The sequence below is a fragment of the Paenibacillus ferrarius genome (assembly GCF_002027705.1).
GTDB lineage: Bacteria > Bacillota > Bacilli > Paenibacillales > NBRC-103111 > Paenibacillus_E > Paenibacillus_E ferrarius.
Window position 1 is genome coordinate 1 of record NZ_MBTG01000005.1, and the last position, 57671, is coordinate 57671.

The window sequence follows — 57671 nt, forward strand, 5'->3', positions numbered from 1 at the left end:
CCATTTGGCTTCGTCCATGCTGGCATCCGATCCTTGAATAACCGAAGAGCCTTCCTGGGTATTATTTGCCCCTGACACACCTATGGCTAAGCCGCTATGTTTCGCAGTAATGGTGTAGATCTCCCCAGAGATAATGCCAGCCGTGGCTGCGCTCGCTTTTTCCGCCGTTTCGAATAATGGGAAAACCAACGCACACAACAAACTTGCTGCAAGACCGGCTTTAAACAGCCGATTTTTGCTTTTTCTGATTTCTTCCAAGAATAATTACCTCCTACGATAAAATAATGTTTTCTCCCGTTTCTGACTAACCTGATACATACAGATTAAGTTATTCATAATGTAAGCCCTTACACTCACCTCCTTGCCCCAACATATTCCATATGTTTTTTCAAGTACACATCAAAAAAGAGCGATTTCTATAAAACCAACAGCAAATTCTCCATATATAAGCAATTTCCCAAAATTTTGAACTGCCATTTTTAAATAACTTGCATGAAAAAACCGCCAATTCGCTATCATTGGCGGCCTTCTTCGATTTATGATCCATACCCGTTATCATAAACCTTGTTTTCACTTGTCGTATTCCGCAATTTGTACTCAGACGTCGTCACCCCATACTTCGTCTTAAACATTTTGTAGAAATAATTTTGATTCTCCCAACCGATTAAATCCAAAATCTCAGCCACGTTGGTATTTGGCTTTGTAATAAGTTCTGCTGCAATACTCAATCGATAATCCATCAACCACTCAGCAATGGCTTTTCCATGAACACTTCGAAATATTTTACCCAAGTGATATTTGGATAAGTTCAATAATAACGCAATACGATCCTGGCATAACGATTTGTCCATATAATTGGATTCAATAATCCCAATGACTTTACTAGCAATTTGCTGATTTCGGTTTACCTTGGAATCACCTATACTTTCGGCGATTTGACGAATAAGCGCATGGAATTCAGCATTAATTTCTCCAATGGTCTCCATCCTGCTAATCATACGAATAAACGTGCTATATTGCATATTAAAAGTGGTCTGCCCGTTCGCTTCAATTTCTTTGATCCGTTTATAAATATTAAATGCCAAATAATACAAGTAACTAATGACAATATCATAGGAATAATGACTTAAATAAGTGACGATCTCTTCATAAACTTGAATCGCTTCCTCATATTTCCCATAAACAAGAAGTTCGTCAAATATTTTTTCCAGTTGGAGCGGCGGCTGGAAGTCATCCGTTTTCATGTGCTTTAACTTATCCGTTGAGATGATCGATCCTTGTCCGAAAATAAACCGATACTTGGAAAACTGAACGGCTTCTTGATAAGAAATAGATATGTCCTGAAGTTGTTTAACCGAATACCCGATTACGCCTGTCATCGAAAGTTGTAGATTGCTTTGAGTCCAGTTTTGAAGCTCCGCAATGATAAGACTAACGTCACGAAGCTGTTTCTCATAGGTTTCGTCAGAAGCTTCCAGGATGAGTACAACTTCAACTCCCAAATCAACTGCACAATTATTCGTGAAACGCGATGCTATTTCTTCCGCTGCATTCCCGATCGCATAACGAAAGAGTTGTTGATCTGCGGCGCTGTAAGTTCTCATAAACTGCTCACAGCGGTCTATCATAAAAATAACAGCAAAATGACGCCTATCTGCCAGCAAACCTATGTTAAAATGATCGAGACTTGATTGTAGATCAGTAGGGCAATCATCCAAGGAATGACTGACTAGTCTTCGCATGAATTCTAATTTTCGAGAGAAAAAGGCTGTCTTTTTTTCACCAAGGAATAATTCGTTCTGCTGGATGGCCATTGAAATGACATCGTTTAAATAGCCAATATCATCCCTATCTTCGACCAAAGACGGAGAACGAGGCAGCTCAGAGACTTTACCCATCAAACCACGAATAGGTGAATACAATCTTTTAGATAAATAAAATACGATCAATATTCCCGGAATCAACACCCCTAGACAAAAAGCTAACGTAATCCAAGCAAGCCGCTCCATATCTTGAAAAATAATCGAATACGGAACGACATGAATGAATTTCCAGTGCAAAACATCGGATGTTACATAAGTAACCAGATGTTTGTTTCCATGAATCATGGCTGAAAAAAAGGCATTCTTGCCGCTTTCTTGTATAGGCTTAAAAACAGCTTCTTGTTCTGCCGCCGATAATTCCTTGATATTGCCAAGAATCAGTTGAGAATTCTCATCTAATATAAATGTGCTTCCTTTATTTTTTCCGCTGGAGGAAAGAGATTGAATTAAATCCTTTAAGTAATCAACTTTGACATTAACGATAATGGCGCCTTTTAGGCGATCTGCTGCATCCTCATATTCATAGAGATTATAAGTCAGAACGCTAATCTTCTGATTGCTGTCAATTTCTTTCCCATCGGCCGAAGTATAGACAGGGATTTTTCTTAATACAGGGTAAAACTTCCCTTTTGTTGCATACTTTTTCTGGTCAATATAAGCAACGATATCACGATCAAAAAAAGTATCTTTGCTGCCGGATTGAAGCCAAGTCGAATAAAAATGGTTGTTCGTCCCATTAAAAACATAGACGGAATGAACAAATTGATTGGCGTTTTTCAACTTTGATATGTCTTCCAAGGCTTCCTGGATATCCGAGTAATCATCGTTCGCGCCGTACATAATCGATTGTATGCGATTATTCGTTAACAAAGAAATAGCAAACGTTTTTGAAGCATCGTTCAAATACGTTGCACTGTAACTGATTTGCGATAGCGCATTCGAATTAGCGCCGGAAACGAAGTTTACGCCAATCTTTTGAAAATTAACGTATAAGACATAGGAAAGCGCAAATAAGATACAGATGATTACAAGCGTAAATGAAGCAAACATTCGAATGAACATAGATCGGGGCAGTTTTTTCTTAATCACCTTCACGGCCTCCCAGAAGTCACTATTGAAAAAAACCGCTTAGTGCCTTATATAAGCAATGAGCGGTTATCTAAAAAACTTATTTTTTGTTTGCCTTGCGCCATTCATCCAGTTGTTTTTGAGCTTCCGCAATGACTTTATCCAATCCAGCTTTCTTAAGTTTATCGTTGATTTCGGTCATGATTTTGTCTGGATCAGCAGATCCATGAGTCAGCAGCGAATTTTCTACACTGTTGTACTGCTTTGTAATGGCATCGATTTGGACCATTTCGGTTTTAATAGGATCACGATTTAAAACAAATCCTATTAATGGGGATGTAATCGCTTCTTTGTTCACTTTTAACGTTTGGTCCCATACATCTTTTGGTTGCCCCGGACGAAGGAACATATTAAACTGATTAGCGAACATCCAGTCCGTGCCCGGATTATATCCGCCATTTGGCAAGGATTCAATTGTGTCTGCATCCACTTTCTTATAGTGTTTGCCTTCAATACCTATACATAATAAGCGATATAATTCTTTATCGGCAAATAATTGATTTAGATACATCATAGCACGTTCAGGGTTTTTAGAGTTCTGGTTAATCGCGGCCATACCTGCAATTAGACTCGTATTTGAAATATACGAGGGACTTAGCTGAACGTCGGTTACATCGAATCCTGCCCACCCTTTTGTGTCGCCTTCATTGCCAGGCTTCACCGCACCGGCAGCGAACATCCCATATTTGCCTGTTTTTTGTTCCGCTTTATAATCTTTAATCGTAGATGCATCTTTGCGTATGTATCCTTTATTGTACCACTCGCGATTCATCTTAACTAGTTCCATCGTTTCCGGAAGTTCATACATGTTCTTAACCTTAAAATCATTATTTTTTACATTAACGACAAGCGGGTTAGATGCATCTCCCGTAACGGCGTCATAAGCGAGACCAGATCCCATAGTCGAAAGAGCATACACCTCAATCGGCGCGCCATCCATCGTAGGCACAATGCCAGGCTCATTTTGCTTCACCTTTTCTAGATATGGTTCCAAATCACGGAACGATTTAATCGCTGATTTATCCAGCTTATACTTATCAGCTAAATCTTTTTTAATCGAATATCCTTTCATTGTCGCCATAATCTGATAACTGGTAATCCCATATAACTTGCCATTCACACGCGCCCCGTCGAAAAACTTAGCAGGAATTGTTTCCTTTATTTGCGTACCGTATTTGTTTAGAAGATCGTCTAATGGAAGGTAGGCGCCCTTCGCCACATTGTTATGAAAATTATTTGTCCATGAAGCTGTATACGTTATATCCCAATCCTCACCTGCTGAAATAATCACCTTCATCTTGTCGTCGTAGTTACCCCAATCAATGGTGTTCAATGTGATTGTCGTATTGATTTTTTCTTTGGTAATCTTGTTCATGGCATCGACAACAGCTTTTTCATCCGGTTGCGGTGTGCCGACTCTGTAGATGGTTAGATTCACAGGAGCCAGCTTAGCAGAACTAGACGCCTCTGCCCCGCTTTTCGAACTCTCAGCTGGCGAAACCGCAGCGGTTGGCCCCTCCGTTTTTCCGTTGCTGCATCCGCTAATTAAGGATACTGCACATACGATTGAGAATACGCTCCCAAACGCTTTTTTCATGTTTTTCATTTGTTTATCCTCCCCTAACTAATAAAGTTCACTTTTATTTGAAACCTTACGGTGTCAAACCAATGTTAAGCATCTAGCCTTTAATGGATCCGACTGTAATTCCTTTGACAAAAAATCGTTGAAAAAAAGGAAAAATGAATAACATGGGACCTGCAGCAACGACCGCCAGCGCAAAACGAGCCGATTGACTTGGCAAAACAATATTTGAAGTATTCGCTACGGACAGCGCGCTATTTAAAAAATCAATGTTAGACATGATTCGATAAAGCAAAAGTTGCAAACTAACATACTTGCCTGTATCAATAAACAACAAGCTTAACCAATAATCATTCCAATAGATGAGCACTGAGAACAAGGCTATTGTTGCTAATCCGGATTTGCTAACTGGAATAATAATGGAGAAAAATACGCGATATTCGCTTGCGCCATCCATTTTCGCCGATTCAATTAATGCAAATGGGATCGTCGACATAAATCCTTTCATTAACAAGACTAGAAAAGGGGTTACGACATAGGGCAATATTAATGCGAACGGCGTATCCTTCAAATGCAAAATCCGTGATATGAGAATATACCATGGCACCAAACCGCCGCTGAACAAAAGCGTAAAAAAGATAAAAAATGAAATTTTATTCGCTAAAAAGAAATCCTTCCTGCAAATCACATAAGCAACCATCGCTGTGATCATGATGCTCAGCAAAGTACCCGTTACTGTTACAAAGATCGTAACAATATAGGAATTAATAATTTGTACAGGATTTTTAAAAACGAATCGATACGCTTCCAAAGTGATAGCGCTAGGAAATAAGGAATATCCTTTCGTGAGTATCGTATTTTCACTCGTCAATGACGCAGTGAGAACAAGTACAATTGGAATGATGCATGCAATCGACGTTAATAACAATACAATGTGGATCACGGAGAGACTAATGCGCGATTTGATTCTCATTGAAAATAACCTCCTTTAGAACAGGGCGTTTTCTTTACTAACCCTTCGAATGACGAAGTTTGTAAGCAAGATAATGATGAGACCAACAAAAGATTGGTAGAAACCTGCAGCCGATGCCATCCCAATATCTCCATTGATCCTCAAAGCTCTAAATACGAACGTATCAATGATATCTGTCGTTGGATAAAGCAGGGTAGAGTTCATCGTGACGTTATAAAACAGGTCGAAATTCCCAAAGAATATCCGGCTTACTTGGAGCAGCACGAGCAGAATCATTAAAGGTTTCAGCAGAGGGAGGGTAATTGACCATACTTGCTGCCAAATGTTTGCGCCATCTATTTCTGCCGCTTCAAAATATTCAGAATCGATGGATATAATGGCCGTGTAATAGATAATGGCGTAATAACCCGCATTTTTCCATAAATTAACCGACATTAAAATGTAAGGCCAATAGTGAGGCTCGTTATACCAAAGAACAGGCTCCTTACCGAACCAGGATAATATCGTGTTTAGATACCCATGATTCATATCCAAAAAAGCAAGACAAACATAGCTCACAATAACGAACGAGATAAAATAAGGGAAAAATAACGCCGTTTGATGGAACTTGATAAACTTTTTCGATACTTGATTCAAGAGCAGGGCAAGAGTAACGGAAACGATTAATGTTGAAAGAATAAAAGCCACGTTGTAGAGCAGCGTGTTTCGAGTCATTACCCAAGCATCGCTGGAAGTAAAGATGAATTTAAAATTTTCAAAACCATTCCATGGACTGTGAAGGATTCCGTCCCTGTAATTGTAATTTTTAAAGGCGACTATCAGTCCGTACAAGGGAATATAATTGAAAACAAATACAAAGATGCAAGCAGGCAAAGCTAAAACTAGCAACTGATGAGTCTGCCTGAGCTTCTTCCAAAAAGCAGAAATTTTATGCGCCGTAGGCCCTCCTCTGATCATTGAAGTTGCAGGTACTCTCTCCATGTAAAACACTCCTCGTTCCGTATTTACCCTACTAGGCCAGTTGCACTAGCAGGTTGTTTTTTGGCGTGACTTTATCATAGCTTCTGTACCCGTCATTCCTAAACATCAAGTATGTTGTTTTTCTATATTTCGGTGTGTAAAAACGAGCGATTTCTATATAATCGAGAGGATCGACAGTTTATGTAAGCCTTTTCTAATAATATTTAGGATTGAAGATTTTTCCAATGATCATTTTTGGGGTTCATAACAAAAAATACGGCGTTTACCCCCACATTTCAGAAGCAAACGCCATATTTTTTCGGTCATTATTTCAGCTTAATATAATCTGGCATAAGCTTATAACCGGTACTGATTAGATTTTTCCCAGCTACTGTGAATCTAAAAATCTTATTTCCTGCAGTAGCAAATGTTATCCGCCCCATGTCATACTCCTGATAACTTGGTACTAGATTGTATACGTCTACAGGCACGCCCAAATTTACTCCATCAATTGACAACTGGAAAGTACCACTCCCGCTGTCTCTCTTGACTCTTACCTTGACATTATATGTTCCAGGCTGGCTCGCATAAACAGCATAGGTGACAGAATTACCAACTGCCGTTGCATTCAGGTTATTACATTTTCCATTGCTGCAATTCACATCCGTAATATCCGATTCAGCAGCACCTGATGCTACTGTCACGAGATCTTCAGACTCATAGCCGAAATCCACTTTTTCAAATTTCACAGCATCGGCAACAACATATTGTCCATTTGCTTGATTAGTTAACTCAACATATCCTGTTTGCCCGGCTTCGAAATAATGAGTACCCAGCAAAACCCAGCTTCCGCCAGTAGGTCTCTGATCTATATAATAGGTCTGCAAGCCTCCGCTATAGGATACTTTAAATGGTGCATTAGTAGCCCGAAATTCATTTCCATTTGGCAACCAAATATACACCTTATAGTTTCCTGCCACACTCAGCTTAGGCTTCCATTTCATCTTATCTGCACCTGAACCGCCACTTGGTGAGGTTACATAATCTGCTCCATAAAAGCTAGGATAGTGGGTTGAACTCGCCCATGCGCCTGTAGCTTCGGCCTGGGTATTGTCAACAATGACCTCTTTAGGCTGCTCTGGCGAATAAACGACTCCAAAGTCGTCTATATAAGCATAACTACTGCCACTCGTCTTATATCCATATATCGTAGCCGTTGTACTTTGAGGACCTGTTGTAAATCTTACATCCACTCTCTTCCATGTAGAACCGGTAGATGAACTATACACGTCATTTCCGCCATAGTCCTTTACCCCTATTCTGACTTCTGAGGAATCAGTTACCTTCGCCCATCCGCTCAGGTCATAGGTTGTGTTTGGCGTTAACCCTTTAATGATCTGCTCTACTCCATCCTGTACGGTTCCAAGTTTTAATCCGTAGAACCCGGTCCTTGCATTGGCATTTGATATTTGATGCGAATATGAATATTCTGAAGCAGCAGTCTTTGCATATGTTTTTGTCCATGGGGTAAGATTAGTAACCTCAAAACCCGAATTATACGTACGATTTCTGTGCAAGGGGTAAGTCTTTGAAAATGTTGGGTTTGGAGGGTTTGTAAAATCATGACCGGCCTTCCAGATAGGGGCGCCATATTCAAAAGCTCCTATATCCGGCTTACTGCCAACATATCCATTTGTAATCCCATCAATAACTACGCCGGCATCAATATTCGTTGAATTCGCCGCAAGGTGAAAATCATTAGCTCCTACAAAGCCTGGGGTGCTCCCTGTATAATTGGTATGCGATGTCTCGGCGTACGACGACCTGGCATCTAAAATATTATTTACTGACCATGTACCGTACATGTCATTTACAAAGATAGTTGAAGAGCCCCCACCAATTTCGCTGCCTTTGGGGAATGTATTATTGTATAGAAGATTAAAATTGGTAGGACCATTGAGATTAGTCCCTATTCCCGTTGGACTATCGATTCCGTAGACTAAATTATGATGTACGATAAAATTGGAAGAACCGTTATCCAGATAAATGCCATTAGGCTTGGTATAAGAAGAGTTATCATGTAAAATATTGTATCGAATTTCGGTATTCTGACCATCTGTTGCTACCGCATAGATAATTCCAAGGTCTGTGGCTAGCAATCCGGCATTATATAGATGATTGTGCTCGATGATACTATTCGAAATCCCGTTCTTTAAAAGGATGATACCCCTTGAACTGTTATATGCTGTATTGTAGCTTACGAGATGGCTGTCGCCAAATACCCTGATTGGCGCAGTGTCATTGATCCCATAATTACAGTCACGAATAAGATTATTAACTAGCCTGTTATGGTTGCCAAACATCGTTACACCATTAGAGTGACTCCATGCAATGGTGCTATTCTTTATTTCATTGTAACTTCCGCCGAGGACAAAGCCAGAATCATCCCTATGTGAAGCCCAACCGTTTGTATTGGAATCATAATGATCTACATAGGTTGCATTTATACCGTCAAAAACATTACCGGTTCCGCCTTCTGTTGTCGCTGCTGTGCCGAAAAAATTCAAACCCTGTACCGTAATATATGATTTATTTGTTAAGTTAAAACCCCAAATACGTTGTTTAACGGATACGGTATTGCTTAAAGGATTCCCTCCAGGAAACCACATATAAAGTGTTGTCGTGCTGTTATCATAAAACCATTCATTTTGAGTATCCAGCAATTCCAGCTTATTCGTAAGATAATAAGGCTGGCCTTTCTTTGTATAACCGTAACTACTACTTGCATCAAGTTTCCCACCTGTATAGCTTGTAATAATCATAGAATTTGAAAGAAAATTATTAGAAGGCATATAAGTAATTGTTGCACCTGTATAATACCCATCAATCGGGATTAAATCCGCATCCTTTACATAAGTTGAACCTACTTCATCAATTGTAGCCCAAGTCGGGCTCCAAAGATCTGAACTTGTATTCGGCCACCTTGCATGCTGAGCCATATTTCCACCTATGAATACTTGGTTCCTGTCTCCTAAATTCATCGTAATCTGCTTCTTGTAAATGGAACCCGAATGTTGTATCCATGATGTCGAGTCAACCATATCAGTACCTGAAATAGTTACGCTTTCTCCTGGGTATGGCTTGAATGTTATCCTATTTTCCGACGTTCCTGAATTAACGGGAATGACTTCCTCCGGATAGGTGCCTCCCCGGATTATACAAGTATCACCCGGTTGCATCAGACTTGCTGCTTTTTGTATGGTTTTAAAAGGTCCTGTCGTACCCGATACGAAAGTGGGAGAAGTGCCATTCCAGCTATCATTTCCATTAGTAGCCACATAATAATTCGTACCTGCTGCCTTTGCTTCCGGATTGATAAAAACCCAGTTTGTAAGCGCAAACAAAATAATAAACACGAACAAGCTGCTTAATTTACATATTCCCTTGATATTACTCATTATTTCCCCTTCTTTCCGTGTTTTTTTGACTATAACGAGAAAGGTTACGGACTTACAAACTCGAACTTAACTGCGTCTGCATTGACGCTGTTATTATTAGCATTATTCGTCAACTCTACATAGCCATTCGTTCCCGAGGTGAATGTGAAATTCCCCAAGGAGACCCATCCTGGACTCGGTGCAACCTGTTCATTAACATAATAAATGTGATCACCTGTCGTATCGTGAACGTTGAACGGAGCATTAGTAGCCCGACTGATATTGCCATTCGGCAACTTGTAGTACACCTTATAAGTACCGGAATAGGGCAAGTTTGGCGTCCATTTTATTTTGCTGATTCCAGTTTTCGTTGATGCATACAAATAGTCAGACCCGTAATAATTCGATAGGGTCGTGGATGACGTCCATGAACCGGCCAGTTCGGCCGCTGTGTTATCTACAATGACTTCTGAGCTGTTCACGAAAACGATTCTCGCATCCGTGTCCACATTCAGCAACTGATTCTGATAACGCACGATCGGCTTCGTTCCGAAAGGAGAATCGATCTGTGCGGATACCAGTTGCCCGTTCGCCCATTCGATGCTCAGTTCATACCCGCCTCTTGCCTTGACGCCTACGATTTTACCGCTTGACCAGCCGGTCGGCAATGAGGGGAGCAGCTCAAATTCGCCTGCATGGCTCTGAAGGAACAACTCGGGAACATAAGCGCTAATCGTCTGATATTTATTTCTGTTAGGATCTATCTGAAATAACTTATGGGCTTGCAACGCTTTGTCGGGTTCGCCGAGACGAGCCCACATATACGATTTATCGATGAAAGCTCCAGACCCGCGCAATTCCATAGATTTCCTGGCTGCCTCAAAGAAATTTGGAGTTCCCCGTTTCGTAAGCACATCGCGCAAATTTAGGCCAACCAGGTGCGAAGCGTGACGATGTAAAGGATCCTTGCCAGGATAGTCATTATTCCATTCTTTCAACTCTCCCTGACTTCCAATGGCGAATGGAAGAAGACGAGGGGTTGCCGCAGTGATCCGATTGATTAAATCCAGGTCATCTGCGCTATTTGCTTGCAAGACGCTTGCCGCCTCAAGCACATCATGGAAGAGTTGGCGAATGAGCGCCATATCCATCGTGCTGCCTTGATTCACCGCAATTAGGGTGTTATCTGACAGCTTATATTTGTTCTCCGGCGAAGTCGACGGCGAAGTGACGAGATAACCGTCCTTATTGGTAACGAGCAAATCAAGCGCAAATTCCGCCGCTCCCTTCATCAGCGGATAAGCGGTGTTCTGAAGGAACGTTTTGTCTTTGGTAAAAAGATAATGCTCGTATACCGTATTCATCAACCATATGCCGCCCATAGGCCAAATCGCCCACTCGTTATTCGTATCAGCAAGCGGTGTCGCGGCCCATATGTCGGTGTAATGCGGCGCCATCCAGCCATCAAAGCCGAAATCCTGCTGCGCCGTTTGTGCGCCGCTGATCGCCAAATTTTTTATCCATTTCCATAGCGGGTCACCCATTTCAGTTAGGTTAGAGGTTTCAATATTGGCATAGTGCTTTTGCACATTTTCATTCAGAAAATGCGATGAGTCCGTTTCAGGAATCCATTCGTGATTCCACATACCTTGCTGATTACGGGGCCGGTCGGTCGTATTCTCGCGGGAAACTGAAATCATTTCATAGCGGGAGTATTGATAGGTTTTGATATAATCTAACGCGGTTCCTGTGTTTCCGTTTACTTCTACCCAAAGCCTCCGGAACAGTTTCTGATAGTCATTCAAATGGTTATTGTGAAGTTGGTCGTACGATTTAACGATAGCGTTATTCATGATTGCGGTAACAATCGGCGCAGGGTTATTCCCGCCTTGGCTCGGATTCGGGAGCGTGAATGGATCCTTGTAGCTGGTGGCATTGGCATAGGTCAGTATAATTTCACTTGCCCCGGAGATTGCCAAATTTCCGTTCGTCGGCGTGACGGTTCCGCCCGTCGTTTTCACTCGCAAACGGGAATCGAAGGTCATACCTCTGCCTGCAGCCCACAAGGAATTTGCTTTCCCCAAATTATAGTTCGCCGTTCCCGTCATGGTCATTTCATTGCCGGAAGACTGTACGGCAGCGTGGCCCGTCATTTCCGCCGGATTCGTAAACCTGGCCGTCATGCTCATCGGTTTGTTCTCGTTATTGGAAATCCGCATCACAATCACGTTGTCCGGATAACTCGCGAATACTTCCCGGGTATACGTCGTTGTGCCTACCCTATATTTCGTAGTGATCGTGGCCCGATCCAAATCGAGTTCGCGGGAATAATTCGTAAATCCCGTCGTACCCGGCACATCAAGCATCAGCTTGCCAATCGGCAGGTATCTGGACGCGTAACTTCCTCGTCCCCACATCCCCTTTGCCGTTTCTTCTGCCGCTTTCAGCTTGGTTTCCCTGTACGTGACGCTCGTCGCCGTATCCGCTTCCGCCAGCAGACGGCGTGTTTCCGCCAGCGCTGTAATACGGCTGGCATTATGAACGTCGCCAGGTTCGCCGGACCAGAAGGTTTTGTCGTTAAGCTGCAACGTATCCGTGGCGATACCGCCGGCGACTCTCGCTCCTATGCGGCCGTTGCCGATGACCGTACCGCTAAAATCATTTCCGTTTGCTTCTGTTGTCCATGAATACTTGAGCTGTTCCCAATTTCCGGATTTTTGTTTTGGAAGGGTTGTGGACCCGGAAATCGCATAAGCCCCCTGTTGCATAACACCGCTTGCAAGCAAGGATACACCCAATGCTGCGACCAGCAATATCTTTATTCTTTTGATCATATTTGATCCTCCTCGGAAATTTTCTCATCATTTCCCAGAACAATTAAAGCGCTTACACATCGTGGGTAAAACTATATCCCGGCTTTCTAATAATGACGAGAGCCGGGACAATGATGTACTGCAACCTATACTTGAATAATGCTGTTCAATATAACCTATTTAGAAGCAGTCTTGATCGCTTCGTCCGCCCGCTGTTTCATTACTTCAATCGTTTTATCCAATGCTTGCGCACCCAAGAAATATTTTTCGGCTTCTTCGAACAATGCTTTTCTGATTGCTGCCGAGCCTGCCGTAGTTGGGTTTACAGCGAGCGTATAGTTCGCTTTTATGACATTCAAGAACGATGCTTTATCGAAGTACTGAGCTTTATCGCCAATCAACAGCTCAGCGACCTTGTTGATATCCGTCTTCAGATTAGACGGGATACGTCCGCCAGCAACCATTTCCATGTTGCCTTCCGTCAAATACCAGGCAAGAAACTTCATAGCAGCTTCCTTGTTTGCGCTATGCGAATTGATCGAAAGCTTATCGCTGAGTCCGCCGCTGTTTACATTTTTGCCTTTCTCCATTTGCGGTACAGGTGCAAACGCGACCTGGAACTTGCGATTCGGGAACGCTTTCTCGTCCTTGATATAGCGGATCAGGTACGTACCTGCAAATGCCATAGCCACTTTTTCTTTGAGCAGCTCTTCTTCCGGCAAAATTTTATTCGCTACTCCCTCTGCATAAGGCCGTAATGCCTTGGCATCCAGCAGTTGCTTCTGGATTTCAAGTCCTTTCTTGAAGGCATTATCCTTGAAATTGGATGTGCCGTCCGCTGCATAATAGGCGTCGATCGGTTTGGCCGTCGTCAAAGTTTGAAACGCGAGTGGTTCCCAAGTCGGAGCAAGGAAAGCGCCGAATTGTCCCGGCTTCGTTAATTTTTTGGCTAAAGCGGCATAATCATCCCACGTCCAATCTACCGGAACGGGTTCGTTAATCGCATCCAGAGACGATTTATTGAACAACATGAGATTCAAAGATTTGGCGCCAGGCAAATAATATTGTTTACCTTTATTTTTCGCCAAGTTCCCGGAACCGATGACCCCGCCTACGTCAAATCCGACTTTCTTGATCAAGTCATCCAACGGCTCGACCATGCCGGCGTTAATTCTTCGATCCATGATAGCATCGTTATAGTTGATGAAGAGGTCAGGCGCGTCATTGCTTGACAGGAGCGCGGTATCCAGCTTTGTGTTGCCTGGATCGTCATTGACAAAACGTACATATTCCACTTGGATGTCTTTATTGGCTGCATTCCATTTGTCTACAACAGCTTTCGGACCACTTTCCTCAGGAGTGCCTCCCCACCATTTGAGCTTCACAGGTTGTCCTGCTTGCTGAGTGGCGGAAGGACTCTCAGAAGGCTTTGTTGTCTGACTGTTCGATGCGTTATCATTCTTTCCGCAAGCGCTTACCAGGATGGAAACGGAAAGCAAACAAGCCGCACTCAAAACTATAAATTTCTTCATTTTTATTGCCCCCTCGTAATCGTTTTGCTTACATAAACAATCATATCAGCAATACTTGGGCAACTTAATGATATTTTCTTTGATAGTTTAGTGTTTTTCTTAGTATTTTAAGGTTGATTTTCGAAATTCAAGCGGAAATACCCCTTCGATCTTCTTGAAATATTTGCTGAAATGAGTCGCATCGCTGTAGCCGATCATCTCGGAAATTTCGTAAATTTTATACGAAGGATTAAGCAGCAGCTCACGAGCTTTTTTCATCCTGACTTTCATCAAATAGTCGACGATTTTCTCTCCCGTTTCCTTTTTGAATAACACACTCAAGTACGTTTCGGCAAAGCCGACACGTCTGGCAATTTCGGAAACTTTTAAAGCGGTCGCATATTCCTGTTGAATAATATTCATAACTTCGATAATTTCCTGACGATACCGTGGCTTCAAGTCCAGTCGTATAAATTCGAGGGTTTGAATAGCCCACCCGCCAAACCATTCCGATATTTCTTGCAGCGTCTCCGCATTGCGAATGATATCATACGGATACCTTTCATTGTAGGAAGGTAAAACATAGAGATCCTTGCCTAGCTGCTCCAGCTTCTTTTCGAACAATAACAACAGATGCAGCCACTTTTCCCTTATGAGCGCAGGGGGGACTTGGAACTGTTTCTGTTTTTCGTACCATGAATGAATGGCTTCCGCCATCTGTTCGGGTTTTTGATCGATCAGCGTATTCCAATAATCTTCCTGCAGGCTCTCGATTTTTGCAGCTGCTTCTGAAACAGTCCAATCCGTATCATAAAAATAATGAGCATCCCGATGATAGAATCTGCTTTGAAGCGCATGTTCCGCTCGGATGAATGCCGTATGAAGCTCATTCAGGTTTACGGCATCTTTGACAATCCCAAAACTTAGCGAAACTTTGGCAAATGCCAATGCTGCGGAATGCATTTCGACTAACATTTCTTCCGAAAACCGCTCCATTAATATCGCGAAACGGTCATTTCTGATTTCGATTAAATCGCCTTCTCCGTATTTTTTAACGATTTCTTTCAAAATATTGATGATAGTGAAGCTTAGCAAATGTTCGCTTTTAAATCTGTTTTCATCCACGATTTGTTGGTAATTATCGATGGAAGCACAAGCAACCCAATAGGTTTGTTCTATGGAAATAGAGCGGATTTCGCAAATCAACCTATCCGTTTCCATATTCGTCCCCTGCTTGACAAGTAAATTTCTAAGCAGCTTTTCTTTCAAATCCAGCTCCAGTTGCTCCATTCTATAGGTTGCTTGGGAATGTATAACTCGATTTGCGTGTTCAATCTCGAGCTCCTTACGAATATGTAAACACTTTTGCAAGAGTTCGCTGGGTACCCAGGAGAGCTTCAAAATGTAATCATTCGCCCCGATTTGAAGCGCCCGTTGCACATATTCAAAATCGTTATAACTGGACAAGACGATGATTCTCGTGTCCGGCCATCTTTCCCGAATGATGTTCATCAGCTCAATTCCATCCAATTCCGGCATACGAATATCTGTTAGTACAATATCGCAAGGACAGTTTTCCAGAATAGTGAGCGCTTCTAAACCATTTTCTGCTTCTCCTGCGATTTCAAAGCCATTTTCCTTCCAGGAGATCAACGTTTTGAGCGATAATCGCACGAGAATTTCATCATCTACAATGAGTACACGCGTCATTCAAATTGCTCCTTTTGAATAGGCAGCCTAATTGTAGCCTTTAAGCCGCCGTAATGGGATAACCCTAATGAAATACCGTACAGTTTTCCGAAATGCAGTTTAATCCGATTGTCTACATTCGAAACGCCGATACCGCTGAATTTTGCATTATTGCCATGGATCGTTCGCTCCTGAATGATGGCAAGCTTACTCTCCGGAACGCCTTTCCCGTTGTCCTCGACGGTAATGACCATCCCGGATCGATCTTCCATGAGTTCAGCTTCAATCCATACGGTTAACGGCAGCCTTCCGCCATGAATAATGCTATTCTCGACGAAAGGCTGCAAGCTGAATTTTAAAACTCGATTATCCATGAGCGCCTCGGGCACATGGATATTGAGGAGGATATTGTCATGAAAACGGATCTTCTGCAGCGTCATATATAACTCCAAATATTCAAGCTCCTGCCTAAGGGTCACATATTGCTGCGTTTGTTTCATAGAAAATTCGAGAAGTTTGCCAAGCGCCGTAATCATGTCGCTCACATTCTGATTCGTACCCGAAAGCAGAGCCATTAATTTGATTGAATTCAGCGTATTATATAGAAAATGCGGATTGATTTGCGCTTGCAACGCTTGAAATCGTGCCTCTTCTTTATTTTTCTGCTCCTCTTCCAAATCCAGGATCAACTGATCCAGTTTCGCAACCATTAGATTAAACTCATGGCCTAAAGCCGAAATTTCGTCTCTTCCTTTTACAGTTACCGCAGTTTGAAAATTTCCTCTTCCAACTTTCCGCATAGAGTGAAGCAGTGAATAAATCGGCTTGGTCAGACGGATCATGAGCCCCAGAAACAGAATCGTCCCCATGAGAAAAACAAGCAGGATGCCGATTAACGAGTGATTCCTCGATTGATCCAGTTGATTCGTAAAATGATCGTAGGACATAAGCTCCAGAAGAGTGAATCCGGCTTGCGAGACTTCCGCTGTATTGATGAGATATCTGTTCCCATTAATCACGGCTCTCTTTGAAAAGGCATTCGTCCGCGGTTGTCCTGATTGCTCTTCTTCGAAAATAAGGTTGTAGAGATTCCACTCTGTATCCCTAACCACGTTGTCGCTTGTTTGGATCAAAAATCTTGGAATGCCGCTATCCAGCCTTGCACTTTTTCCAAAAAATGTTTGGCTCGGAACGCCAATCGCAACAACCCCCTCTCCGTTCATGTTCCCGTCATCCTTGCGAAGAATACGCGACATAAGGACATAAGGTGTCTCTATACCTACTTGTGTATACCCGTGATCCGGGTTCATTTTATAAGATATTGACCAGTAAGGAAAACCTTTGGCTTGTTGGGCTTGCGTATACCATTCATCTTCTATGATTGCATTGTTATCATAGTTAAAAAGCGTCGAGACGGCAAACCGCCGACCATCCACAACCTGGAGGAAAGCCTCGCTGTTCAGCAGCAAATCACGTGTAGTTGTAAGCCTGTTTTGCAATTGTTTCATAGGGATAAACACATTATAATTGATGTTCAAATCCGAGAAATCGGGGCGATAAAACTGATTAAAGTCCGATTCGGCGAATAGTGCGGCTTTGACCATTCTTGCCGCCATTTCGTTCATCGTATTTGCCGATTGATCGACCAGTTCCTGGTTCGCGCTATATATCTTTTCTTCGAGCACACGCTGAGAATTGTAGGAATACATCAAGAAAATAACGAGCGTCGGGACGACGATAACGAGAATGAAATAAAAAATGAGTTTGCCCCTGATCGAGTTATAGGGGTTCCAATGGTTGATCAATAGCCATCCTCTCCTGATGTATGACATCCATTCTCATCAAGTATATCATTTGTGGGCAAGCCTTTGGTTGGTGGATATGAAAGAAAAAAAGCCCGGAGAGACGTCTCTCCGGCTAAGGCTAAACATACTAGGCATAACAACGCACTTCGTAGATCGCAGCAGAAGCATCGCCATTCGTAGCTTCCACGACAATACGAATCTGGCTTGTTGTAACAGGCTGATCAAGGATATGTTTCTGCAAACGATGATAGTTTCCTTCTTTCCTGGCTACCGTCACCCATACATCGTTGATCCATGCCTGCACGTCATACTGTTTAGGACACTGCGGATCTCGGTATAGCGGTGCATAATTATGGATTTCTCTCAGCAGATGCCCAGGGAAAGTCAGATGCACTTCCGATATCGTTTGCGGGCTTTCCCACTTCAACGCAAGCCATTGAGCGAGCGGTTGATTCGGATCCGAGCGCCATATATTGGTCGATTGGTGAGGGCGGGTAACCCCACTGATGACTTGCTCGGGACGATATGACTCCTGCGGAGGAGAAACTTTAAAGCTCAACGTTCCGCCATCTTGCATATAACGGCGCATTCTTCCTTCGCCCATATCGAAAGCAGCCGTATGTCCAGGAATCACTGTGCCGGCTGAATGCCATTCTACGTTAGGGTTTGTATCCAAATCCAATCGGACATAACCATCCTTCCGATTGTGGGCCAATTGCAGCGGCCAATCCACCCATACGCCTTGCGAGTTCGCCGGCACAATCAGTTCTGCTTCGGCGAGCGGCTGACCCGGCTCGGTTCGATAGTCCCAAATATGGTTAACTTCAAGCAAGATGGCCTTTACCGTTTGCTCCTCTTTCGTCGAATTGGACAAACAGACGGAAAGTGAGTCCATATTTCCCGAACCGATGGCAATCCATTGGCCTCTTCGGTGAGTCAGCGGTTCAGCAAGATTCGCGCGTCTTGTCTTCTCTTTCTCGTTGCGCAGTCCATAAGTCTTGTCTTCCGTTTCCGGTCCCGCTCCATAAACAAGCGCTGAGCTGCTTGCCGATACCTGGGCCAATCGGGCCAAGTCGGATTTATCTTCATTTTGGATATTGGGCAAGAAGCAGCCGTCCCGCAGCAACGTTTGCTGCACATCATGAATCGCTTCCTTATAAATATCGTGGACGGCGATTCGTTTCTCAAGCGCAATTGCCGCTCCTACGCCAACTGCTTGTCCCATCAAAGCGGTTGTAGCCATTACGCGAACCGTACCAAGCGCCGCATGCGTTACGCTGACGTTGCGTCCGGCCATCATCAGGTTATCGACATCTTTCGCTACCAGCATCCGAAACGGAATCCCATAAGGACCGCAGTAGCTTTTGCGGGCATACTCCGATGTTTCCGGGTACCCTTCTGCGCTTGCGGGTTCTGCAGTAGGAGCAAGCAATCCTCCCGGCGTATGAAGATCAATAAACCAACCGCCAAATGCGACTTCATCAGGGAATATCACATTATTGGCCGGATCATGCTCGGTCATGAAATACTGGCCGATGACTCTGCGGCTTTCCCGTTTGCCCGGTACTTGACCGATCCAATCCAGAGCATAATTGGCAGCCTTTTGTTTAATTTCAGGATCTTTATTCTTCATCCAATCCCAAATCCCTAACGTGTGGCGGGTAAGCTCATGGCGGATCGTTTCATTGTCATAAATCGTATTCCAAGGGACGCCGATTTCAATCCACCAGAAGCCGGATTCCAAATCGTAAAAATGTCGTCCTTGTTTGTAGAAATAGTCCGGATTTTCATGCTTAACCGCCCACTCCGGCGCTTCGAACGGAACGGGACGTCCCATATCAACGGCACGGAAGTGAATCGAATTGCCCATCGTATCGCTGCTTTCCTCAGCCGGCGCATGCGGCTCCCGGAACTCATCGAAGCCTTCGCTGCCCCAGCGCCATTCGCATCCTGCCTTGTCGGCAACGATAGCATCTCCCGTGCAGTCAATGAAGATGTCGCCTTCGATGTGGAGCTCTGTTTCCGCGTTAGCGACGTTTGCCTTGATGGACTTAATCGTTCTATCATCTGACTTCTCCACGTGCAGAACGGAGGTGTTTAAATAGAAAGTCAGATGATCCGTTCTAACCGCCATATCGTACATCACCATATCCGAAATGCTGTTAGTCCGGCCATTTTCACCGATATGCTCGTGATTGCGAGCTCTCTCTTCAATTAGCAATTCAGAGATGATACCGGTCTCCCTGCCATAAGCATGGAACGCAGCAGCTCCGTGCGGGGTTACCCGAATTTCGGAAGACGCATTGCCACCGAAGACCGGGCGGTCATGAATGAGCACCGTTTTGGCTCCTTGACGGGCCGCCGCTACGGCAGCGCAAAAACCGGCCAATCCGCCCCCGCATACAACAACTTGATAGCTTTCCTTTTTGATCTTCATTGCGCATGTCTCCTTGTTATTTCAATTTGAGTTGGCTGAATATGTATAAATAAGGCTAGCCTTTTAACCCCGTATTCGCGATGCCTTCGACAAACCATCGTTGGCATAGGCATACGATGATGACGAGAGGCGCGAGAGCAAGAACCGATGCCGCCATAATGAGCGGATAGTTCGTGCTGTTTTCACCATCTGTATAGCTAAGCAAACCTAACGGTATCGTAAACAGGTCCCGGTCTCTTAACAAAATAAGCGGATTTTCGTACTCATTCCAGTGCCAGGTGAAAGTCAAGATCAATAGCGTGACCAAGGCCGGCTTAACGAGCGGAAGCGAAATTTGCCAATACATTCTCCAATAACCGGCGCCATCGATTTTGCTGGCCTCGAACAACTCTATAGGCAATGTGCTGAAGAACTGCCGCATCAGGAAGGTCCCCAGAACGGTAAACATGCCAGGAAGGATGATCGCCTCATGCGTATTCACAAGATGCAAATAGTCGAAAAGTATAAATCTGGGGACAAATAGCACTTGCGGCGGAACGATCATCGTAGCCAAATATATCAGGAAAATCGTATCTCTGAACTTGAACCTCAGCCTTGCGAAAGCAAATCCGGCTAATGAACTGGTCACTAGCGAGCCTAGCACCTGTAAAAATGTAATTTTTATGGAATTTACATAGAACACATAATAAGGAACTTTACCGAACCAAACTTCGTGGTAGTTCGACCAATCGAATGCTTTCGGAATCCACCGAATCGGAAACTCGAAAATATCAGCTTGGTTCTTAAACGACGCCGACGCCATCCAGAGAAACGGGAGGACCATGAGAATTCCGATCGATAACAACAATACCGTAAGAACACTTCTAAGAAGCGTATTTTTTTGAGACAGACTGAGCATGTGCATAGCCTCCTAGTACTGGTCCTGCCATTTTTTTTGAGTTCTCCACTGTACGAGCGTGACCAGGAAAATAACCAGAAACAATAGCCAGGAAACCGTCGCGGAATAACTCATTTGGTTCAACTCGAATGCTTGCGAGTAAATGTAAAGCGACATCACCATCGTTGATTGAAGCGGCCCGCCATTCGTCATGACCTGCACGGCTGCGAAAACTTGAAGCGAGGAATTAATTAAGGTAATCGCTATCAAGAATGTAGTTGGCTTTAGCATCTGTATGGTAATAGCCGTAAATTGATTGAACGGTGATGCGCCGTCGATCGAGGCCGCTTCATACAGTTCCCTGGAAATCCCTTGAAGGCCGGCCATATACAAAATCATCGCATATCCGACGTAAGTCCAGATGGTCATGATCATAATGGCCATTAATGCGTAATCCGGACTCGCGAGCCAGCCAGGCGGATCTGAAATGCCGGCCACTCTCAACAACGCATTAATCGGTCCTTCCGAGCTATTGAACAACACCCGCCATACAACGGAGATAGCCACCAAACTGCTCATATACGGAAGAAAAATAAGCGTCCGGATCCATGTTTTCAAATAAACATAATTGTTCAAAATGGCAGCTAATGCGAGTCCGATCGCTATTGCCACTGAAACCGTGATGACGGAAAATACGACGTTATGCTTCAAAGAGAGGAACACGTTCTTATCGTGAATTAGCCTCTCGATGTTATCCAATCCAACAAACACCAGCCCCTTTAGTCCTTGCAAATAGTTCCAATCCGTGAAAACCAGAATCATACTAAACAGCAAAGGAAACAAAATAAAGAAACCGAAACCAAGCAGATTGGGGAAGATAAATAAATACCCGGCCACATTTTCTCTCGTCTTCTCTTTCAATTTCATAGGTTCTACTCCCCTCTCCCTTTATACGCTAAGTATAATTGAGCCTTTGCCCTGTATGAATGGGATAAACTAAGCCGAATATGTGTTTTCCTTCGATCTTCTCAACGAAACAAGCTGACTCCTGTTGAACAGGAATCAGCTTGAGAGGTTCCAATCTTTTACTAGAATTAAGAACATAGAATCTCACTACAATTGCTTAGAAAACGCCATTACGCTTTGAAGGATACCATGCTAGCATAAAAATGCAGTAAAAAATTGGAAGGAGGAATTTTTATGAATCGCACCAGAAGGAAACTGAACTGCCTGGCTTTGTTTATCTTCCTGTTGCTTGTTTCTTTTTTTGGCGGAAGTTATGCAAGCGCTTCCGAGACGTCAGCAGAAAATGTCTATGAATTTGAAAGCGTTGCCAGTACGGCATCAGGCGGTACGCTGGCAAATTATCCGGATTTGAACAGCAGTGCCGGCGCTTGGCGTATGCTTTCAACATCTACCGTCGGCGCTTACGTCGAATACACGGTGAATGTCCCTGCTCCAGGTCCATACACCGTATTTATAAAAAACAAAAAGGTAGACTCAAGAGGTATTTACCAATTATCCGTCGATGGCGTCAACCAGGGCGGTACAGTGGATCTTTATGCAAGTACTCCACTATATACGGAAGTTAACCATGGTACAGTCAACTTTGCCTCTGGTGGAAATAAAACATTTAGATTTACGGTAACCGGCAAGAATTCCAGCAGTTTAGGGTATACGCTTGGCTTGGACGCTATAAGGCTGGTGAACCAACGCCAATCACAGCGCCTATGGTACACCGCACCTGCTGCTAACTGGGAAACCGAAGCACTCCCGATCGGTAACGGCAAGCTTGGAGGAATGGTTTTTGGCGGCACCGGCGCTGACAGAGTTCAGATTAATGAAGCAACCATCTTTAGCGGGAGAAAGGTACAGACTACACCAGCCAACTACACCGAATTTTCACAGATAAAAACGGCCCTGAACAACAATGATTTTGCTTCTGCAAAAACTCATTTTAATAACTGGCTTAGTAATGTGCCTACGGATTATGGGCCTGAGGATTTTGGAGAATACCAGAACCTTGGCGATATCAATCTAACATTCGCAGGACATGAATCAGGTACAAGCAATTATGTCCGTGAATTAAACCTTAATACTGGAATGGCCAAGGTTTCGTATGAAAAGGACGGTAAAACTTTTACCAGGGAGTATTTTTCCAGCTATCCCGACAATGTGATGGTCATAAGGCTCACCAGCAGTGCCCCGCAGTCAATTACAACCCAGGTGTCCATGGCTAGTGCCCAATATAATATCGTACAATCTTCAAGCGAAAACAATACGTTGATTGTCAATGGGAAAAACAATACTGGCGCGCTTAGCTTCCAGACCAGGATCAAGGTACTGCCGAGTGGCGGTTCCCAGTCCATAGCCTCCAATGTTGCGAGTGTGACCAATGCGGACAGCGTTACAATACTCATGTCCACTTATACCACATACACCAATAATTGGCTCAACTATGCCGGAAATACGGATTATGCAGCGGATGTAACAAATGCCGTATATAACGCCGGAAACAAGACATATGAACAGCTCAAGTCAACACATACCTCGGATTATACAAATCTTTTCGACAGGGTCAGCCTTGATTTCAAAGGGGCCAATATGGACGCCGTCCCTACCGACACACGTTTGACCAATTATAAGAACTGTTCCGCTGATCCAGGGCTGGAGAGTTTGTTATTCCAATATGGACGTTACCTTTTGATCAGCAGTTCCAGACAAGGCGGCCAGCCTGCCAACCTTCAGGGAATATGGAACAACAGCAATACGCCGAAATGGGGTAGCATGTATTGTTTCAATATCAACTTTAACATGAATTACTGGCCTGCACAGGTTACCAATCTGACCGAAACCCATATGCCAATGATCGATCTCATTGACAGTTTGAGACCCAGTGGCAGGGAAACGGCCAAAAATTATTTTAATATCTCGACAGGCTGGTTTGCAGCAAAGAAGACAGACGTTTGGGGCTTCACAATGCCTTACAGGCCGGCTGATAGCGGGCTTTTCATGGGTGGTTCCGGATGGCTTGCCCAGGATGTATGGGAATACTACAGCTTCACTAGGGATACCAACTACCTAGCAACCAAAGGATATCCGATTTTGAAGGAAGCAGCACAATTTTATCTTAATTTCCTTACGCCATCGGGCAACTTTTTAATCTCAACGCCTTCAACATCTCCTGAGAATTCATTTAAATATAACGGTGCTTCCTATCAGATGTCTGCAGGTACGGAGGTGGACCACCGGATCATTGAAGAACTTTTCAATAATACGATAACGGCAAGTACGATCCTTGGTGTGGATGACACGTTTAGATCTCAGCTTCAAACCGCTGTTGCTAAAATACCGCAGCCGCAAATTGGCAGCTTAGGGCAAATTAAAGAGTGGTATCAGGGTGATTTTATAGAGTCAACTCCAACCCACAGGCATATTTCCCAGTTGTACGGCCTATTCCCTGGCAATACGATTTCACCGCTTACAATTCCGGCATTGGCAGATGCAGCTAAAGTATCTCTCAATAGACGCGGGGATTTAAGCACTGGCTGGAGTATGGCGTGGAAGATAAACGCTTGGGCTAACCTTCTGGATGGACAACGTGCCTATACGCTTCTAAACATGCAGCTTAAAAATCTAATATATAAAAATTTATTTGACACTCATCCCCCCTTCCAGATTGACGGTAATTTCGGTTTTACCTCGGGCATTGCTGAAATGCTCCTTCAAAGCACTTACGCGAAGCAAATACATCTTTTACCGGCAATGCCGTCAAATTGGCCCAATGGCAGTGTGAAAGGACTCAAAGCCAGAGGAAATTTCACTGTTGATATGGACTGGAGTAGCCGGAGCCTCACGAAAGCTGTAATTAAGGGTTCTCCAAACGAAACAGGAACTATAAGGTATGGAACGTCGGTTATCCCATTTACTCTGGATAGCAGCGGTGTTTATACCTATATTCCATAAAGATAAAGGAGTGAAGTTTATGTTAAAAAGAGCAATTTCAGGTGTAATGGTTGTGTTACTTTTATTGCTCGGCACTGTTTTTGGAATGCCGATGACGACGCAGGCGGCAGGAAACATCTACTACGTAGCCACAACCGGCAGCGACAGCAATTCCGGCACACTAAGCAGTCCGTTCAAGACCATCGCAAAGGCTACAAGTGTCATGGTTGCAGGTGATACGTGTATGATCAGAGGAGGTACATACAGGGAAGTCATTCAGCCTACCAAATCGGGCACAGCCGGAAATCCAATCACCTATAAGGCTTATGCCGGTGAGACGGTAACTGTAAGCGCCACTGACAAGGTTACCGGGTGGACGCTTCATTCCGGGAACATATACAAAGCACAGATGAATTGGAACCTGGGAATGGAGAACCAGGTGTTCGTTAATGGTGAGTTGATGCACGTAGCCCAATACCCCAACTGGACGGATACCAACGTCTTTAATCCCGGCAGGGCAAACATGGACAGCGGTGCCGACCTAACAATTGCATATTCAGGCCTTAACAAGCCTGCCGATTACTGGAAGGGGGGATCCGTTTGGATTAGGGGGACGTGGACTGCCCAAACGACTACTGTTACCGCTTCAAGCGGAAATCAGATTACAATAGCGCCGCTTTCGTCTTCCGATGGCCGTTATACGGGTCCATTAGCCGGCAGGGAATTCTTTATCTTCAATTTATTGAGCGAGCTTGATGCCGAAAGGGAATGGTTTTATGACAGCAGTACCCAGGCCATGTATTTATGGGCACCCGGAGGCGTGAACCCCTCTACACTGAATGTTGAAACGAAAAAAAGGATTTATTGTATAGACCTTACTGGGGTTTCCTATGTCAATATCGAAGGCCTGAACACCTTCGGAGGCACAATAAGAATGGCGGACAATTCATCGGGCAATATAGTAAAGGAGATAGACGCAAAATATATATCCCACAGGATGAACCTTCAAAATGCATATGAAAAGGACGACACGGGGGTTTATGTGGGTGGCAGCAACAATACCTTAAGGGATTCCACATTTGCTTACAGCTCCGGAAATCTCATCATAGTTGCTGGTTCGGACAATAAGGTTATAAACAATCTTGCACATGAAGCCAACTATATGGGTACTTACAATGCAAACATATTTATAAAGGGCAAAAGACATTTGATAAGCTATAATACACTATACAATGCAGGCCGGGATTTAGTGCAGCTACAAGACGTTGAAGCGGTTATTTTTGAGTATAACGACCTCAGCCTAAATGGATTATTAAACCATGATTGCGGCGGAATTTACGTTACAAAAGAAGATGGTGGAAAGACAGAGATCAGGTATAACCGCATCCATGACCTTACAGTTTACCAAGATACCGGGATCTATTTAGATCAGCACAGCCACAATTTTATTATCCATCATAATACGATCTGGAATACGGGTTTCGCAGCAATTAAATCCAGCCAGCCAGGAAATTTTGTGCAAATATATGACAATATGGTGGATGGGATTATTAAAAGTGTTTTTGGCAGTGCATTTAATAATGACGGATATGGAACCTGGATCTACAATAATGTTGCAACTGACGGCTATTTGATAGACGGAGATGCCTTCCGGTATGGCAATACAACTGTAGGGTACAACCAGAACCTCTATCCTCCGGCAGGACAAAACTTGGCTAATCCGCCCAATCCTACCTATGCGCCGTCAACGCTGCAAAACACAAATAGGGTTAAAAATGCCTTCTTTGACTCAAGCCTTGATTCATGGACAAAAATCGGTGCACCAACGGCAGCTTTTTATAGTGCGACCTATGACCCTATTAACATCGATAATAGAGAAACAAGATCAGGTTATGGAAGTGTACAGCTTGGCAGCGGGCAGACTGGGGTAGAACAGTTAATAACCGGTCTTGAGCCCAATACAACCTACGAATATTCAGCTTGGGCAAGGGTACCTTTCGGTGAGACTGTAGAGATAGGTGTTAAGGAATATGGCGATGCAACCATTTATAAAAACGTATATGGCAATTATCCAAACTGGACAAGGCAGAAGGTGCAGTTTAAAACAGGCGCAAGCCATACAAGCGCAAAGGTTTATATATGGAAGAGTTCTTCGGGTGCAAGTCTGTGCTACGGAGATGACGCGGGATTGATTGAGATTAATGATACTGTACCCTTGATCGTGGATAACGGAGACCCCAATTACAGTGAAATAAGTGGTTCATGGTTAGACAGCAGCTTGACAGGCTATAATGGAAGCACTACCAGATACGCTCGTGAAGGTGCTTCGGCGAAATGGACCGCTCCAATTACCGTAGCCAGAACTTATGATGTCTATATGAATAAGATCATTCATAGCACCTCCGATACCAATACGAAGGTCGAGGTGGTTCATGACGGTGTTACCAGTGCAGTCTATGAGGATTATTCCACTGGCACTCCTGGCTGGAAGTATATGGGTACTTATACGATGACACCGGGGCAACCCAACTATGTAAAAGTAACCAGAGGCAATAACTCTCTCAGGGCAGATGCAGTAAAATTTGTAGCTTCCAATAATTCGTTTGACCCTGCAGTATTCTATAAAATTGTCAACAAGAAGAGCGGGAAACTACTGGATGTTGCCAATAGTTCGAGTGAGCCTGGTGCAAAGGCCATCCAGTTAGGGAATTTAGGCGGAGAAAGTAAGCGATGGAAAATTATGTATAACGGCAACGATTATAGCCTAGTAAACAAGAACAGCGGAATGGCGGTTGATGTTGCAGGAAGTGCGATAACGAGTGGTGCGGAGGTTGTTCAATCTCCACACTATGGAATTATCAGTCAAGGGTGGCAGATTGCCGATGCCGGCAATGGTTATTATAAGATCATTAATACGAACAGCGGCATGGTTGCTGCCGTTAAAGGCGGTTCCACAACAGACGGTGCGGAGATCATTCAATCGCCATACTCTGGAAACGATAGTCAGCTGTGGAACATCGTATTAGACACAGGTGGAGATGCGCAGATAGTGGATAATGGAGATGCCAACTACAGTGAAGTAAGCGGGTCATGGGTAGACAGCAGCGTGATCGGCTATAATGGAAGCGCGTCCAGGTACAGCGTTAGCAGCGGTGCCTCAGCGAAATGGACTGCTCCCATTACCGCAGGCGGAACTTATGAAGTCTTTATCTATAAGACAATTAGCAGCAACTCCGATACCAATACGAAGGTAGAAGTGGTTCATAACGGTACTACCAGTACAAGCTATGAGAATTATTCCACCGGTACTTCAGGCTGGAAGCTGATTGGTACTTATACGATGACACCGGGGCAATCCAACTATGTGAAAATCACCCGGGGCACTCAAACTGTCAGGGCAGATGCCGTAAAGTTTGTGAAAGTTGATTGAGTATCATAGTAGTGGTGTGGAATCGGCTACCCAGCTAATGGGTAGCCTTCTACTGATTCACCAGGAACAAAAACTTGTATTTTCGATGCCTGAATGATAGCTGTCCCACTGTCCTTAGGCCTCGATTGAACTTTCATCCATTAGTTTGTACTTAGAAACCGCAACAATATACAGCAATCAAACAGTTGCAATCTCTCCATGAAAACATAATGAAAACGCAAGCTATGATAAGCTTGCGTTTATGATCGAAATATTATGTTTTTTGTAAGTCTCCAGAAGACCGCTATCCATCAAAGAATCCGTTACAATCGAATCAATCTGATCCAATCCGCTAATGTTCAGGTAGGATACCGTTTCGAATTTACTCGAATCCGCTACGACAACTTTCCGCTTGGCACTCTTTAGCATCGCATTGATGACCTCTGCCTCGCCCTGGCGAAAATCTGTCAGCCCTTTCTCAAGGGAAATCGCATTGATACTAATGAACGCCAGATCGATATTGAAATTCATAATTTCCTCTTCAATCGAGCGCCCGTACAAGGAAAACTCCTCATGATTCAGATAGCCCCCGGGAATTATAACCGTGAAACCCTTCTTCTGCGCCAAAATATCCGCGATACGAAGGGAATTTGTTATGACTGTGAGTTTTTCGAACCGCGCGGCGAGCCGCTTGGCAACCTCGATATTCGTCGTTCCGGCATTGAGAGAAACAGCTTGATACTCCTTCACCAGCTCGACAGCATACATAGCCAGTTCCTGCTTCCTTTCGTTCTGCGTAATTTTACGCTTAAAGAATGCCTGATTTGTCGCTACGTCTTCTCTCTTGGAAACAGCGCCTCCATGTACACGCTTGATTTTATCCTCTTGCTCCAACCGTTCAAGATCCCTGCGTACCGTATCAAGGGAAACTTGCAGCAATGACTTCAATTCCACAACGGTGACTTGTCCTTTGGATTCCAGTTCCAATAATATTAAGCGATGCCTCTCTGGTGCAAGCATTTCATCATTCCTCCGTGTTTTTGCGTTTATCAGCATGTTTTCCCTTAAGTAAGGGTACCAAAAATGCCACGTCGAGTAAATGATGAAATCTCAATAAAGCCGATTTGCAGGTAAAAAGCCGGGAAACCTTGTCAGATCAAGGATTCCCGGCTTATTTGTGTCCTGCTATCTCATTCTCGGAATAAATAGTTGTGCAAAGCCTGAACAGTTTCCGCTCGAGATGTCTGTCCTTTTGGCGTAAACAGTCCCTCTTGCGTTCCGCTCAGCAGCCCGATTGAAGCCGCATCGCGGATGGCTTGCTGCGCCCAGGAGGACATTTCGTCTTGATCTTGAAACTGAATTGGACCTAGATTTGATGATGTATGTTCAGGCATAATCCCCCAAGCACGCATCAACATAACAGCCATCTGCTCGCGGGTCACAAGATCGTCAGGCGAGAAGTTGGTCTCGCTAACACCTTGTACGACACCATTCTCCACAGCAACAGCAACATCACCGCTGTACCAAGCCGTTTTGGGAACATCCTCAAAATTACTCTTATTAGATCCAGATAGGCCCATGGCACGAACAAGAAGTGCAGCGAATTCAGCTCGGGTTACGCGTTTATCCGGTTCGAAGTGACTGGTCTCTATCCCTTTTACAATGGGTTCGGCCACAATATCTGCAAAAATGTGTCTGGCCGCCAGATTACCGATGGCTTCAGCAGCCCAGTGGCCGCTTGTATCCTGGTATTTTACATTGTAATCCATAACAACGTATGATCCTCCATCTGAAATAACAAACACGGCTTCAGGCTTATTCCACGCAGCATTTGCCGACTGATAGGCCAGTCTGCCGTCCTCATAAATCTTGTATAAGCCTGCTCGCTTCGCCTTCCCTTGCGGAGGTACTTTCATGCTTATCTCAATAGGTTCGAAGTTCTTAACTGGCTCTTGCAAACCGCTGCTGCGGTTCGTTGGGAATTGCCATTCCACACGGAGAACCGGGGATAAGATCACCGTGCTTTGGTTGGAATCCGCTTGGATGCCATTGATTAGCTCATCGGTAACAGAGTTGTGAGTCAACACGAGTGAAGCTTTTTTCTTATCCGCTTCCCCAAGAGCGGAGCCGGCTTCACGGATGGATTTCAGTGAAACATTTGCCGTTCCCCACTCAAATTGAAGCTGAACCCAGTCTCCTGCAGACTGTGCAGCTGCTTCATACGGAATAGCAACTTGGGATTTTCCTTCTTCCACTTTAATCGTTGCTGTTCCCTGCTCATTCTTAAGAGCTAAATTGTCAGGTTTAATAACCTGTACAAATTGCTTGGAAACTAGGTGAGTATCATCCGGAGCAACGACGCCTAGACCACCATGCACTCCACCTGAGTTGCTCCCTGTGCCTACGCTTGTCGATCCCGAATTGCCGCCAGTATCCGATGTCAGCACGGTAAGCTCGTAAATAGCCTTGAACTCATGATGAAACGATGTGATCGTCACCCTTCCTTGTTTTTTGGCTGTAACGAAACCTTCGGCATCGATCGAAGCAATGGCTTCGTCGCTGCTGGTAAACTGTAGATCCTCTGCAATCGTCTCCAGCTTCTGATCGCTATACGTCCCCAGCACCGTCGCTTTCGCTTTCTCTCCCACTTTCAAAGGCTTCAATCCGTTAATCTCCAGCTTGATCAGCTTTGGTGGAGTCACAGACGAATCGTCTTGAATATTGATCGTATAGCTGGTGCTCAGCAGCTGATACGTAGCCGTAATTACCGTCTGGCCTGCTTTCAATGCAGTGATCTCACCTGAGCGTCTATTCAGCGCCGCAACCGTATCATCCGAAATGAATAGGTTTAACCCCGGCAGCGCTGAGACATTAGAATCGAGCAGCACCGAGCTGCTGCTGTCACTGTAAACTGCCGTCACAACTGTCTGCAGACGATCCCCAACCATCACCTGCTTCAAGCCTGCAATCAGCAGCGATTGCATAGCAGCACCGGACGATGACGTGCCTTGAACAATCAGTTTATACGAACCTGAAACGTCCCCATTCGTTCCTGTGATGATCGTCTCACCTCGGGCATGAGCGGTTACCACGCCTTCGCCGGTAATGGAAGCGATAGCCGGATTGCTGCTGCTGAACGAGTAGCCTTCCACGGTCTCCGACACTTTGCCATTCTTATAAGTTGCCTCGACAACGGTGTTCCGCTGCTCGCCAATCTTCATCGGCGCAAGCCCCTTCAAACGGATCGATTCCACTGGAGAATCCTTCAAAGCAAACGTCTTTTCGGCCGATTTGGTTGTATTGCCATACGAATCCGTCGCTTCCGCGTACCAAGAATACGCCGAGTTTGTCGTCAAGCCGGACCAATCCCACTGCGTTTGGCCGCCACTTGGGATAGGCTGCGCATTGGCAAGCTGCTGAATTTTACTCCCCTTGAGACCGATGTGCCCTGTCGCCAACTCGATATCGCCTACATCCGTGTTAAGCGGCAGCGTGTAATTTTCGTATTGTTCTTGAAAAAATCCATAGTTGTCATTTGTAATCGTTGAATAAGGCACCATATAAACCAGCTGTTTTTTGACATCGAAATATAGCATTCGCAAGTAAGCCGCTCCGCCTAACGAAGTATCCTGATAATCATGCAGCAGCTCGTACACAACTTTTCCATCGATTCGCTTTACATTATAAAAGGCCGCTTGACGATGTCCGCATAAAACCATGAATACATTGCTATTCGGTGCAATAACTTTTTCCATAATTTTTTGCCCGCCAAGATCATTCGTATCGTAGCTTCCCGTATCATATAATAAGTACGAATGCGTAGTGACTATAGCTTTGCGGTCTTTGTACCGGCTCAGCACGTCATTCGCCCAGTCGATTGATGGTTGATCAATTCCCCAGCTTAGATAGACGATAATAAAATCCATGCCTCCAGCTGAAATCAGGTCATAATGGTTTTTATTGTCCCGATCGTCGCCTCCATAATAAGGCTTGTTCTTGAAACGATCCTTGCCAAAATATTTGTTATACAACGGGCTTATATCATGATTGCCGGCAAGTACGCCATATGGCACATTGGCGTCATCCAATATTTTCATGCTGCGGTCTGCATTTACCCATTGAGGCTCATAAGTAGCTACGTTGACAATATCTCCGGTATGGACGACATATTGAATGTTTTTAGTATCTTTATTGTCTGCGACCCACTGCGTCATTTTATCGTAAACGTCCGGAAATTCCTGCGCTTGGTATTGTGTATCCGTCATCCAGGCGAATGAGAAATCATATTGGTCTCGTTCCGGCTTCTGCCCTGGCAGCATTGTATTCTGCTGAGTTGCTGCAACATATAGCTTCACTTTCTTGTTCGCATCTACCATCGTTGCTGTATTTAAAACAGCTGTAAGTTTAAAATCGCTATTGTTCGCATTCCCTACCTTTACGGCGACTTGCTGCCATTTCTTAGCGATGAAATCCCAGGCATATATCATCACTTGCTGTTTGGAATGGCCTTCCCAGGTTACCTCCAATTCATCGATCTGGGAAAGATCCCCCTGAACCGTCATGTCGAAACGTTGATAGGGGTAATTTTTCAGCGACCTGGTGCTATAGTAGGAGCCATCCGATGCCTTGAGCGATTCCAGCGCACCAGCCGGCAACAGCTGTTCCGACGTAATGGCATCATTTGCTGGCGGGCTCATAGTGTTTGCTAATTCATAGGCCTTGTTTGCCAACGAATTGGTTTGAAAGTCGCTTACGAACTGTACCTTTTTCTCATAAAATGTGAGATCCGTCATATCGCCTGTAGGTTCCGTTACATTTGCTTTCAGCGTTACTTTCCCATTGGCATCGAAAATCTCACCATCAGGTCCATCAAGCGAGACAATCGGCTTTAACTTGCTTCCATCAATGTTGAAAGTAATGCGCTTACTTGCTGTCAACTGAGAATTGACAGATGCAACAGCGTCAATTGTGAGCGTATGCTGACCGCTTTTCAATGACAGAAGGGTCGTTTGGAACCCCATCGATTGGGAACTGATCGTAACTGGCGCACTTCCGTCCAAGCGGTAGGTGATGGCCGCCGGCTGACTGATAAATCCACTAAACGAAAGATCCGGCGAATAATAAGTCGCACCTTCCTTTGGTTGAAAAACCGTCATCTGCAACGATGAATTCCGAGATTCCGCGTCTCCGTAAATGAGAAACTTGTCGGTCATACTCAAATACTCCGCTTGTACCCATGATGCGCTTCTAGCCGTCCGGGAAATTCTTGCTTCATCAATCCCCCCTTTGATTGAATTGCCTCCTATCATTAAGGCGTCTCCCGCCTTGATGTTCCCGGAGCGCCTGCCTTCGGCAACCTTGACTCCGTCGCGATACAAAATCAAATTATTGCCTGCAAGAGCGCTGTTATAGGTCAGGGAGAGGTACGTCCAATTGTAATCCGTCGTCCCCCCGTTTAGTTGCAGGCTTGCATTTTGACCGTTCAGGTTGTTATCGGCTGCATCCGTATATACGTTCGCCATCCATTTGCCGGCCACAGCTTTCATCCAGAATGCATTTTCCCGAACCAGCATGTTGCCGACCACCTTGCCATTCGTTAACCGGGCCCAACCGGAAATCGTTATTTGCGATTCTCCGTTGCCTAAAGCCCCCTTGTTGGTGGTATTGGCTGGATATATAGTTGCCCAAAGACTCTCAAAATAGCGTCCAACCCTATGATATTTAGGGTCTGTGCCTTCCAGCGTATAGGACGTTCCGCTTATCGTCGAATTTTTCACTTGGCGCATGCCGATATTGGCATTTGCAGTGGAATCCTTGAACTGCTCCACTTGCTTCGGATTTGCAAGATTGTCAATAATCCGCTGACCGAAGTGGTAGACCAGCAAAAAGTCCGAATTCCAAACCTGTTGAGGATCGTTCGTCTTTAAGGAACTTCCGCCGTAGTATAGCCACATATGATCCGTACTGGAAGCCGAGCGAATCTTCGGCACCTTCACCCATACGATGCTTTCGCCTTGCGGATCCCATTTCTCAATCTCATAAGGCAATTGTATCGTTTGATCCCCGCTAAAGAAGTGCAGATCATCCTGATCGGTAACCGAATAATTGATTTTGGAAGCATCCAGCTTCACCGGTACTGGGAAATCCAGCAGATCTTCCACCGCCGCCTGGTTGTCAAAACTGATCATGATCCGGTAATTCCGATCCTTATCCTTCCATTCGGCAGCAGCCGATGCAGTAACAGTGTTATTTGGCAAGACGCCGACCGGCAATAGAGTTTGGAGGAATAACGCGAGCAGCAGCACAACTAGTATTCGTTTTTTCCATAAGCCTATCTTCAAAGCTGATCACTCCTTTATTTTCTGAATGAATACCTATTTCGCTTGCAGTTTCATCACGACTTGTACCGCTTCAGCCCGTTTGGATGGCTCAGCAGGAATAAATACTCCGTTACCTCGACCGTTCAGCAGACCTAATTGTGCTGCGATCTGAACCGAATCGCGAGCCCACGTTGAGGTCTGATCCATATCTAGAAAAATAGGGTTTTGATCGAGCTTCACCTTCCCGAATTTACGCTCATAGGCTCGTACAAGCAGAACCGCCATTTCTTCCCGGCTAATCTCCACTTCTGGTTGGAACAGACTGTCGCCTTCACCGTCAATCAGCCCCGCATCCGCTGCCGACCCTACATATTCCGCATACCAAGCGCTGCTTGGCACATCCGTAAACTTCACAGCTTTACTTGGCATGAGATTTAACGAATTTACGAGCAAAGCGACAAATTCCGCTCTTGTGACGCTGCGTTCAGGTTGAAAATAGCGATCGCTTACCCCTTTAACCGTATGATTGGCGCTCATGACCTGAATCGTCCGATAGGCCCAATGATTGGCGGGAACATCGTTGTACGTTTTTTTATACGCCATCACCGCATATTTGCCATTCGCATCCAACGTCGTGCGGATGCCCCGTTCTGTCAAATGACCACCAACGTATTTGGCGGTGCCATCTTGGAACAATTGATACACGCCAAGCAATTCCTTGTCCGTACCTGCAGGAATGGCAAATTCAATCTGCACCGAGTCTTGCGGCAGCTCCGACGCAATTTTCTGTCCGTTTTCCATTTCCCATACAGCTGAGAAATCGTATATCCGGGAGACAAGCGACATCGTTCCTGCCTCTTGTTTCCATGCATCCTTCCAATCCTTCTGGGCTTGCTCGGACAAGGCAGGAAATGATACGGCATGCTTGCCTTCGCCCTCAGTTTTACCTGTCATTTCATTTATTGCCGATTGAAATAATTGTCCAGTTAAATGAAGAGTCAGGTTATCCTGCTCAATTGTAATCACTTGGCTGTCAGGCAGTTTGCTTGCCGAAGCCGGGAACAAAACTTGCGTAATATCAGACGCGATTTCCACTCGGATATTCCCTGTCTGCGCTTGCAGTTGATCGTCCTTTACAAGGGTTGTACCCGGCTTTTTATCCGTAGGATTGGAAGAGCCTGCTGAGCTGCCTGAACTAGCATTAGAAGAATCTTCTTCCCCGTTGCCGCTACCGCCCTCTGAAGCATGTATACGAATGGACGATTGAGCAGCTTTATGCTGATAAACAACGGTTACCACGGTCGTCCCTTGCTTCAACCCGGTCAATTTGCCTTGCGAATCTACGCTTACTACGGAAGAATCATCTACCGTCCACTCCGACATAGAAGCAATTTCAATTGGCGCTGCATGATCGTAGATGGCGTGGGCTTGTAAGGAAACTTGCTCACCGACCTTTATACTTGCAGGCGCAGTAAGTCTGACTTCTTGCAGGACGGGAAGTTGATTCTGGATCACGACTAAGGAGTAGTTCGCCGTAAACCCTCGGTAGGTAGCGTAAAGTCGGGCTGCCCCTGTACTTAAGGCCGTTAACTCTCCAGTTCCAGGATCGATACGGACGACACTCGGGTTGTCGCTTCGATAAATAACATCATGATTGACAGGAAAAAGTGAATTATCATTATAAACAGCTTGAATAACAGTAGATGCATTATCCCCCGCTACAAGTGTGTGTGGACCGGTAAATCGAAGAGAAACGATTTGAGGTTTACCAGGTTCGGTGACCTGTGGAGTGAATGCTACGACAATAATCAGGTCCGCTGATAATCCGTTTGCTTCAACGTGCAGTTGCGCAGTCCCGGGACCTACTGCGTTGATCGTTCCGCTCGCATCCACTTGAATAACATTTGGATTATCGGACGAATAGGTTGCCGACGTAACAGAATCTATACTTCCATAATTATTAACAAACTTGACTTGCAGTTTGGCAACATCCCCTGGTTGCATCGTTTGCGGACCATCAAGATCAAGATACTGCAGCGTTTTGGCTTTGACTGCGATTTCGACTGAAGCGCTGAATGTGCCTAACCGAGCCGTTATCACAGATTTGCCTGGAGCGATCGGCACAATGCCGCCCTGCGTATTGACGGCAGCCACTTCCGGATGCTGACTTTGATAGACGATGCCTTGCTGCTTGGCTTCAACCTCGTTTGCCGCATTGTCGATCAGATGGACGACAGCTTGTCCCGTTTGCCCAACGACCCAATTGGCTGGAATATCCAAGCGAATGGACGTGACTGTTGAGGTATAGTCGCGAACATACTGCTTATACATGGACTTTGCTTTAATGGCATTCACGGCTTGGCTGTACAATTGCAACATACCAATCTTGCCTTGCATGTAGTTTTGAGCGCCATGCGAATTCATGCTGGCTCCGATCTTCAAATCGACTTTCGATCCGCCACCGATAACACCCGTTCTGGATCTGGACATCGTTTCTTCGCCATTGACATAAAGCTTTGCGGTTGCACCGTCATATGTCGCCAACGCATAGTAGATTTTATTCGCCTCCAACGGTTTTCCGCTATCGACGATAACGAATCCTTCAGCGCCAGTATCTTCTTTGATATAAAACATAGCTTCGAGTTTTTTGGAAATGGGATTCAACACCATCGCGTAATCCGCTTCACGTGTTTTCTCCATTATTGTTTGGGCACGATCGAGCGTGTCGAGCGAGAAAGAAACGGCCATCGACATTTGCTTCGGACTTAGCTCAGCTTCATGTGGAATGCGGACATATGAGGCATTTCCGTCGAGTCCCAGCACTGGCTTGGCAAAAATGGGATGATCGTACAAAACCGGCGTTCCGACTGCGCTGCCATTGTGAAGGTTTGGGCTGCTATCGCCGCCAATTGATTGCGTGAAATCCATATTCAGCAGATCCGGACCTGGGGCAACGCCCGACGAATCCTCGAACGCTTGCAGCTTGGCCACCAATTGGTCCATTAGCGTCTTTTTGTTTGCAACAGAAGCTGTAGACATCTGGGCTTTATACGAGGCAAGCACTTGTTCAATTTGGTCATAGACGCTCTGCGGAAAGATAACATCGCTTATTCTCGCATCGTTTATCGCCTTTTCTACTTTATTGAGCAATAGATGAGCTAACCCATCTATCCACTGTTGCTCCCTCATGCTCTGGTCGATAATTCCGCGGTACACTCGGAACTCGTCAAGCCTTGCATCTTTTAGTGAAAATGACAGATTTTTATTGCCGTCAGTACCAATGACGAAATTCAGTGCGTCAATCGATGCGCCATTATGGCTGGATATATTAAGTTCGCCAATTTTAACATTGTTCTGATAAACCGCTAGCATACCGTTTCTGTCATAAGTGTACGTCATAAAGGTCCAGCCTTTAAAGGCAAAGGATGGCGATGGAAATAAATCCAGTCTGGATTTACCGTTTGCTGTAAAATTCACTTTATCGGAGTTGGGCCAATTCCACCACGCCGTGATAGCAAACCCGGGATTTTCTCCAGCGTTCCAGTTTTTATTAGAAACAATACTTGCATTCGTGGTATCTTTATTGTCGATCCAGAAAGATATGGAGAAGTTCGTGTTAGAGCCGAATTGCAGATCGGCCGGCTTGCCCATATCAATATAACTGTTGCCTTTAAAATAAATCGCTTTCCCGACAACACCATCGGTAAAAGTTGGCGTTCCGTTCAGCAGCCCGTTATTCCCCTTGCCCGAACGATCTGTCGCTGTTTCGTCATTAAAATCTAAATATAACACGCTGGAAATTCCGACAGATAGAAAAGTGGCCAGCGATTGCTCCAGTCGAGCTATCATCGTGTACTTATTTGCTGTAGGGGCCGAATCAAATCCACTCTTAAAAGCAGCAACATCCTGTTCGAGCTTATCATAGGCACTTGCCGGGTAAAGTATAACCCCGTTTCTTGCATCGTTAATGGCGTTTTCAACTTTGTTAACCATTACTTTCTTAACGCCTTCCATATACAGCTTGTCCATTTCAGCCTGATCGATTAGTCCCTTATAGACCCTGAATTCGTCCAGCTTGGCATCCTTCAAGGAGAAGACGGTATTTTTAAGGCCGTCAGCACCTATGACGAAGTTAAACGCATCGATACTTGCACCCATATGGCTGGAAATATCAAGATCGCCAATTTTCACGTTATTCTGATAAACAGTAAGCTTGCCATTCCTGTCATAAGTGTACGCCATAAAGGTCCAGCCTTTATTAGCAAAGGATGGCGATGCAAATAAATCCAGCCTGGATTTACCATTTGCTGCAAAATTCACTTTATCAGTGTTGGGAGCATTCCACCACGCCGAGATAGTAAACCCGGGATTTGCTCCACTCCACCAGTTTTTATTCGAAACGATACTCGCATTCGTGGTATCTTTATTGTCGATCCAGAAGGCAATGGAGAAATTTGTGCTGCTGCCGAATTGCAGTTCAGCCGGTTTGCCCATGTCAATAAAGGAATTGCCTTTAAAATAAATCGCTTTTCCAGATACACCGTCCACATAACTCGGCGTACCTGTCAGTGTGCCAGCAAGTTTTTTGCCTGAACTGTCCGCGATCGTGCTGTCATTGAAATTCAAATGCAGTTGAAGTTCGTAGCCTGCCGCTGCAGCAGCAAGCGGTGCCATTCCACCGATACTAGCTAACAACATGATCATTACGCTGAGTACAGCTATCAACTTCTTGACTCTGGCTGGTGTTCCGTAGCCATCATGTGCCATACAAGTTCACTCCCTCGTTCATATTTTCTCCTCTTAATGCTCGATAACAAATGTGACGGATGCCGATACCGGTATATTCAAACATCGTCACCACCCATTCAGGGAGCATCACGCTTCTGTTCCCGGATTTCATTCCCGCAGCTTCTTCCGCCACAAGTCGGTGGTCCTGGTTAAATACCATGTCTACGGAGCTGCCTTCGTAGCGGATTTTCACGAAATTTTGATGCTGAGGGTCCAATTCGTCAAAAAACATATCGTAGTTGATCGCATAATCATGGATTGCAGCAGGGAAATCATATTCTAAATCGATTCTCATATAGGAACGATTTTCCCGCTGCTGCAGGGATACTCCAAGCAAGTCAGCTTGTACGGTCGTATTCGCGCTATGCACGAAAAGCCCCTCCGCGATCAGTCGATGCACATCCTCTGTTTTCCAGGCAGATTTTTGTGGCGCAGCAGCATCGAATATGTACGTCGTCTTGTTGGACTTGCTATCCAGCCATTGATCATACTCTTACGGTTCCAAATACAATAAAAATGTTCTTCTCCTCCCATTAATTTCATATTTCTTCTTGTCAAGTATATAAATAACAGCATTATCAAGCAATATAAATTGCGTTTTTTTACAATACATTTATTTTTTATGCTTTATTATATTTACAATATATAAATAATAATCGCTCTTCTCATACAGATTAATGATCACAAATCTCTCTCTTGATTTCGGAAAATGCACTTTAAAAATAATGTCTTTCCAGATATTTAAAAATAGAAAAAAGACCCGAAAACCCTTGAATATCAAACAATAATAGTGATTTGAATGGGGTGCGTCTGCCGCTCAGCACATCTCTATTCAGCGCTGCACACTCCCTTGTCATAACCCGTCTATTTACGTAAACTCTATATATTCACGTAAAAAAATGCCATTGTAAACTGCCAAACACGAATATACAAACAGCTAAAAAACGCATAAAAAAGCAAATTTTCGCTTTTTACGCATTCAACTTAAAGACGCCACCTGCTCGTTGACTCTCCACTAGCTCCATCGATCTTCTGGAAATTCCGCCCACCTTAATCTCGAGCGTCCCCCCACACCTTAGCGCTAAATAAGAAAAACCGTCAGGACTAATGTCCTGACGGTTTTTCTTACTTTCGGGAATGGGAGGAAGATAGGTGGGATTCTAACCGCAAGGCTTCCGGCGGTCGAGTAAGCAAAGTCGCATAAGGGGCATTCACGCTCCAATTGCCGGCTGCGTCTTGGGCTTGCACGATGAAGGTATATGACGTGTTCGCCGACAAGCCTGTAATCACCTTGGTTGCAGCTGTGGTGTATACGCTGTGATAGACACTGCCAATAACACTGCTCACCTCACCACTCTGCACGAAACCGTAGACGCTAGCCGACACACTTTCACCCCACAGGATTCGGTATCCTGTTACTGCTCTATTATCCTGGGCATCTGTCCAATTCAGCGCGACACGATCACTTCCTAGATCGGATGCGATCACTCTGGCATCAGATGACCACATTGGCGCCGAGATATCCGCAGACGGCGTGTAATCAATAAACACAAACGAGTCATACAAGGCTGTGTTCTTCGAATCTGCTGTCCCTTGGGTCCACTGAATAAAATCGTCCCGCCCGTTCTGCAGATCAGCATCGTTCACCGCAACGTTTAATCCTATTTTCCCAAAAAGCTCCGGTTTCAGATCTTTGACATAGGAGCCTGGAATCTCAAACTCATAAATAGTTCGGCCTGCCGCCTCATCGCGCACAGCTTGAAACGGTGTCTGCCCGCTCACATCTCCATTCGGATTGGGAGCTGCTGAATAAAATATATTCACAAGCCGTGTCCCATCATCAGCCAGAGCGAAGCCCCACTCCGTATCGTCCAGCCCATAAGGCGACTCACGGTTGTTCAGCGGGTCCAAGCTGACTTGAACGGAATCATTTTTCCACATGTTCGCCGCATTCTCAGATTGCTTTTGGATATCGTCGCGAACCGAAACGGCAAAATAAAGACCATCGGACGCCCATTTGGCATACGCGGTCGCCTCCAGATTGGCAGGATCGCGATAGCCGCTCGAATGCTGGGCTTTGCTGCGAAGATGGAATGGAAAGGCATCCTGCCAGTCGCTCAGGTCACCATCAATCGTCACGCCGTTCGCCTTCTGGACAAGGTTGAATTCAATAGGAAGATCGGGATCGTGGTAAATGATCTTGTTTCTGACAGTGTCTTCAATTTGCATATCAACCGTGTACTCATTAAAGGCTGCGGGCTCATGGTACGTCCACCTGAAGTCCAGCTGCACACGATCGCCTTTCTTCAAATCCTGGAAGGCATCCGAAGCAACTGGCTGCAGCAAAGCGCCATCCGGACCTTTGACTATCACCTTGCCTGTCTTGGCAAAGGACGAGGTACCCATCAATTGTACGGATAAAATACCGAGCTGTTCGATCGTTTTTTTCACGGGAACCAGCTTAACATCAAGACCATCCTCCACCGTCAATTGGACTTTCTTCGTGTCAAAAGCGGCTCCATTATACAAAATGTCAAAGCCAACCTCATAACGGCCTTTCAGCGTATTTTCGGGCACCAGCACAGAATAAGGCAGATCTATCGAGCTCTGTGATGGAATGGTAATACTCACAGCCGCCTGCGCCGTTTGGGAGGATTCCCATCCACTTGGCACCTGCAATTGTACCTGTACCTGCTGCGGAACTTCGGTGTTGTTCACGAGCGAAAGCGTAAGCGCACTCGCATATCCGGCTTCTCCGTTCACTTGAGTAGGTACCACATTAGCCAGCACACCGATGAATTTGGCCGGCTCCGACTGGACGATCGCCGACGCTGCGCGCGCAAACTCCCGCGCCAGCAAGTTATAGGCGCAGCTTTCCGCGAAGCTGCCTCTTGCGTGGGCAGCCTCCGCCAGCCTCCCATATCGGTTCGTGCGAAGCACGGCCGCTGTCGAGATCGGCATGACGCTGTTTTCGCCTTTTTTGGCTTGATACGAAGCCGTCAAAGCTTGCACAGCTGAGGCATAGTCCAGTGAATTGGCGCTTATACCTTCCAGCGCGTAGGCAAGCGCCACCGATGTACTCTCCGCCATGTTGTACAAAGCCTCCAAGGCCACGTAGCCAGAAACTCGCTCCACATCGCCGTTCTTCAATTGATCGGCCAGCTGCACCATTAACGTGTAGATGTCTTTGATTCCCTGCTCTAAGCCTGAAGCTTGACTCCCGCTTCCTATAGCTGCTTCCAGCTGCGTTTCGATGCGGTTCAGCTCTACCAAGTCGGCGTCTACCAGCGCTGCATTTTGCGCTGTTTTCACAGCAAGCAGCTTGCCCGCCGCCTCGTGTTGTTTGTTTTGCAGCAGCTTCGCTGCCGTTTGAAACACAAATGACGTAGATGCCCCGGTGAGATAAACGGGAGATCCCGAAACGACAAGCTGCACGCCGCCATTATCGGTCGTTACCGGCACATTCACACCGTTAATGTCCTTCACGGTCACCCCTGATGCGCCAAAGGGCAGCGTAATCGTACTGGTAGGAGGTTTAACAGCCGGATTGTCCTTATGGTCGACTTTTTTCCAGGCAACAAGAACTGGCTCCCCGCCATTCAGAAATACCTGAACAGCCACATCAGGGTCTGTCGTATCCCAAGTTCCGAGATACTTCGCTTGATCCAGCGTTGTCATCAACTGGTTGACGGCAGCATAAGCGAGCTTCGGCCTGCCGTCATTATCCGTGATTCCCCAGAAAATATCGTAATACCGATCATCTGTCCCATCATTTTTGTAATTGTAATATTCATAAGCTTTGACTTGGTCGGTGATCATGTAGTTCAGAAAAGCGCGAACGATATAGTCCCGCTGCACCTCCTCGGATACGGAAGGATAGCCCGCTTTGGCTGTCGGCCAGCCGCCCTCGGTCAAGTAATAATCCTTCCAGCCGCCGTAAGCGTTGACCAAATCTTTGACACCGGCGATCATATTCGGCAGGTTGCCATCCGGCATGGAGTTGTAAACGTACGGATGATACGAATATGCGTCGGCATAATCGAAAGATCCGGCCTCCAGCTCCTTAGGCAGCACGCTGCGCACACTTGATGTGTGATCGCCCGCCAGCAGCATGGCATTGGGGTCTGCCTTCTTCATATTCAAGTAGGCGACTTTTTGCAACTGGACAAATTCGCTAGGCACATAAGGTTTAGAGAAAATTTCTGGCTCGTTGGGCATTTCCCACTGCCTTATTTGTCCCTTGTATCGGTTAACCGTAGCAGCGACGAAGTCGCCCATGGCTTTGAGAGCGGAGGTGGTCGTCGCGGTCCCCTCTTGATAGCTGGCATTTCGATCAATGCCCAGCACCGTAATTTGATTAAAGCCGTACGTAAATAATTTATTTAATTGCGGGTCCACCCTGCTGTAATCATAAACGGTCTTGCCTGATCCATCCTGCACATGTTTATCCACATCGTCCCACGAAATGCCTGAACGGTGGTGACGAGCTCCCAGCTTGCGCGCTCCGTCAATGATATCGTCATTCCAGTTCAGCGCGTAGTGCGTATTCAGGCCGAACTTGCTTTCATTATCCAGATCAGGCGCTTTCACCGGAGCTGCCTGCTCTACTACAGCTATTCGCATCTTTTTGGTTTTGGCAGGCTGGGCTGCACCGTCAACTGCAAAAGCAGCTGATACCTCATAGGTGCCAATCGCGTTCAAGCATGGCGTAAAAGCGACGACTTCGGAATCAGTCGCATAAGCCCCCAAATTGTACGTCTTCGTTCCGGAAGCGACGACACCTTGCTCGCCATCCGCGCGGCGTACCGTATAATCAAGCTGAAACGCATGCGCCTCTGCGCCCGCTTCCAATGCCAGATTGAAGCCAGGCGGCTCTGCCTGCGTATAAACCCCCGCATAATTGCCAGCGGGCTTAAGATCAATGACATACGGCATCGGGAGCGGCTCGATCGCAAAGTCATCGATCATCAGGTTGATGCCGCCGACCACATTCCACTGAAAGTACCCTTTCTTCAGCGCCAAGGGGTCCGAATCGTCCCCACTGGCCGTTTCCACGCCGTCAATGAACAGCTTGTGGGTGATACCGCTTACACGAAGCTCATAATCGTGCCAATCATCCAGCAAAGATTGGACATAATTGGCCAAGTAATAGTTGCCGCCAAGCGTTGTTTTCCGCATCAGAAAATATTTGGAGTTATGCGTCGCCCATTCCAGCGCATTGTTGTTCATATCGTCAACAGCCCGATAGCGAAAGCGCCAAGTATTTTGCACGGCCATGCTTGTGCGTTCGTATTTCACCTTGAATTTGACGATAAAATTGTCCGCATTTTGGTACATCGGAAGATTCAGCTTGGCACTGCCCGATCCATTCAAGTTGAATACCTTATTGCCGTCTGGCAGTTGAATGACCTTCGTGTTGCCGCCTATTTTCCAACCCGCAGGTACGGCCCCAACCGTTTCTCCTTCAAAATTATTTCTATAAGGCACAATCGTTTGGATCGGAACGGCGATCTCCCCAGCTTCCGGATAGCGCATGGACCTGCCCTCGGCATCTTGCGCCGTCAAATAATAACGAATTTGCCTATAACGGTTCGATCCGGGAATCGTGCCCGAATACGGGCCGATCCCACTTCCTGCCGCCGGAACGATCTGACCCTGCGTTTCATCCCCATACGTATAATGAATTTGCGCGTTAGTCGCGGAACTCGTGCCTGCAAGGGTGAACGCTAACGGCAAATCCGTATTATACGGAACCTCTGCCACCGGTGTATGAATGAAAGTGCCCTGTGTATAGTTGGGTGACACCACAACCTGCTTCACGGTCATCGCAACTGCGGGGCCGACGCTTTTCAAAGAAAAACCGATCCCCCCTGCCGAAAGCGTCGTGTCGGTGAATGTCGCAACTAACGATTCATCCAGGTAGAGCTTGAACTCGCTCCCTTTGACTTTCAATCGATACGCGTGAGAATCTGACAAGCTAAAGCCCGGAATAGCTGCCCCAATATCCACAGGTGTCCCTACCTGTACATTAGCCGAGGAATTTGGATATTTCCAAAGCTCCACTGACTTCGTATTTTTAAATTCCAGAAAATAGTAGCTCGTTCCCGACGAATACCGGAACATGAGCCGGAAGCGATCTCCTGTGGCCGTAAAGCCAATATCGTAATCCGTTGAACTGTATGGAAGCTTGGTGGTTTTGACGACCGCACGCTGCGGAGATGTCGCCGTTGTCGTGCCTTTGAGCTGGGCTTGCGAACCGCTGCCGTCAATGGCAAAAGCTGTGCTGCCGAACAAATCCCAATTCCCTAACCCTCCTGCGAAGCTGTCCGTGAACAGCGGAGAGGGCTCCGCTGCCACGGCATGCAGCGAAAACCATGGCAGCAGAACAATAGCGAGCAGCAGGCATAAGCTTCTGATCAGCTGTTTCATGCCTCAATTACCTCCGGGCAGCGAATTGACGATAGGCTTAACGACCACATTTTTCACATTCACAGACACGGGGGCTCCCACACTTTTTAAAGAGAAACCAATCCCCCCTGCCGTCAAAGAGGTATCTATAAACGTCGCTGCTTCTATCCCGTCAATAAATAGCTTGTAGGAAGACCCATTCACTTCCACTTGGTATTGATGCCAATCCGTCAGGTTGAAGCCCGGCAGGGCAGCTCCGATATCCACCAGCGTGCCCACCTGCTCATTAACAGATGAATTTGGATACTTCCACAATTCAACAACCTTCGTATTTTTAAATTCCAGGAAATAATAACCAGTACTGGATGCATACCGGAACATCGTCCGGAAGCGATCCCCTTTTGCCGTGAAAGTCAGATTGTAATTAGCGGTGCTATAAGGAAGCAAGGATGACTTTACCACCGCACGCTGGGGAAATGTAGCCGTTGTCGTGCCCGCCAGCTGCGCCTCGGTACCGCTGCCTTGCACTTGCCAATCCGTGCTGCCGAATAAATCCCACTTGCCAATTCCTGCTGCGAAATTGTCCTCAAACAACGGTTCCAGCGTCACCGTCACCACACAAGCAGCGGACTTGGCGCCGTCTGCCGTGATCACGGTAATCACCGCTGTTCCCGGCGCTGCTGCCGTCACTTTGCCATAAACATCAACGGTCGCCACAGATGGATTGTTCGAACTCCATGTCACCGTTTTGTTCGTTGCTTCCGCAGGCAGAACCGTTGCGATCAAATCCGCCGTTGTGCCAGAGGCCATAGACAGCGTTCCTTTATTCAAGGTGACGCCAGTTACAGGATGAACAGCCTGTTTCGTCAATTCAACATCATCAAACCAAGCCGTTCCTGTTCCTTTAAGCCTCACATCCAGCCTAATTTTCGCCGCATCGGCCGGGGCCGTTGCCGTCGCCTCGATGGGTGTCCAATTGTTTGTTCCTCTCACATTCGCAGACAAATAGGTACTGCCAGTAACCGTAGTTCCGTCGTTCTTATAATACGTGATGCCAACGTGGGCTCCGTCGACGGCATTGACATTGTCGGTCTTTACCCAAGCTTTGAGCGTAAAGGCAGTTCCAGGATTGACCGCGATCAGGCTGCTGTCTGCCAAGCTCCATCCGCCGTAATCGCCAGAGGCTGCGTTGACAATTTTCACAGAATGACCGTATGTCCTCGATGTAACTGAATCCCATGTTCGTACAGGACTGCCTGCCCAAGCTCTGTCCGTCCAGTTATCAGGACCTGCCGCTCCATTCTCGAAGCTGCTGTTTGGCACAGCGACAGAATTATTTTGTCTGGATATCGTCCAGTTGGCGAAGTCGTAAGTCAGCACTTCACCGCCCTGCGCAGCCGTAAAAAGATTCCCATTCTGGTCCTGCTGAAGCCAAGGCGTATCAAAAAGCTTAAAGGCTCCATAATTAATGGCATTGCCATTGATTTTGTGCGTGTTGTTATAAGCGCTTGCGGCTTCATCGAAGGTAATATCCAGCGAATCCCCGCTTAAGCTTCGATAAATCAGGCGCGGATTAGCCTCATCAATATGCGAGCTGTCGACCGTCGTATTCGTCAGAACCGCGTTCTTGAAGCTGGCGAAGTCCGCATATTCCGAGGCATCCGCCGTTTCAAGCACCCACCCGTTTTTGTCAGCCTGACTGCGCAAAATATTGTAGCTATACGTGAGTTGGCTAGTCGGATGCAGCTTCGCCGTCGTCTTCACTTTATTCGACGGGTCGGTAGGAGTCTGGTAGTACCAAGAATAAGGTTTGATCATCTTAAAGGCAAAATACATCGGACCCGCATTGTTAAAGACCCACCCAGACTGTTCCTCTCGGGTAATAATAGATCCCGTATCGGGAAACATTGCATTCAAATAATTCGAGGTAGGACTATTCAACAATTTATACACACCAACGGCTGCTTTGCCGTCCTGCATGATACGATGATTGGCCGGTTGATCATAATTGCCAATTGGACTGTCGCCTTGGTCGGCATTCACCCTGAAGAGAGGATTGGCTTTGGCTGAATGCCAGCGTAAGACTACCGGGATATCTTCGATCCAGTTATCGACCCGATTGTAGGTAACTTCCGTGGCCAGGCCCCAAGTCGGCTTCACATATGCCTGACGGTATGTTTTCAAATTCCGGCCGCTCGAATTTTGCAGATTCGTCTTGCGCGAGGTGTAGCTTTTATCGCCGGATTGCCCGATTCGGATGGCCATTTCGGGTGGCGTATAACTCATACCACGATAGAGAACCATGCCCAAATACTCCAGATAAGGGCGGTAAGCGGAAGGAACTAGCGCATCCGTTTCGCCGATCCCTTCTTGCGCGCGATTGCCGCCGAAATACATCCAGGATAGCGCCGTATGATCGGCCCCTCTCCATGTCAGATCGCTCGCCGAGACCGAATCGCCTTTGGCCCTGTTCGAGGTGGAGATGAAGGTACCGTCTATCCAGTCATTGGCCCATTCGAACCACATGACGTCCATCGCCATTTTTAATTTCTGCTTAAAATCGGGTTCGTCTGTATACTGGTATAACGCATTCAGACAGAAGTAAGTCATGAACGTATATTCCGGGCTTTCATACTCCGCCCACCCGTAACGAACCCCAGCGCTCAGCATCTCTTCAATATTCGCTCTATTCTCGCTCTTCAGAACAGCACCTGATTTGCCATTCAAATCCTGAAGATCAGGGAAAGACTGACCTACCAAATAGCCTGCCGTATAATTGCTCATTCGCAGATTTTCCGTTTGCGGCAGCTTCGCGTACGCATATTGCGCGAAATACGCTTTGACATGGTCGATCATGCTGCTGCTGAATTGATTGCCAACCATCAGGTAGGCATACATTTTAGAAACCGTCTTATACTGCTCGGCATCGTAAGCTTGAAACATCTTATCGATTTTCTGCAGGTTTCCAGCTACGTTCTGCCCATCAACAATTTGGGCGACATACTGCACGATGTTCAACTGCAGACCCATCTCCGACATCGTTTTGGTTTTGTCCCACAGCCACTGTTTTCTACTTTCAATCGTGCCCGGAAAAGGGGAATTTGTGCTTTCCGCTGGTGGCACTTCGCCAATGCTCACTTGGTCGAATTCCACTGCGGCGAGCTTGCCAGTATTGTGACTCGTCACCGCGAGACCGAAATATACGGTATCTGGCAGACTCATCGCCTCTTTTTTGGCGAGCGTCCAGTTGATCCCGTCATACGAATCGTATGCGCTGATCACGTTGTCCTTGCGGACCAGCTTCACCCAATACGGCGGACCCGCTTGTGTTCCCGCCGTTGAAGATGAGGCTCCTCCCGCTTGAAGCCGGTCCTGGAAATAAGCCCCATTAGCAGGCGTCAGCGCCATCATCACATTAGGCGACTGCTCCGACATGCTCGCACGGATCATAACCCCCGCTTTCGTCCAGGTTACACCGTTTTCGATGCCATAGACACGCGCCACAACCTGCCCATTCCCTGTCCAAGGCCGATACACATAATGGAACGCATCCTCCGTGCCAAAAATATCGCTGCCGGAACCCTGCACTTTGATCCTGCCCGTAACCGGGTTGTAGCTTGCGCTGCCCGCAGGCTTCACATTCCCGATATCGCGATCTCCAAGCGGCTCAGGCAAACCGCCGACAGATGAATCTGTCATAACAGCTAGCTCATTGCTGGCAGCTGACAAGTTGCCTGCTGCATCTCTGGCCTTCACCAAATAGCGATAGGTCGTGTTAGGCGACAAACCGATTGCGCCATACGCCGTGTTGACACCGCTTACATTATCAACCAGAAGACCATCCCGATAAATGTCATACCTCGTAACGCCTACATTGTCTGTCGAAGCTGTCCAATTCAGATTAACACTTGTATCCGACTTCCCCGCAAGCGTTAGCTGGGTTGGGGCTGTCGGCGCTTCCGTATCCAGCGTTTGCTCGCTCTTCACTTCAGAAATTGCCAAATCGTCGACCAGATAAGCTTCGTCCGTCCCGCCTGTATCCACACGAACCGAGAACGTTAGTTTCACACTCGTAATATTTTTCTGCCCGCCGTTCGGGTATACTTTGAATCGATAGCTGGCAAGATCGCTGTCATTCACGGTTTTCAGCTCATCCGGCACATTGTTCAAGTAGGCTGCTGTCCCCGAGATACTAGGCATATCTGCCGGAAAGCGAGGAATCAGCACATTATCGTAAGGAGCCAATTGAATCTGCGCGTAAATGTCTTTGGCTACCGGCTTATTGCTTGCCGCGCTGCGCATCAGCTTGTAGGAAAAGACGAACTCGACGGGAGGACTGCCTTCCGGCATATTGTAGATTTCATTCATCCGATTCTTGAGTCTGCCGCTGTTCAACTGATAGTAAAAAGAACTGCTTAAATTCGCCCCCAGTGAAGCATCGCGGAACTCAAGGGCATTGTTCCCATTGACCGATACGATCCTTTGCGATCCTCCGGTTGTGCCGCTTGCTGGCGTAAAGGGGCTTACTCCTCCGTCAAAGTGTGTATCCATATCGGCCGCCAGCAGGTTATCCAGTGTGAAGGGGACGCCTTCCGCTGCGATATACACAGGCAAATTACTAAGCGCAAGCCCCCCTATTAGCAACGAACATAGCCATCTCTTGCTTCTTCCCATCATCATAAAAACCTCCTCCATCGTTAATTTAGTCGATTCGAAAGATTAGTCGTTATTCTGCTCCCTGTACTGATTAGGCGTTAAGCCCGTGTACTTTTTGAATGAGGTAAAAAACGTCGTTTTCGACTGAAATCCCGAGCGCTCCGCGATATGAAGCACCGGCAAATCCGTCGATACGAGCAGCTTTTTGGCTTGTTCGAGCCGCTCCTGATGAATGAAATCAGACAGCGTAATGAGATACGTTTCTTTGAAAACCAAGCGAACATAACTGACGGACAGCACTAAATAATCAGCAATGCTTTCTAGTGTAAGCATCGGATCATGGAAATGCTGTTTGACATAGTCAAACATTTCCGAAGCTAGTTCCTCTTTCCGGTTGGAAGCGGAATGCTTGAGTGCAACGCTGTCGATAATCGTAACGAATTGGCTGTACACCCACTCCTTCACATCCAGTAAGGTATCGAACTGCTGAAGAAGCAAATCGACCCCGCCGGGCTCTTGGTCAGCCATGACTTTATTGAACGCTTTGAAAATGTAGAACAGCAGCAGCTTCAACTGGAACTGGCACTCCGCATACGACAGAGTCTGCAGCTTGGCGAATAATTCGTCCAACTGCTCGCGCACTTTCTCCTTCTGTGCTTTGCGCACAGATTGAATCAGCTCCTGCACCAGATTTTCATCAAAATCGGACTGCTGTTCGGACCAATAATTACCCAAATCCTCTTCCACATACACTTTATCCTGCTCATTAAAAAATCGCAGCAAAGTCAGGTCATACGTCCGATCATATACGCTTCGCATATTGCTATGCACCGCTGTCCGGCCGCTTAACGCTACGGTAACATGGAATTGCAGCCAATTGCCGATCTCTTCTCGAGCTTGGTAGACAGCCTCTGTAAGGTTCACCCTATGCAAGTCGCCGCTAATCATCACAGCCACATGATCGCTTCCCAGATCAACGGTTTCGGATACAAAACCATGTTTCTCCAGAACTTCTCCCGCGATATTGCCCATCGCATAAATGAGCAGCTTCCTTGAAGCATACGAATAACGGTCCGAGAACGCCTGAAACCGATTAATCCGCATGACCGCCAAATAAATGTCCGAGTTCAGCAGCGTTTGCAGACGCGTACTCCCGGTTTCGAGAAAAGCCTCATTGTACGTCCCTTGCAGCAGCCACTGCCGCAAAAACTCGTTCTTGATCACTTCGTGATGGTTGCGAATGACACTGTTCATCTCTTCCATCGTTTTGACCATATGATCCAAGCCTGATTTAATAATCGAAAACTCTGTATTTCGCTTGTTCTCTGCCGCAGGCAAAGCGGTAGCGACCGTCTCCTTCATATGGGTGGCCAACTGGCTGAATGGCTTGAAATGGCGCCGCGAGTTCCAGAAGGTCAGAGCGGACAGCAGAATAAGCAGAAACAAGCACATGCCCAGAATCTCCAACTCGATCCGGTCAATATTTTTGCTGATGTCCTTCAATTTAACGATCGAATAAAGGGTCCATTCCTCCACCTGAAACGCGTGAGCATGAATTAAATACACATTATGATTCAAATATACTTGGTGATTTTTCAAATCCGGCTGGAGCAGCTGCTTGGCATCGAAGGTGTCGGAACCCCCAAGAATGACGTGCTGATTCCCGTCCACAATCATAATATTGGCCGTCGCATCATTCAAATTTTGCAGCAAATACTTCTCCAGCAAATTCTTGTCCAGTAAAATAACGACATACCCCTGGCTGGCGACCTTGGAACGGTTGGATGGCACCGTCAACGCCAAGTAAGATTCGTCAGCCAGTGTATGATCGAAAAATCGGAGCATCGTCGGCGGCTGATTACGGACACGCGTCAGCATCGCCTGATCATCAGAATCTGCAAACGTATGAATGCCGTTTTTGGAATTAATGACCTGCTCCGTCTTCATGTTCACCAAGTACGTCGAGGCGATGAACGACTGCAAACTCATATATTTGGAGACTGATTTAAACGCTGCCGCCGTCGATAAAGGCTCGCTCTGATCGGACAGCAGCCAATTCGTAATCTCGGGGTCCTGATAAATATTCAATGCATAAGAACGCAGATGGTCCAGCTGATACTCGAAACCTTGACTCAAACTGTCGGTCTTCGTTGCCATCAATTGATTGATATCCTCATAAGCCTGTTTGGAATATTGCTGCCTTAATAAATAGGAGAACAACAGGATGATTACTGTAAACAGCAGACCCATATTCAAAAAATTGCGAAGGTATGTTTTTTCTGGCAGAAATCTCAGCATCTGAACTCCCCTTCATCGTTTCTTGTCCCTATTTATTAAAGCACATTTATGAGGAGCTGTGAGGTTCCATTATTGATTCTGAGGTTTCATTTTTACTTTTTGGCTAGAAAAGCATCAATTTGCTTCTGCTCTTCGAGTTGAATTTTCTTCGCTAACGGCGCCGCTTCGGCTTTAAATTTGGCCCAATACGCATCGGAATCAACAACCCCGTTGAACAAAGCGGAATAGTATTTCGCCTCAATGCTGGTGTATTGGGAAATCTCATTGCTGACCGGCGCGTTATTGAACGTAAACCCAGACAGCTTGTCGATCGTGAAATTGCTGGCATCGGCCGTCCACTTATTCAGCTTCTTGGTCTCCTCATTTTGACTGGCATCCTGCCGATCTGTTGTTGGGTTCCAAATCCATACATAAGGGAACCAGGTGTAACCGTCGCCTTTGAACGTATATTGGTCTTCTCCGACCGCTTCCCAGTTCTTATCCTTCACCCCATACACCAACAGATCGTAATTATCCTTCTGATTGGCCCAGTCCAGGAACTGAATGGCCCGATCCTTGTGCTTGCTCACAACAGGAACGGAGATGAAATTATATTGCAGCGAGTTCGTAAGGACAGCACCTTTATTCAAATTCATTAATGTAACCGCTTCAAATTCGGCTTTAGGATTTCCGCTTTTCAACGCTTTCTGGATATCATCCTTCACACCGAAATCGTTGCTCGTAATGATCGCCGCTTTGCCCTGTTTAGCTGGCTCCATGACATCTTTGATGGCAAGCACATCCGGGCTGATAATCTTATCTTGATACAACTTGCGGGCATTTTGAATCCATGACCAAACCATTGGATCCATCTCATCAAAAAGATTATACACTTTGCCATCATTGTTCTTTGTGTATAACGTGAGGGATTCAGATAGCGCAGGACTTGGCTGAATATTCGCCTTATTATCCGCCCAATAATGCCTGAATGCGCCTTCCGACAGGCCTTTGTTCACATCTTGACCGGCAGGCACCAGCGGCGTGATGTTTGGCACCTTCTCTTTCACGGCATAGGCAAATTTGATCAAGTCATCATAGCTTTTGATAGGGGCAATGCCGAGCTGTTCGCGAAGATCCTTCCTCACATAGTAAACACGTCCCTGAACAAAGGAATTGCCGTTAGGGATGCCCATGATTTTCCCGTCGAATTTGTTAGCATCCCACATCTGCTGCGGACGGTTCTTAAGGATATTCGGCCCGTACTTCTTGAGCAGATCATCGAGCGGCTCGTAGCTGCCGGCGGCGATTTGCTGAGTCAGATGCAGCCACGGCGCATCGAAGATCAAGTCGATGTTTTCGCCGGATGAAAGCGTAACCTGCGTTTTCTGTGCCAGATCGGCCCATGGTACGAAGACAACGTCCAATTTCACGTTTAGGGAATCGGCCATTCTCTTTTCTGCTTCTTGGATCACGGCGTCGAAATCTTTGGGCCTGTCTCCGGGCACCATAATTTTGAGTGTGACGGGGTCCAGCTTCTTCGCTCCCACGTTATTTGCCGTACTGCTAGGCGCATTCGTCGCAGCTGGCTCTGCATTTTTACTCGTACAGGCCACAAGCACACTTGTCAGCATCACAATCGTTAGAGCGGTACCTGTCCATTTTGTTCGATTCATTGTTGCGACCTCCTGTAGAAATATGTTAAACCGAGAGACTCGGGTGAAACCGTCCTGCACTCAACCTTTTACAGCGCCAATGGTAATGCCTTTCACGAAATACTTTTGCAGAAAAGGATAGAGAAACACGATCGGACCGATTGTTAAACATACGGTTGCCAATTGAATGGCGCTCGTCGGAGCCGATACTTGATAGCTGGCGCCGCCGCCGACATAAGCGGAAACATTGAGATTCGAAATTAATTGCCGGATCATCAGCTGCAAGGGGTGCAGCTTATAATTGTCGATGAACAGCAAAGATAAATACCAGTCGTTCCAATACTGAATAGCATAAAAAAGCGAAACCGTCGCAATGACCGGCGTGGATATCGGTACAATAATTTTATAGAAAAGACGAATATCCCCTGCCCCGTCAATCGTTGCGGCCTCGTTAATTTCATAAGGCAGCGATTTATAGAAGGCAACTAAGATGAACGCATAGAAGGGATTCAGCAAATAGGGAAGAATAAGTGCCCACAAAGAGTCCTTCAAGTGAAGCCAATTGGTCACCATGATGTAGAAACCAACTAATCCGCCGCCGAGAACCATCGCCAAGTAGGTTAAGAAGGAAAGGACATGGCGGTATTTCACCTTCGGATGTGCCAGCACATAGGCGAACATGGCGGTCATAATGACGGCTAGCACAGTTCCCACAATGGTGACAATGAGAGAATTTTTGTAACTAGTGAGGAACTGGCCCCCTTGCAGCAAGTACTTGTAAGCATCCAAACTCCACTCGCTGGGAAGGATTTGATACCCATACTGGAGGAAACTGGCCTCGGAAGCGAAAGAATCCGCCAAGACGATCCAGAAAGGAATCACGCAAACGAGGCTGAAGGCTAAAATGAACACATATATGAAACCTAGAAACAGTTTCTCACGCCAGGACGTATCCGATTGGATTCGCGTTCTGGCCATTTGATCTGGCGCTGCTGCCGTAGCTGTGGCTTCCATAAGCTCCTCCTAAAAAAGACTGGAATCGGAATCAATTTTCTTCGCGATTCGGTTAAAAATGAGAATGGTGATGAGACCCATCATCGATTGATACAAGACGACGGCCGATGACATGCCGAAATTGCCCAACTGGCGCAGTGCCCGGAACGAATACGTATCAATGACATCGGTCGTCGGGTACAGAATCGAATTATCCCCGATAATCCCGTAGATCATGCCGAAGTCCCCGAAGAAAATACGTCCGACACCGAGCAACATCAGCACGACGATCACCGAGCGGATCGAAGGAATCGTAATATGCACAATTTGCTGGAACCGGGTCGCCCCGTCGATCTTCGCCGATTCGTAGTACTCATTAGAAATGCCAACAATCGCGGCCAAAAAGATAATGGAATAGTAGCCCGAAAATTTCCAAATGTACACCAGTGTTAAAAGAAAGGGCCATAGATTTACGCTTTGATACCAATTTATCGTATCCATTCCCATGCTCTTGAGCAAGCTGTTCACCAAGCCTTCGGTGCTCATGAAAGCAAGCATCATCAGACTGACTACAAGCCAAGAAATAAAATAGGGAAGAAAAATGAAGGACTGGCTCAATTTCTTGATGAGCGTCGACCTGACTTCATTCACGATAATGGCCAGAACGATGGCCATCCCTATACCGAAGATGAGAAAGAGCAGGTTCAGATACAACGTATTGAACGTGACTCGCACCCAATCGTGCCCTCCGAAAAAAAACTTGAAATTATCGAAGCCCACCCATTTGCTTCCCCATAATCCTTTCACTGGTTGAAAGCGTTGGAACGCAATCAAATGTCCCAGCATCGGAATGTAGGAGAAGATCGCCAAAAAGATAATGCCCGGAACAGCCAATACATATAACTGACGGTTCCTTGTAATCTCCCTTATAAAACTCATAATCTTGATACTCCTTCCTGACTGTCGAAGTTGCTGCTGTCTACACCTTTACCTTAATGAATCCGGCAGCACTTGCATAGTTCGAATACTGCTTATTCCAGCCGAAAAGTCAGATATGAAACTTAGGCGCGGAAACGGAACTTGCAAGTAGCAAGTAACTTAGGAGCGTCTCAACTTGAGATCCACCTAATTGAGGGAACTCCATTCCCTTATTTCGGGGAAAAGCGGAATTTTAGGCGCCCAAGGGGAACTACAGGGTCTTATTTCACCTCAATAATCTAATTATCTACTCGGAATGGCGGAATAGCGGACCCTAGTTCCCTCCCCCTTGCCTAAAGGGTTGTTTCTAGCCAAATAGCGCCCTGTAGTTCCCCCTCAACAAAAAAAGAAACCTCTCTTTGGTAAAATGGGGATACCACTCAACCTAAGGAGAGATTTCTTTGTTTCTTGCCTAGAACCAAGAGCCTATCAGGATAACTACAGAAATTTCTTGTACAACACACGCAGCGTCGTCGTGTCATCCATCACTTTCATTTCGACGTCTCTATGATCCCAACATCTCACGCTAGGGTTAACCGAATTTCATAGTTAACGGTTTCCCCCGGTTCAAGGAAGACAAGCGATCCGCGCTCACGCTCTGCCTGTCTGCCTTCGACATAACAATTCGCAGGTTCAATGCCCAGCACATGCGTGCCGGCCCCAGGCATTTTCCATTGGACTAGATTTGGCAGTGTATCGGCCGACCACTGCAGCGATACCCGAACGTTCGCCCCTCCTGAATGGAACGGGAAATTCGGGTTTTCGATTTGCACCAGCGGTTTGCTGCTCGTCTGGTGGTAGTACACACGCTCTTGATAATCCTTATCAGGGGCTTGCCATGCCCTGTAGCCATCCATCGATGTCATCTGCTCACGCACTTGCACCGATGCCGAATGGAAATGTATCTTCGTCTCTTCGCTTAGCAAAGGAAAACCGAAATTAAAGTGATAAAGCATCATATGAGGACAACGTTCAAAACCTGCATTCCGCACCTCATCTTGAATGAGCAGGGAATTCTCTCCGAGTTGACTGCGAATTTGCCTCGTTAAGCGTAAATGGCCTCCAAATATCGATGTCTCTTCCACGACACCAGCTATTCTCATTTCCATTTCATCTTCGTGCCAGCTGCTTTCGGCAGAAACCTGACTTGCAGGCGTGTGATGCATTCGCCCATGCAGCCCAAGCCTCTCACCTTGATCTTCGCAAGATG

At 46.1% G+C, this 57671-nt stretch carries 26 protein-coding genes (1 of these 26 running past the window's edge); 2 read left to right on the top strand and 24 right to left on the bottom strand.

Annotated elements, in window-relative coordinates; all coding sequences use genetic code 11:
• The 13 genes from BC351_RS06605 to BC351_RS06665 form a co-directional block, all read right to left on the bottom strand.
• Positions 1–258 (bottom strand): RICIN domain-containing protein (locus BC351_RS06605; RefSeq protein ID WP_144028302.1); only part of this gene is annotated, 258 nt, incomplete at its 3' end.
• Positions 259–536: 278 nt separating this feature from the next.
• Positions 537–2912, bottom strand: coding sequence for a helix-turn-helix domain-containing protein (locus tag BC351_RS06610; protein WP_079409944.1), 2376 nt, complete (start codon positions 2910–2912; stop codon positions 537–539).
• Positions 2913–2991: 79 nt separating this feature from the next.
• Positions 2992–4557: an ABC transporter substrate-binding protein gene (locus tag BC351_RS06615; RefSeq protein ID WP_079409945.1), complete on the bottom strand. Its 1566-nt coding sequence runs from the start codon at positions 4555–4557 to the stop codon at positions 2992–2994.
• A gap of 73 nt (positions 4558–4630) precedes the next feature.
• Positions 4631–5506, bottom strand: coding sequence for a carbohydrate ABC transporter permease (locus tag BC351_RS06620; RefSeq protein ID WP_079409946.1), 876 nt, complete (start codon positions 5504–5506; stop codon positions 4631–4633).
• A 15-nt stretch (positions 5507–5521) separates the two neighbouring features.
• Complete coding sequence (locus BC351_RS06625) at positions 5522–6487, bottom strand: ABC transporter permease (RefSeq protein ID WP_244208903.1); 966 nt, start codon at positions 6485–6487, stop codon at positions 5522–5524.
• Positions 6488–6792: 305 nt separating this feature from the next.
• Positions 6793–9924 carry a golvesin C-terminal-like domain-containing protein gene (locus tag BC351_RS06630; protein ID WP_079409947.1) on the bottom strand — a complete coding sequence of 1044 codons (3132 nt, stop codon included), beginning with the start codon at positions 9922–9924 and terminating at the stop codon, positions 6793–6795.
• Between the two features lie 44 nt (positions 9925–9968).
• Positions 9969–12737 carry a glycosyl hydrolase family 95 catalytic domain-containing protein gene (locus BC351_RS06635; protein WP_079409948.1) on the bottom strand — a complete coding sequence of 923 codons (2769 nt, stop codon included), beginning with the start codon at positions 12735–12737 and terminating at the stop codon, positions 9969–9971.
• A gap of 155 nt (positions 12738–12892) precedes the next feature.
• Positions 12893–14248 carry an ABC transporter substrate-binding protein gene (locus BC351_RS06640; protein WP_079409949.1) on the bottom strand — a complete coding sequence of 452 codons (1356 nt, stop codon included), beginning with the start codon at positions 14246–14248 and terminating at the stop codon, positions 12893–12895.
• Between the two features lie 99 nt (positions 14249–14347).
• A complete protein-coding gene (locus BC351_RS06645; RefSeq protein ID WP_079409950.1) occupies positions 14348–15937 on the bottom strand; it encodes a response regulator transcription factor in 1590 nt (529 codons plus the stop codon).
• Positions 15934–17721 carry a sensor histidine kinase gene (locus BC351_RS06650; protein WP_158081996.1) on the bottom strand — a complete coding sequence of 596 codons (1788 nt, stop codon included), beginning with the start codon at positions 17719–17721 and terminating at the stop codon, positions 15934–15936. Before BC351_RS06650 ends, BC351_RS06645 begins: the two co-directional genes overlap by 4 nt.
• A gap of 127 nt (positions 17722–17848) precedes the next feature.
• A complete protein-coding gene (locus tag BC351_RS06655) occupies positions 17849–20158 on the bottom strand; it encodes an FAD-dependent oxidoreductase (protein ID WP_079409952.1) in 2310 nt (769 codons plus the stop codon).
• Positions 20159–20213: 55 nt separating this feature from the next.
• On the bottom strand, positions 20214–21056 hold the full coding sequence (locus tag BC351_RS06660; protein WP_244208904.1) for a carbohydrate ABC transporter permease: 843 nt from the start codon (positions 21054–21056) through the stop codon (positions 20214–20216).
• Positions 21057–21068: 12 nt separating this feature from the next.
• Entirely contained in the window at positions 21069–21962 is an 894-nt protein-coding gene (locus tag BC351_RS06665; protein WP_079409953.1) for a carbohydrate ABC transporter permease, read from the bottom strand.
• 273 nt (positions 21963–22235) lie between these two features.
• Between BC351_RS06665 and BC351_RS06670 the strand changes: the two genes are divergently transcribed.
• Both BC351_RS06670 and BC351_RS06675 read left to right on the top strand, forming a co-directional pair.
• Complete coding sequence (locus BC351_RS06670; protein ID WP_079409954.1) at positions 22236–25001, top strand: glycosyl hydrolase family 95 catalytic domain-containing protein; 2766 nt, start codon at positions 22236–22238, stop codon at positions 24999–25001.
• 19 nt (positions 25002–25020) lie between these two features.
• A complete protein-coding gene (locus tag BC351_RS06675) occupies positions 25021–28410 on the top strand; it encodes a golvesin C-terminal-like domain-containing protein (RefSeq protein WP_158081997.1) in 3390 nt (1129 codons plus the stop codon).
• Between the two features lie 222 nt (positions 28411–28632).
• Here BC351_RS06675 and BC351_RS06680 read toward each other — a convergent pair whose 3' ends face one another.
• From BC351_RS06680 to BC351_RS06730, 11 genes are all read right to left on the bottom strand, one after another.
• Complete coding sequence (locus BC351_RS06680) at positions 28633–29409, bottom strand: DeoR/GlpR family DNA-binding transcription regulator (RefSeq protein WP_158081998.1); 777 nt, start codon at positions 29407–29409, stop codon at positions 28633–28635.
• 170 nt (positions 29410–29579) lie between these two features.
• The gene (locus BC351_RS06685; protein WP_079409957.1) at positions 29580–34730 is read right to left on the bottom strand and encodes a DUF2341 domain-containing protein; all 5151 of its coding nucleotides are present in this window, start codon (positions 34728–34730) and stop codon (positions 29580–29582) included.
• Between the two features lie 33 nt (positions 34731–34763).
• Positions 34764–39476, bottom strand: a complete 4713-nt coding sequence (locus BC351_RS06690) for a LamG-like jellyroll fold domain-containing protein (RefSeq protein WP_079409958.1) — start codon at positions 39474–39476, stop codon at positions 34764–34766.
• A complete protein-coding gene (locus BC351_RS06695) occupies positions 39466–39867 on the bottom strand; it encodes a hypothetical protein (RefSeq protein ID WP_079409959.1) in 402 nt (133 codons plus the stop codon). Before BC351_RS06695 ends, BC351_RS06690 begins: the two co-directional genes overlap by 11 nt.
• 755 nt (positions 39868–40622) lie before the next feature.
• Positions 40623–45926, bottom strand: coding sequence for a sugar-binding protein (locus tag BC351_RS06700; protein ID WP_079409960.1), 5304 nt, complete (start codon positions 45924–45926; stop codon positions 40623–40625).
• 3 nt (positions 45927–45929) lie between these two features.
• Entirely contained in the window at positions 45930–50585 is a 4656-nt protein-coding gene (locus BC351_RS06705) for an Ig-like domain-containing protein (protein ID WP_144028303.1), read from the bottom strand.
• A gap of 39 nt (positions 50586–50624) precedes the next feature.
• The gene (locus BC351_RS06710) at positions 50625–52859 is read right to left on the bottom strand and encodes an AraC family transcriptional regulator (RefSeq protein ID WP_079409962.1); all 2235 of its coding nucleotides are present in this window, start codon (positions 52857–52859) and stop codon (positions 50625–50627) included.
• A 92-nt stretch (positions 52860–52951) separates the two neighbouring features.
• A complete protein-coding gene (locus BC351_RS06715) occupies positions 52952–54511 on the bottom strand; it encodes a DUF3502 domain-containing protein (protein WP_079409963.1) in 1560 nt (519 codons plus the stop codon).
• A gap of 60 nt (positions 54512–54571) precedes the next feature.
• Positions 54572–55504, bottom strand: coding sequence for a carbohydrate ABC transporter permease (locus BC351_RS06720; protein WP_079409964.1), 933 nt, complete (start codon positions 55502–55504; stop codon positions 54572–54574).
• 9 nt (positions 55505–55513) lie between these two features.
• Entirely contained in the window at positions 55514–56422 is a 909-nt protein-coding gene (locus BC351_RS06725; RefSeq protein ID WP_079409965.1) for an ABC transporter permease, read from the bottom strand.
• Between the two features lie 560 nt (positions 56423–56982).
• Positions 56983–57671 carry the 3' portion of an aldose 1-epimerase family protein gene (locus BC351_RS06730; RefSeq protein ID WP_079409966.1) on the bottom strand. The gene runs 334 nt beyond the window's last position, so 689 of the gene's 1023 nt are visible here — the last part of the coding sequence; its start codon lies beyond the right edge, outside the window; its stop codon occupies positions 56983–56985.

What these genes read in the sequence shown, in the direction of transcription:
- BC351_RS06710 (WP_079409962.1), bottom strand. Translation starts at nt 52,859, where the DNA reads ATGCTGAGATTTCTGCCAGAAAAAACATACCTTCGCAATTTTTTGAAT.
- BC351_RS06665 (WP_079409953.1), bottom strand. Translation starts at nt 21,962, where the DNA reads ATGAAATTGAAAGAGAAGACGAGAGAAAATGTGGCCGGGTATTTATTT.
- BC351_RS06720 (WP_079409964.1), bottom strand. Translation starts at nt 55,504, where the DNA reads ATGGAAGCCACAGCTACGGCAGCAGCGCCAGATCAAATGGCCAGAACG.
- BC351_RS06655 (WP_079409952.1), bottom strand. Translation starts at nt 20,158, where the DNA reads ATGAAGATCAAAAAGGAAAGCTATCAAGTTGTTGTATGCGGGGGCGGA.
- BC351_RS06705 (WP_144028303.1), bottom strand. Translation starts at nt 50,585, where the DNA reads ATGATGATGGGAAGAAGCAAGAGATGGCTATGTTCGTTGCTAATAGGG.
- BC351_RS06660 (WP_244208904.1), bottom strand. Translation starts at nt 21,056, where the DNA reads ATGCTCAGTCTGTCTCAAAAAAATACGCTTCTTAGAAGTGTTCTTACG.
- BC351_RS06680 (WP_158081998.1), bottom strand. Translation starts at nt 29,409, where the DNA reads ATGCTTGCACCAGAGAGGCATCGCTTAATATTATTGGAACTGGAATCC.
- BC351_RS06700 (WP_079409960.1), bottom strand. Translation starts at nt 45,926, where the DNA reads ATGAAACAGCTGATCAGAAGCTTATGCCTGCTGCTCGCTATTGTTCTG.
- BC351_RS06715 (WP_079409963.1), bottom strand. Translation starts at nt 54,511, where the DNA reads ATGAATCGAACAAAATGGACAGGTACCGCTCTAACGATTGTGATGCTG.
- BC351_RS06615 (WP_079409945.1), bottom strand. Translation starts at nt 4,557, where the DNA reads ATGAAAAACATGAAAAAAGCGTTTGGGAGCGTATTCTCAATCGTATGT.
- BC351_RS06690 (WP_079409958.1), bottom strand. Translation starts at nt 39,476, where the DNA reads ATGGCACATGATGGCTACGGAACACCAGCCAGAGTCAAGAAGTTGATA.
- BC351_RS06645 (WP_079409950.1), bottom strand. Translation starts at nt 15,937, where the DNA reads ATGACGCGTGTACTCATTGTAGATGATGAAATTCTCGTGCGATTATCG.
- BC351_RS06725 (WP_079409965.1), bottom strand. Translation starts at nt 56,422, where the DNA reads ATGAGTTTTATAAGGGAGATTACAAGGAACCGTCAGTTATATGTATTG.
- BC351_RS06675 (WP_158081997.1), top strand. Translation starts at nt 25,021, where the DNA reads ATGTTAAAAAGAGCAATTTCAGGTGTAATGGTTGTGTTACTTTTATTG.
- BC351_RS06625 (WP_244208903.1), bottom strand. Translation starts at nt 6,487, where the DNA reads ATGGAGAGAGTACCTGCAACTTCAATGATCAGAGGAGGGCCTACGGCG.
- BC351_RS06640 (WP_079409949.1), bottom strand. Translation starts at nt 14,248, where the DNA reads ATGAAGAAATTTATAGTTTTGAGTGCGGCTTGTTTGCTTTCCGTTTCC.
- BC351_RS06670 (WP_079409954.1), top strand. Translation starts at nt 22,236, where the DNA reads ATGAATCGCACCAGAAGGAAACTGAACTGCCTGGCTTTGTTTATCTTC.
- BC351_RS06620 (WP_079409946.1), bottom strand. Translation starts at nt 5,506, where the DNA reads ATGAGAATCAAATCGCGCATTAGTCTCTCCGTGATCCACATTGTATTG.
- BC351_RS06630 (WP_079409947.1), bottom strand. Translation starts at nt 9,924, where the DNA reads ATGAGTAATATCAAGGGAATATGTAAATTAAGCAGCTTGTTCGTGTTT.
- BC351_RS06635 (WP_079409948.1), bottom strand. Translation starts at nt 12,737, where the DNA reads ATGATCAAAAGAATAAAGATATTGCTGGTCGCAGCATTGGGTGTATCC.